Here is a 52,036-nt window from a genome sequence, read left to right on the forward strand (position 1 = left end):
GCCGTGTTAGCTACGCTCACTCACCCTAGTCACCTACTTTTGTAGGCTCCTAGGGATATTGTATGGGGAGCTATGCCGTACCACCCACTGTCAATTTGTCGAGTTTCAAGGTTGGTTGACCAACACCTACAGGCACGCTTTGTCCTTCTTTACCGCAAACACCAACGCCTTGGTCTAAGGCTAAATCATTACCGACCATGGAAATTTGCTGCATTGCTTCAACCCCAGAGCCAATCAAGGTTGCGCCTTTTACTGGCGAGGTGATTTTTCCGTTTTCAATCAAATACGCTTCAGATGTTGAGAACACAAATTTACCTGACGTAATATCGACCTGACCACCACCAAAGTTTGGTGCATAAATCCCTTTTTCGACACTGGCAATTATTTCTTCCGGTGTTGAAGAACCCGCCAACATATAGGTATTTGTCATACGAGGCATCGGTAAATGGGCATAAGATTCACGACGTGCATTACCTGTTGGTGCAACACCCATTAATCGTGCATTCAGTTTATCCTGAATATAATTACGCAAAATACCATTTTCTATTAGGACGTTATATTGGCCAGGTACACCTTCATCGTCGACCGCCAATGAACCACGACGCCCCACAATAGTACCGTCATCTACAACAGTACAAAGTGATGATGCAACCTGCTCGCCCATTTGGCCAGAGAACACCGACGTACCGCGACGATTAAAATCACCTTCAAGTCCGTGCCCTACTGCTTCATGTAACAATACACCTGGCCAACCCGCACCTAAAACGACAGGCATCATACCGGCAGGTGCTGCAATAGCCGATAAATTAACTAATGCCATACGCACGGCTTCACGTGCATATTGCTCAGCAATAATTTGACCTTGATGAGTTTCTAAAAAGTATTCATATCCATAACGACCACCGCCGCCACTCGCACCACGTTCACGCTTACCATCATGCTCAACTAATACACTGACCGATAAACGAACTAATGGGCGAATATCAGCGGCTAAAGTACCATCAATGGCTGCGACCAATATTTGCTCATACACACCGGTTAAACTGGCATTAACTTCAATGACACGAGGGTCTTCTGCTCTTGCGATTTGATCAACACGGTGCAGCAAATCAATTTTCTGCTCACGAGATAAACTATTTAACGGGTCAGCTTGTGAATATAATTGTTTATATTCAACATTCGTGAGAACTTTCGATTTACCCGAACCGAGCTCACTAACAATACTGCGCGCTGCTGTTGCACTCTGTGTTAGTGCGAGCAGTGAAATTTGATCGGCATAAGCAAAACCGGTTTTTTCGCCGCTAACCGCTCTCACACCTACACCTTGGTCAATGTTATAAGAACCATCTTTGATGATCCTATCTTCAAGCACCCACGACTCATGGAAACTTGACTGAAAAAATAAATCAGCGTAATCAAGATGGCGCTCAGATAGCAGGCCTAAAATGTCATATAGATTTTCTTGCCCAAGACGATTGGCGGTCAGCAAATGGTCGCTGACAGAAGCTAAACTCATATTTATTACTCTTTAGTTGTCGTGTCTTTTTTAATTAATGATGTCAGTTGCGGTCTAAAGCGGTTATGTTTCACCACTTTTATTTGCTCACGCATGACACTCAAACTGTCGGTTTTAATATTCAATACGATGGACGCAACCGCATCCACATTCTTTTTAATCACTTTGCCCCAACCATCAACAGCCATGGTGTGCCCCCAAGTACGGCGAGTACCGCCATGTACTCCAACTTGGGCAGGCGCTAAAACATAGCATTGGTTTTCAATCGCTCTGGCACGTAATAAAGGTTCCCAATGGGCTTGCCCTGTATAGCGTGTAAATGCAGCAGGTACAGAAATAATTTCAGCGCCTTGTTCACGTAATGCTTGAAATAAGCCGGGGAAACGTAAATCATAACAAATTGTCATACCTAAGCGCCCAACAGGGGTATCAACAACCGTGATGTGTTCACCACGTTGATAAATGACCGATTCGTTATAGGTACCTTGTTCATCTTCAAGATTCACATCAAACATATGAATTTTATCATAACGCGCTTTGATGTTACCTTCTGAATCAAATAATAGGCTAGTGCTCGTAATGCGCTCAGGATCTTCACGGCTAATCATTGGCATCGAACCTATTAAAATCCATAGGTTATAACGTTTCGCCATCGCGCTGATCGCATCTTGTAATGGGCCTTTACCTTCCACTTCTGCCTTTTTACGGTAAGTGGCTGCATCTGCAAATAACAGTGCATTTTCAGGCGTTAATACCAATTCAACCGATTCTGGCAGCTGTTTGATCTGTTGTTCTATCTGCGCCAAATTGTGTTTAGTATTATTTCCGCTACATAACTGCAAAAGTGCAACGTTGCCATTTTTCATTACTCTTGAGTCTCCTTTAGTTGACGTAATACTTCATCAATTTTTGGCTCGTCCATACTACCGGTAACACGGTACCGAATAACGGAGATTTTACTCCATAGCGGCCCGAGCACTTTAGACGCCGCAAATACGGCTGCTCCTGCAAATGGATTAATCACAAATGCAGTTGCTACACCTACTGTAGCAGAAATTTCAGGTGTAATGACCGCCTCTAAATTAATTTGACGTTTAACTAAATCAATTTCACCGTTTAATGCAATATCTGCCACTAATCCATCAAGGTATAAATTTTTTGATGAGAGAATACCATTATGAATAGAAGCATTCCCTTTAATCGAATCAAAATCAAAATCATCACTGAAAGTATCGCGAAAATCTAATCGAAGTTTACGCAATAAAGCATCAAAACTGACTAAGCGTAAAATTTGACCCGCGCGACCGCCGCCCATTTGCGCAATAGCGCCTTTACCCAGATTAGCGGATAACTTACCATTTAAAGTCGCTAAATCAGGTGACCAAGGCACATTTTTCCAATTCAAATCAAACTCAATAGTATAAGGCGATTCAATAATCGGCACTAAAATACCGAGATAAGCTGCGGTTTCATCAAATGCCTCTCCCGTTAAAGAGCCTGCTATTTCAGTTTCATTAACCTTGCCACCACGCCATAAAGCATCTAGTTTTAGCTGCGCAGCACTATTGTTAAGTGTCCCACCCGTTAACTTCAATACATCCCCTTGAGGTTGCAAATTGGCTTTAATTTCACCCAATTTTTGCCCGCCAACCCAGCAATCTCGACAATGAATATTAATCGCAGGCCAACGGCTGAAATTAAATTCTGAAGGTTGTGTTGGGTCATTCTGCGAATCAGAAAAAGAAGAGGGGTTGTAATACAGATAATCAGCCGTTAAAACCCAAGGCAGATGCTCAAAAATTTGCAACTGTCCTTTTAGATTTTCACTTTCGACACTCACCAGTTGCTCACTGGTCCACAAGTTGTATGAAAAACTGACATCTTTCCATGTCTGCCCAGCTAAATAAAGGGATGGAGCCTTCACTTGTACAATTTCAGGTAACCCAACTTTAGCGACACCACCACCCACATTAGAAGACAAAAATGAGCTACCCAACTTTTCCCAATTCACATCTGTTATTGCAGGTAAATCGACTAAAATAATCGCTGTTTTAGGTAAATCAAGGGTCTTGCCATTCCACTTAGCGATATGCGCTTTTTGCAGTTTTAACGGGTCGCTATTTAGCAGCCATTCAGTATTAAAACCAAGACGTTGGCCAATATCCCCGCTCACAACGAGCTGTTCCGTTGTTCCCTTAGCCTGTACATTTATTTGGCCAAGCTGCTGTAAAAGTGCACTATCAAGTGCGGGTAATTGGCTTTTTAACTGTTTCAGTCCGGCGGTAATCTCAATGTCTAATGCCGGTTTTGCTTTTATTGAATCTGGTAAAGTTATCTTAATATGACTTTTCCAATCACTGGTTCCAGAAACTTTCTGTTTAATCTCATTCGGGATCATCGCCAATTTATTCAAAGCCCAATTACCCGTTAAATTAACATCAACTTGATAATCTTTGCTTCCCGCCAATGTTGAAAAATCAACAGAAATTGGCTGACCAAACCATTGCGCTTGAATTTGATCGCTCGTCAAATCGCCATTATTAAATCGAAAACTGCCCGTTAATGCCGATAGTTTGCTATCAATAGGTTGGATGTATAAATCATTTTTATTGAGATTGACCTGCCCTTTCGCGACAACATCTTTGCCCTCAGAAAGTGGAATAGACAACTCGAGATTGCCATTGACCACACCACCGATTTGTAACTCTTCTAGCGTATCTCCAATCGAATGCTTCATTGGCGTATGCGTGAAATACTGCTGAATTTGCGATCCCGTGCCACTGATGCCCGCATCGATAAATAACATTTCATCATGATAATTACGAATAACGGCATCTAAATTTGTTGCTGTCGCATTGCCTAACTTAACGCTATCAGTATGCATCGCAAGACTTGCACGTTTAAAATCAAGGTCAAGGTCTAAATTTAATAGCGCGGGCCATTGATCATCATATTCAAAAGTTGCCTCTCTCAGTGGCACAAAGACCTGAAACTGACCATCGTTATTATCATAAGGGAAATGTGCTGGATCTCCTTTATATACCAACGTTGCGTTATCTACATGACCCGCAATAATGGCTTTTGTCAGATAATCAGCAACATCTTGTCCCATTAATTTTTGTGGAAAATAACGCCAGGCATCACCTGCATCCTCTAAGCGTATTCCAGCAAGAATAGCGAGATCGGCATAAGGGTCTTTTTTCGCTTGCGCATAGGTAAATTCACCATTTACCCACAAAGATTTAGCTTGGACATCCAGTGACTGGCTCCATAATTTAAATTCACTGTCGTTATTCAACCAATTTAACTGGCCTGTAGCACGGCTTATTTCAAAAGGAGCTTTAAATTCATCCTGATAATCAACATCACTATTGAGTAATGAAAAAGAGAGATTTCCGCCGTCCGTTCCGCCATTCAATACGCCACTAAAGTGATTAACAGAAGGTAATTGCTTCCATTTTTTCCAGCTAACATCCTGCCAATCCATACTTATTTGTGTATGCTCAACAGTGTCCTGCGTTACATCTAGGGAGAACTCAGTGACGACACCTGTTGGCTGACGGTGTTGCCAATCTTGTACCATGTCAGGGGTGACAAACGAAAATGTAGGCAACACTTCACTAAGGCGCTCAAGTTCAATATTTTTAGCGCGAATTCGCCAATGGTCCTTATTTTGATATTTTTTTGATGAAGGCAAATAAAGAACAGAAACACTACCTTGAGGCCAAATGTATTCATTGGTTTTTAACGTATCAAGCTCTGGAATATTAAATAACCATCCATTACCTTGACGCTTCATTCGGACTAATAAATCATTAACTTGCAGGTTTTGCGTTAACTCATCGCTTCCCCAATTAGCTTCGCCCTGACGTAATTGGACAAGACCATTATCGATACGGCTATTTTTAATCGTCACCCAAGAAGAAAGACTGAAATTAGCATCTCGCAAACTGGTATTTTCACGCAACCAACGACTTAACCAAGGTTGCATATCAATATTATCGGCCTGTAAATAGAAAATACCGTCACTCAAAGTACCATTTTTATCAGATACATCGAGTTTGATTTGTAAGTAACTACGCTGCTTATTAAGCGTTTCAAGGCTAACGAATCCTTGAGCACGATGACGTTCATTTTGATTGAGCCAAGAAAGCTCAGGTAAAATCAGCGTCATTTTTTGTTCAGAGGGGGTAAGAAAAGTGAATTGGCTATTTTTTAAGACGAAGTGATCAAATTGATGTAAAAACAGATCTTCAATGCCATCAAAGGATTGATCGTTAGTTGACCCATCTAAACTAAATGGCGTTTTATGATCAACATTGAGTTGATAAAATGTCAGATCGCGAAAACGCCAGCGCAGTGAAAACAGTGAATGCCAAATATCCAATTCAACTGTAATTTTACTGATGCTCGCATCTGTCGTTTCACTTTTAAGAGCAACATCCGACAAGGTAAATACAGGGCCAAAATATTGCCAAGCCCCATCAATATTACCGATTTGTAATGCAATATCTGCACGTTTTTCAATATAAGAAACAATATCTTGCCGATAGCTATTAATGTTTGGTAAGAAAAAGCGTAGCCCCGTCAACACTAACGCGCAAAGCAACAATACAACAGCTGTCGTTACTAATACAACGCGTGGCAGTCGTTTCACCGATTTCTCCTATGCACGAATGTGCTACATCATCACGACATCAAAACGTTCCTGACTATACAAAGGTTCAGTCTGAACTTTAACTTGTTTACCCACGAAAATCTCAACCTCAGCTAAAGCATGTGACTCATCACCTTTGAGTACATCAACAACTGATTGGGCAGCGTAAACTAAGAATCTATCGGCATCGATAGTACGGTGAACCCTAACTATCTCACGTAAAATTTCATAACACACGGTTTCAACCGATTTTACCGTTCCTCGACCTTGGCAAGTCGGGCAATCGTCACACAGAACATGTTCAAGACTTTCTCTGGTACGTTTACGGGTCATTTCCACTAAACCAAGCTGCGAAAAATGACTGATCGTTGTTTTCACTTTATCTTTGCTTAAAGCTTGCTCTAATGAAGCTAAAACGCGTCGACGATGTTCAGCATCTGTCATATCGATAAAATCAATAATAATAATCCCACCTAAATTTCTCAGGCGCAATTGTCTCGCAATAGATTGAGTCGCTTCAATGTTAGTATTAAAAATGGTCTCTTCAAGATTACGATGACCAACAAAAGCCCCCGTATTGATATCAATGGTGGTCATTGCTTCTGTCTGATCGATAATCAGGTAACCACCTGATTTTAATTCAACTTTTCTTTCCATTGCCCGTTGAATTTCATTTTCAACATCAAAAAGGTCAAAAATAGGTTGATTGCCTTGGTAAAGCTCAAGCTTTGCCGTCATTTCAGGCACATACTCTTCAACAAACTCTTGGAGTTGAGTATAGGTCAAACGGGAGTCAACACGAATTCTATCGAGTGATGCCCCAGCAAAATCACGAATAATTCGATATGCGAGAGAAAGCTCGCCATAAATTTTTGTCCGCGTGACATTGCGCTTTTTACGCTCAATGACTTTAGCCCATAAACGTTTTAAAAATGCAGCATCTTGCTTAACTTCTTCTTCACCGACACCTTCTGCCGCAGTACGAATGATAAACCCACCGTTTTCATCACAGTACTGAGCCACACAAGACTTTAAACGCTCCCGCTCAGTCTCACTATCAATACGCTGAGAAACGCCAACATGGGACGCCCCAGGCATAAAAACTAAATAACGAGAAGGTAATGTAATATCTGTAGTTAATCGCGCACCTTTAGTACCCAGAGGGTCTTTCACCACTTGTACAATCAGGTCTTGACCTTGTTTAACTAATTCCGCGATATCTCTGACATGAAAGTTTTTTCGCTCATCACCCGCAATACATTCAGTATGTGGCATGATGTCGGAAGCGTGCAAAAAAGCGGCTTTATCCAGACCAATATCAACAAAGGCCGCCTGCATACCCGGCAACACACGACTCACACGGCCTTTGTAAATATTCCCTACTAGTCCTCTTTTTGCTTCTCGCTCAACATGTATTTCTTGTAAAATTCCACCATCGATATAAGCAACGCGCGTTTCAGATGGTGTAATGTTTACTAATAGCTCTGCAGTCATAAGTTTCCCTTACCATCAACCTTACGCTAAAAATTGCTGTATTAATTCATCTGTTTCGACCAACGGTAAACCAACAACAGCATGGTAGCTACCATTAATGCGACGAATAAAACGCCCACCAATGCCTTGTATACCATAAGCGCCGGCTTTATCCATTGGTTCGCCTGATTGGATATAATCATGTATTTCTGACAAAGATAACTCGCGGAATGTCACATCTGTCACAATCAGTGAATTTAACGTCAAACGACTGTCCGATAATGCAATCGCCGTCATCACCTGATGTGTATGTCCGGATAATGTACGCAGTATTTCTTCGGCATGTGCGGCATCACGCGGCTTTTCTAATATTTCTCCGTTTAGGACAACAATTGTATCAGCACCTAAAACGGGTCTATCTTGTGGTGCAATCGCGACACCTGCCAACGATTTTTCTCTTGCTAAACGTTGTACATATTCTTGCGGTTGTTCTCCTTGCTGCCATTTTTCTTCCACTTCAGGACGTAAAATTTCAAAATGGTAGTCAAGTAATTGCACCAGTTCCCGTCTTCTCGGTGAACCTGATGCCAAATAAATCAGACTCATAAGCAATATTTCCAATGCTTGCCGACAGCTAAAGTCTTAACACACTGAGAACTGACGACGAATTTTTCGTAATAACAAAAATAACCATGGCCACAGAATACCATTCACTGGACTATTCCAGAATACTTGTGGATGGAATAATACCTGTGAAGATAGAAATTCAGCCCAAAAGACTGATAAATCTTGAATTACGGTAAGAAAGGCGATGACTAAGGCTTGCTGCCAAAGTGCCATATTTCTTAATAATTGATGCTTATACGAGACGAGGTAGCAAATAATGCTAAATGAAAGGCCATGAACCCCTAATGCCGAGCCTTGAATAGAATCGACAATCACACCTAAAACAAAGCTTGTTCCGACGCTAACACGATGAGGTAACGCCATCACCCAATAAATCAGGATTAATAATAGCCATGTGGGACGATAGAAAGCTAATTGTTCAGGCCAAGGCATCACTTGCAGGATCAATGCAATAAAAAAAGATAACCAAATAATGCCACGACCATTGCCACGGTATTCATCCATTTAGTTAATTCTCCTACCCATAACCATATTGTTTACCCTTATTATGGCTGTGGTTCCGGCGATGGTGGCAATGGTGGCCCTTGTATTTCGCTCGGATTAGGCAGCACTTGAGGAAGAACTTTCATCAAACGCTCATTTGCCGCACGATAAACTTCAGACGGTGGCATTGGAACCGCAGGTTCACTCCCATTACCCCATAATAATAATAAATAACGTAGTCGTTGAAGCTCTGCACTTGGCCTTGCACTGATTATTGTATAAGCCCGTTGAGTATCATGCTTTACCGCTGACACAACAGCAACAGGATAACCTTCAGGAAAACGACCACCAAGACCGGAAGTCACAAGCACATCGCCCACACGAATATCCGTATTTTCAGGTAATGGCTCCAATAAAAGGTCATCTGCACATCCAGAACCCGCAGCAATCACACGAACATCATTGCGTAAAACTTGCACGGGTAACGCATGAGCCGTATCGCAAATCAATAAAACCCGGCTATTAAAATAGCTCACACCAACGACTTGGCCAACAACGCCTTTATCACTAATTACGGGCTGCCCTTCATACACGCCTTCATTACTGCCTTTATCAATGACAACTTGGTCACGATAAGGTGTATTGGCACCTGAAATGACTTGGGTCACCATCATGTGCTCATCTTGACGAAGTGGCGAACCTAACAACTCTCTCAAACGGGAATTTTCTTGTTTTAATTGTTCGAGAAGCAGGTTATCCGCTTTTTTGAGTAATAGTTCCTGACTCAACGCTTTATTTTCAAATTGAAGTTGTGAACGTGAAGAAAAGCTCTCAGAAACATTATCAAGAAATTGGCGCGGTCCGTTCGCTAAAAAATAGAACGGGCTGACTGCCGTGTCTAAATAGTTACGGATTTTATTGAAAGGCTCAAAACGATGGTCAATCACCACCAGCACTAATGCAATTATGACTGCAAAAAAGATGCGTAACTGTAGGGATGGGCCTCGCCTAAAAATTGGCTTCATGAGTGGCAGAGTTTCGCTAATGTCAGAGAATCAAAAAAGTCAAAGCAGCGGCTGGAGCAATTTTCCCCAGCCGGCCTATGGCGTTATTTAGTCTTCGCTAAACAGGTCACCACCGTGCATATCAATCATCTCTAACGCTTTACCACCACCACGGGCGACACAAGTCAGAGGATCTTCTGCAACGATTACTGGGATGCCCGTCTCTTCCATTAATAAACGATCTAAGTTACGAAGCAGTGCACCACCACCTGTTAATACCATTCCGCGTTCTGAGATATCAGACGCTAATTCAGGTGGACACTGTTCTAGCGCTAACATTACGGCACTAACAATACCAGTTAGTGGTTCTTGCAACGCTTCTAGAATTTCATTTGAATTCATTTTAAAGCCGCGTGGAACCCCTTCCGCTAGGTTACGACCACGAACTTCAATTTCGAGAACTTCATCTGTCGGAAATGCAGAACCGATACCGTGTTTGATCCGCTCAGCCGTCGCTTCACCAATCAAAGAACCGTAGTTACGACGGACGTAATTGATAATAGCTTCGTCAAAACGGTCACCACCAATACGCACTGAAGAGGAGTACACGACACCATTTAGTGAAATAACAGCTACTTCAGTAGTACCACCACCGATATCCACAACCATTGAACCTGTTGCTTCTGAAACAGGTAAGCCAGCCCCAATAGCGGCAGCCATTGGCTCTTCAATTAAGAAGACTTCACGAGCACCTGCACTTAATGCAGATTCACGAATAGCTTTACGTTCAACTTGCGTCGCGCCGACCGGTACGCAGACCAGTACGCGAGGGCTTGGACGCAGAAAACTATTACTGTGCACTTGCTTGATGAAATGCTGTAACATTTTTTCTGTCAGATAAAAGTCAGCGATAACCCCATCTTTCATCGGTCTGATTGCTGAAATATTACCCGGTGTACGTCCCAGCATCTGTTTAGCTTCACCACCAACCGCAGCCACGCTTTTTGACGAGCCTGAGCGATCTTGACGAATAGCAACAACAGAGGGTTCATTTAATTTTACGCCTTGTCCTTTGACATAGATGAGGGTGTTGGCTGTACCCAAGTCAATCGACAAATCATTAGAAAACATGCCACGAAATTTTTTAAACATAACGAAAGGGTTATCCTGCAAGCTGGGGACGAATATAAACCCGTCTACTCTACCAACCACTCGAAGCAGCCTCAAGGCGTTAATGAGGTGTTTCTCTAAATATGGTTAATTCATCTGTGGGTTACACACTTTAACTGTACATGCTTCTTTTCCAAACGAAGCAGATAAAAACTTCAAAAATAGTTATTAATTCAAGCCATACTCATCATTGCGTAAAATTACGCATATTTTGAATTAAACAACCCTTTTTTAGCTGTTATATGCTCCATCCTTTTTCATTCAATCAATGTGACAAGTTATTCTATCTACAAGTTCAAATAATAATAAGATATTTTAATTATTGCTACGTACTGGCTCATTTTATAATGAAACAGCTGTACCCAACGATGGTTCGCTCTATATTATCAACTAGAAATAATCCATATTTATATCAGTATGCAAAATGAATTCGTCACAGTGCGATATTCTGCATGATAAATGCCTATTTATGCCAGAAAAAAAATGCATTTTTACAAATTAATTACATAAACTAGCGCCTAAATACCGTACTGATACCAATAAAAGCAATTTTGATATGATAAGTTAATCGAATACATAGTTAATCACTTATTAGGAGTGAACAATGAAAGCCCTCGTTCTCCAGCAACAAGCGGAAAAAATTGTCCCTGAAATTTTAGCATTATCGACAGATAAACTACCATCAGGTGACGTCATCGTTGATATTCACTGGTCAACACTTAACTACAAAGATGCCCTTGCTATCAATGGCAAAGCTGGCGTCGTCCGCAATTATCCAATGGTACCTGGTATCGATTTTTCCGGCGTCATCCATCACAGTGAAGATCCTCGATTTCACGTGGGTCAGCATGTCTTACTGACCGGATGGGGAGTAGGTGAAACTCATTGGGGTGGCCTTGCAACCCAAGCAAGAGTCCCAGCCGATTATTTAACCCCTTTACCTGAAACACTTTCCTTGCGAAAAGCAATGGTTATTGGTACCGCTGGTTTCACGGCAATGCTTTGTGTTAATGCATTAGAAGAGGCAGGCATTACACCCGATAAAGGCGAAGTTGTCGTAAGTGGGGCAAGTGGTGGAGTCGGCAGCGTTGCTATTCAACTATTAACCGCTCTTGGCTATGATGTGGTGGCGATTTCTGGTCGTGAAGAAAATAGCGATTACTTACGCAGTATCGGCGCTAAAAAAATCTTACCTCGCAGCGACTATACTCATCCGGCAAAGCCTTTAGGAAAACAGCTTTGGGCGGGTGCCATTGATACAGTTGGTGGCGATCTTCTTGCCAATTTACTAGCACAAATTAGCTATAATGGCGCCGTTGCAGCTTGCGGTTTAGCAGGTGGATTTACCTTACCCACCACAGTGATGCCATTTATTTTACGCAATGTGCGCTTACAAGGTGTCGATTCAGTGTATTACCCAGCGGCGAAGCGTTCAAAAGTATGGGAGCGCTTGGCACAGCTACTGCCTGAATCATTCTACGAACAAATCAGTTCTGAAATTACATTAGAACAATCAGTAGAATATGCAAAAAAACTCTTAAATAATCAGGTAACAGGGCGTACCCTTGTTAATCTTCGCGCTGAATAACGCGATTTGTGCGGTTCCATATTTATTTTGCATCATTAAGTAAAAGTATGGATTACCGCACAATTTATAAAATAATTTCGGGTAATTTCTCTGATAAGACCAGTATTTTGCTGCTATATGCTACGAAATAATTATAATGCGTTCTTTGTCAGCCAAAAATCTATTTATTTTCATGATAAGAGATGACAAACCGCCTACATCAGGTTATGTTGTCGGACTATTGGCGTATCGTCGGAGTTAGCAGCACAATGACAGAAGATATTCACATTTTGCTTCTTAATGGACCAAACCTAAACCTGCTAGGAACGAGGGAACCTGATAAGTACGGTACTCAAACGCTTACAGGTATTGTGTCCAAGCTAACACTAGAAGCTGAAAAGTTAGGTGTAAAATTAAGTCATTTTCAATCAAATGCAGAACATGAACTGATTGATACAATTCATGCTGCACGAGGTAATACTGATTTTATTCTAATTAATCCAGCGGCATTCACGCATACTAGCGTTGCCTTACGTGATGCATTACTGGCAGTGGCACTCCCGTTTATCGAGATCCACCTATCTAATGTGCATGCAAGAGAACCATTTCGCCAACATTCTTATTTATCCGACCAAGCTGTCGGTGTAATTTGTGGTCTTGGTGCTGATGGTTACAGTTTTGCTTTACAGGCAGCGGTTAACCGTCTGCATCTAATTAATTCAATTAAAATATAAGAGTACGGAATCATATCCATGGATATTCGTAAAATTAAAAAGCTGATCGAACTAGTCGAAGAGTCTGGCATTTCTGAACTGGAAATTTCTGAAGGTGAAGAGTCAGTACGTATCAGCCGCTTAGCACCAGCGTCTCAAATGATGCCGGCACCTCAACAATTTTATTCCGCTCCTGCTGCGCCACAACCTGCACTTGCTAACGCAGTTGCTGTTGTTCAAGAAGCCGCTTCAGTAGCACCTGCTGTTGTTTCTGGTCACCAAGTTCGTTCCCCAATGGTTGGAACCTTCTACCGCGCACCAAGCCCAGAAGCAAAATCTTTTGTTGAAGTTGGTCAAACAGTTAGCGTAGGTGATCCTCTTTGTATCGTTGAAGCGATGAAGATGATGAACCAAATTGAAGCAGATAAAGCCGGCGTTGTTAAAGCCATTCTGTTGCAAAACGGTGATGCAGTAGAATTTGACGAGCCATTGGTTGTTATCGAGTAACGAGGCGTTTCCATGCTGGAAAAAATTGTTATCGCTAACCGTGGAGAGATTGCACTGCGCATTCTACGTGCCTGTAAAGAACTAGGCATTAAGACTGTGGCGGTTCACTCCACGGCAGATAGAGATCTAAAACACGTGTTGCTGGCAGATGAAACCATTTGTATTGGCCCAGCAGCATCAGCAAAAAGCTACCTGAATATTCCTGCAATTATTTCTGCGGCTGAAATTTCAGGTGCGCAAGCTATTCACCCAGGATATGGTTTCCTGTCTGAAAATGCTGATTTTGCAGAACAAGTTGAACAATCCGGATTTATTTTTATCGGACCAAAAGCTGAAACCATCCGCCTAATGGGTGATAAAGTCTCAGCGATTAAAGCGATGAAAATTGCAGGTGTTCCATGCGTACCGGGCTCTGATGGCCCTCTTGGCAATGACACTGAAAAAAATAAAGCTATTGGCAAACGCATTGGTTACCCAGTAATCATTAAAGCGTCTGGCGGTGGTGGTGGTCGCGGTATGCGTGTTGTTCGTAATGAGAAAGATTTGGAATCATCAATAAATCTGACTCGTGCAGAAGCAAAAGCCGCATTCAATAATGACATGGTTTACATGGAGAAATACCTTGAAAATCCACGTCATATTGAAATCCAAGTGATGGCTGATGGTCAAGGACATGCTATTTATTTAGCAGAACGTGACTGTTCAATGCAACGTCGTCACCAAAAAGTCGTTGAAGAAGCACCAGCACCGGGCATTACTCCTGAAATTCGCCGCAATATCGGTGAACGTTGTGCTAACGCTTGTATCGAAATCGGCTATCGTGGTGCAGGTACGTTTGAATTCCTGTTCGAAAATGGTGAATTTTATTTCATTGAAATGAATACCCGTATTCAAGTTGAACATCCAGTGACAGAAATGATCACCGGTATTGACTTGATTAAAGAACAGTTGCGTATTGCTTCAGGTATGCCTTTATCTGTGAAGCAAGAAGAAATTGTTGTGCACGGTCATGCTGTTGAGTGTCGTATCAACGCAGAAGACCCGCATACCTTCCTGCCTAGTCCAGGTACAATCACACGTTTCCACTCTCCAGGTGGTTTTGGTGTGCGTTGGGAGTCACATATTTACGCAGGCTACACCGTACCTCCGTATTATGACTCAATGATTGGTAAACTTATTACTTTCGGTGAGACCCGTGAAATTGCCATTTCTCGAATGAAAAATGCGCTAAATGAACTAATCATCGATGGCATTAAGACCAATATTGAACTGCACCAAATGATCATGAATGATGAGAATTTCCAAAAAGGTGGTACTAACATCCACTATTTGGAGAAAAAGCTGGGTATTCAGGATTAATTTACTGAATCTCTGATATTTTAGTCATCGTCAATCGATACCGGAAAGTTCTACTTTCCGGTATTTTTTTATCTCTTATTAAGAAGTTATGACTAGCTGTCTTTTATCAGATTCGACAGAGAAAACTAATTTACCTGTCTGATAGGAATATTATTAGTGACTACATGGGATTGATGAAATAAATGCAAATTGTCCATTATGGATGTAGGTGATCGATAATATTTCAGTTCATTCGCCATAAATCGCATATAAGGATCAATATGAGAGAAAATAGCCTTATACCCCTCACATAAATGATTATGCCATTTATTTTCTACTTTTAATGTTCGATGTTTCGGACAACCACCATGACAAGCAAATTTAAACTCACACTGCTGACATGCGGTAGAAAGATTTAATTTTTGCTGCCCAAAACGCTGCTGCTGTTTACTATAAACTAATTTATTAAGTGGCTTAGTTAATAAATTACCTAATTTAAATTCGGGATAAACAAAATGGTCGCAACTATAAATATCCCCATTTTGTTCTGCAACTAATCCATAACCACAGGAAGGCTGCATCACACAAAAACTAGGCATATCCCCAGACCACGCGGCAAGTGAATTATCAAATAACTGCACAAAAACTTTACCGACATCTTTTTTAACCCATAGATCAAACACTTTTTTAATAAAGTCACCGTACTGCTTACCGGTAATTGACCATGGCGTTAATTGTTTACTTCCCGCTTCTTGTGGGTAGCTTAAGTGTTGTACTGGCATGTTTTGCATTTCATGCTCAACAACTGGGATAAATTGAACATGATTAACATGTAAAACTTCAGTAATAAACCGATAAATTTCTTCCGGGTATTTTGCTGTTTCATTATTAATAACCGTTAAAATATTAAAATCAATTTGATGCTCTTTTAATAAATTAATCGCATTAATAACTTTATTAAATACTGAATTACCAGAATTTGATTTACGATAAATATCATGAAGCCAATCGGGGCCATCGAGTGAAATCCCCACTAAAAATTGGTGTTCTTTTAAAAACGCAGCCCATTCAGAATTCAATAAAACCCCATTAGTTTGCAGGCTATTATAAATCTGTTTACCATTGCTATAACGTTTTTGATAATGAATAACTCGCTTAAAGAAGTCCAACCCCGCCATGGTTGGCTCTCCCCCTTGCCAAGTAAAATCAATTTCATTCGCCGGGGATAATGCAATATATTGACGTATATATTCACGTAATACATTATCGTCCATGCATTTTAGTTTTTGATTCCCGAATCCCTGTTGATGCTCTTTTTCAAGATAAAAGCAGTAATCACATTTTAAATTACATTGATAGCTAGTTGGCTTTGCCATAATGTGAAACGCTTTTTTCATAATGACCTTCTTAAGTGATGAAATATAGCTGAATGCTAGCTTCCATTTACTTTATATTCATAATAATCACTAAGATAACTACCTTCCATATACAAAATAGCTTCATTAGCTTTGTTATAATCGATGCGGCGACGCGAAAATACTGGTGTTTTTTCATCGATATTAAGCAACTTCATTTCCTGCTTTGTCGGAATAACTGCAGATAATTTCTCAGTATAATGATTTGAGTTCAGCCCTTGAGACTCTAAGAATAAATAAATGGATTCTTCTAAGTCATGTTCAGTGACGCTTTCAATACAAGGTGAAAAGTAGAAGCAATTGTACTGAATATTTAATTTACCTTTGGCAATAATTCGTTCAACACGGATCAGCTCTGTACCTTGAGCTAAATTCATTATTTCGCAAATTTCAGCATTTGGTGCTATTTTGATTATCGAAATAATTTTACGTTTAACTCGAAGTGTTGGCGCACCCAAAATTTGAGTATGAATAGTCGCATAAGCCTTTTTCGAATTACGAATAACTAACGTACCTACCCCACGAGAACGTTTGACATAACCCTCTTTTTCTAGCTCAGAAAGGGCTCTTCGCGCCGTGATCCGACTAATACCAAACATTTCCTGAAATTCAGCCTCTGTTGGAAAGGTATCATTTTTACGATATTCACCCTTGTTCAGTTTATCGACTAAAATATCATAAACTTGTGCATATAAAGGTTTCGAATGCGCACTGTGATCCAATTGTTTTTTCATATAACCATAATCGCTATTACCCAGTTTAAGCCAACCGGGTAATAGCTCATTATTATTTCAATCTCATTTCCAGAGCTACCCGGTACATTAGCTCATTATGGTTTTCTGTAGGGAAATTATCAATAATGAAAGCAATTAACTGCTCTTGGCTCAGAGACTTATTTAATTGATTTAGTAGCTTCTCTCTAATGTCCCCCAGTTTTCGGGTGTCGATATATTGTAATAAGGATATCACCCCATACTTCACATCTTGCGCTAACTCATAGCTATCAAGCGCTGTTGCTGCTGCGCCAATATATTGGTGTTCAAGCGCTATTTGTTCCATGCTAACCGCATCGTTCTTAGATAACCCATATCGTGCAAATAACTCTAATGGCGCATCATTCGCTATCATCATCAAACGAATGTTCTCTAATAAGCGACATTCGGTTTCAAATTCTACAATCGGTGATATCTGCTGAGGATCAAGTTTCACGTTATATAAACGGTGACCAAAGCGATCGGAATCAGTTGTCATCACACTCGTTGCGGGAATTTTAAGCACTGCGCAGCCTTGTGTGAAATCAAACCCTTCATGTAATTGAGTTCCTTGTAGCTCTTTTGGCGTAAAGCGTCGATTAATGCGCGTCGGCATCAATGTGTAATCATTGAGGCCTTCCGTCCCCTGTACAACTGGCGAACGCATATATACAAACTCACCATCAGTGATATTAATTTGGCAACCATGATAGCCAAATAGAGCATATTCACGAATCGGAGAGTCATTTTCTAGTCCTGAGATTAAACTTTTACCCTGCATGTTTGGCGGTATTGGTGCATTAAAATAATCTAATAATGTCGCTGGAATATCAATGGATTGAGCTAACATTTTCCTAGACTCATTCACCGAAGTAATTTCTGGATGGTATATAAAAAATGGCGTATTCGCGATTTCATTATAAAGGGGCATAATATTTTTCCCCCACCACTCATGTTCACCAAGCAAAAAGCCATGATCCGTATTAACAATCAACATGGTATCTTGCCAAAGATTATATTTATCAAAGACATCTAATACTTGGCCGACATACTCATCTACCATAGTGACAAGTGCTTGATAAAAGCCGCGGATCACTTTCTGTCGTGATTCATCTTCGGTCACTAAGTAATAAGGAGGCCATCCGTCAAAATCTTGATTTGATAATCCATACATTTGCAAATATTTTTCAGGCACATAAAACGGCTCATGTGGATCAAAACATTCAAGTTGTAAAAACCAATTATCAGCATCCTGATTTGTTTCTATAAATTCAATACCATGATTAATCGTTTTCACTAACGGATGATCTTTTTCATCTTGCATATATTGCTGATTAATCAAGTGCTGTGTACGGCTCGCTATTTTGCGTTGCTTATTTTCTTCAGTCTCACCAGATTCATAATGAACAATAGGTTTATTGACTACCCCCTTCCAATTATCGCCTTCCTGCCCACGAATAAATTCATAGGTTGAAAAACGTGAGTGATAAGTTGCCCCACCATCTCGCCAATAATGCTTATGGTCGGTGACTAAATGTGTATGAATACCTTGTTTTTTTAAAATTTCAGGCATTGATTCATCAAACGGTTCAATAGGTCCCCAACTACGATGTAGGAAATTATATCGCCCTGTATGTAATTCTCTTCTCGCAGGCATGCATGGCATACTACCCACATAGAAATTATCAAATTTAAGAGAGCGCTTTCTTAACCGCTCAAAATTAGGTGTTATCGTTGACTGGCAACCATAGGCAGACAACATATGTTTATTCAACGAGTCAAACATTAACATCACAGCTTTCATCATCAATTCCTTTTCTTATTCATACTTTCTGATGCGCCCAACAAAGTAAGTGAGCAAAAACGCAATACTGCACCCAACCAACCAACTCAGGATATATTCAAGATATTTGCCATCAGCAATCAACGGCAAAGCGGAGAGACCAGCTGCACCGACTCCATTAGCCGTGACATCGAGTAGCACTATCATCATTCCACCAAAACCTGCGCCAATTGATCCTGTAATAAAGGCAAACCCAGCAGGGATATTGACACCAAAAATAGTTGGCTCTCCGACGGCTAAAATACTGGTCGGTATTGCACCTTTTGCGACACGTTTCATCACGGGGTCTTTGGTTAATAAAAGTACCGCTATAGCCGCTCCAACCATGCCTGAATTACTCATGATCTGAATGGCAAATAACTGAGAATGACCTGTAGCTTGAATTAGCTCGAGATGAATTGGGATTAACCCTTGATGTAACCCCAATGAAATCAGGAAAGGGAATAATGATGAAAGTAAGAAACCGGCCGCTAAGCCGCCATGTTCCAGTACTCCTGATAACGATCCTAAAATGACATTGGACACAATACCTGCAACAGGCATGATGCCAAAAAGCAATAATCCCGTCATAATAATAATAGTTATTGTAGGTGTCGCAATAACATCTATCATACTTGGAATAAATCGACGTAATCGACGTTCTAGCCAACAACATATCCACACAGCAAAAATAACCCCGATCAAGCCACCCTGCCCCGGCGTTAATCCAATGACTGCAACTTGAGGTGCGATAGTTATAGCGCCGATAATCCCACCAAGGATTTCGGTTCCTTTAAACTCTTTCGCTGCAAAAATACCCGTGAATACCGCCAGCAAACTAAATAAGCCACTCGCGATAATGCCCATTATTGTACTAATTTCCAGCAAGCCTTTTTGTTGCAAAATAACTTGAGCCGCTGATAAATTAGCCGTTGCCTGTATCCCCTGACTTAGCGCCTCCGCACTAGCAGAGTTCACAATAATATTATTGATACCCATTAATGTTCCGGCTGCAATTAAACCGGGCAATAGCGGAATGAATATATTCGCAATCACACGCAAAATAGCTTTTACTGGCGTTTTTTTCTTCGCTTTATTTCGAGCAATTTCAGCTTTTTGAATGACCCCATTTTCACTATCTGAGCTAAGTGTTTCTGATTCAAGTTGTTCACCCTTTGCTAATTGCTGATTAATAGCATCAGCAATATTATTACATTTTCCTGGTCCTACAATGACTTGTAATGTTTCATCACTAATAACACCGAGTACCCCGGGCAATGCTTTTAAGCCAGCAACGTCAGCCTGACTTTCATCTTTTAATGTCATTCTAACGCGAGTCATACAGTTAGTGACATGGACGAAGTTTTCAGAACCGCCTGATAACTGAATAATTTTTTTTGATATTGTATCGAGATCCATAGAGCCTCTCTTGCGGCATGTTTAAGTAAGATCGATTGTTATATTGTTATAACATTTAGATTAATATATCATCAGACCAATAAAGCCCACACTGTCGTCATTGTTTTGTGATTTCCTTCTCAATATTAATTTCAAGAGATGAGCCAAAAACTACGGACCCCATATGAATATAGAAAAAAAGAACTGGAAAAATATTGGAAAAACACCGGATTACCGATTTTCATTAGCTAATGAGAGAACCTTTTTAGCCTGGATCCGTACTGCGCTTGCATTTTTAGCGGGAGCAATCGCGATAGAACAGTTGCTGCACGATATATCGTTAGGATGGGTAAAATTTACATTGACGCTTTTACTCGCCTTTGCCGGAGGGATAACCGCTGTCATGGCGCTCTGTAGATGGAAGCAAAACGAAATCGCTATGCGTCAAGACAAGCCATTGCAGTACACCTCTTTTTTAATATTGGTGGCTATGTTCATTGTTATCTCTGCCATTATTTCTGTTTTATACATTTTACTATAGAGATCATTATGCGAGATTCTGGACTGCAATCAGAACGAACACAGCAGGCATGGAGCCGTACCTTGCTTCTACTCGCACTGAATATATTGTTATTTTTACGTATAGGATTGATCGAGGCTTCATGGTTGATGCTATCTGGAGCCGTACTAGGCGCAGTACTTTTTGTTTTAATATCACTAAAAAGACACTTAAACCCAAACTATCACAATATTGGTTTAAAAATAGACAATAGCTTATTTCTTGTCTTAGCTTCCACCAGCATTGCGACAATGTCGCTCATACTAATTTTAAAAGTACTCGAAATAAAATAAGTCGTTATTGCCGTTTTATTCCTCAACCTCATTAAAGATCGTCTTGATCTTCGCGAATATTTAGGATTTTTTACACTCTCACGCCAGATTATCGTACAATCCCTGATTATTTTTTTAGAAATGAGGAGGAAAAACGTATGGATAAACGTTTTCTTCAGTCAAACAAGGAAGCTCGCTGGGCGCTCTATCTTACCATTGCCTATCTCATAGGCTGGCTCATCTGCGCCTATCTACCAGGCAATAATATTGGCGTCACAGGACTCCCGTTGTGGTTCGAATGGTCATGCCTGATTCTACCTATCATTTTTATTCTCTTATGCATCATGATGGTAAAACTCATTTTTAAAGACATTTCTCTGGAGGAGAATGATGCAGACTGAAGTTCTCCTGCCATTAATCGGCTACCTTGCACTTGTATTTCTACTGTCTGTTTACGCTTATAGAAAGCGTACCAAAGGGGAGTTTCTCAACGAATACTTCTTAGGTAATCGTTCTATGGGTGGTTTTGTGCTCGCCATGACGATCACGGCAACCTATATCAGTGCAAGCTCCTTTATCGGTGGCCCCGGCGCAGCGTATAAATATGGTCTAGGCTGGGTTTTACTCGCGATGATCCAATTACCCGCTATTTGGCTGTCCCTCGGTGTACTTGGGAAGAAATTTGCTATTTTAGCGCGTCGATACAATGCCGTTACTCTTAACGATATGCTTTACGCCCGCTATCAGAGTCGCTTTATCGTTTGGTTTGCCAGTATCAGCTTGTTAATCGCGTTTTTTGGTGCCATGACGGTTCAGTTTATCGGTGGCGCGCGATTATTAGAAACCGCAGCAGGGATCCCCTATACCTACGGCTTATTGATTTTTGGGGTTTCTATCGCACTGTATACTTCTATCGGTGGCTTCCGTGCCAGCGTCTTAAATGATGCCTTACAAGGTGTTGTGATGCTATTAGGTACGGTTATTTTGCTTGTTGCCGTTATCTATCATGCAGGCGGACTTCCAGCCGCTATCGATAAAATTCAAGCTATTGACCCTAAACTTGTCACTCCACAAGGAGCTGATGACATACTCAGTGGACCATTCCTTGCCTCATTTTGGATTTTGGTTTGCTTTGGGGTAATTGGCCTGCCGCACACCGCAGTGCGCTGTATCTCTTATAAAGACAGCAAAGCCGTTCATCGAGGCATCATTCTAGGTACGATAGTGATGGCAATTTTAATGTTTGGTATGCACTTTGCTGGCGCATTAGGCCGCGCAATTTTGCCTGACCTCACGATACCAGACCAAGTCATTCCAACACTGATGGTTCAAGTATTACCGCCATTTGCAGCAGGTATTTTCTTAGCAGCCCCTATGGCAGCTATCATGTCGACAATCAATGCTCAGCTATTGCAATCATCAGCCACGATTGTGAAAGATATTTACCTCAATGCAGTACCAGAACAAATAAAAAATGAGAAAAAATTAGCACGTATTTCGAGTTTCTCCACACTCATTTTAGGTGCGTTATTACTGGTTGCAGCATGGAATCCGCCACAAATGATCATTTGGTTAAATTTGCTGGCTTTTGGTGGGCTTGAAGCTGTTTTTCTTTGGCCATTAGTTTTAGGGCTATATTGGGAAAAGGCCAATGGAACAGGTGCCATCAGCGCCATGGTTATCGGTGGCGTTAGCTATGCCCTACTCGCCAGTTTTAAAATCGAAATTATGGGCTTCCATGCCATTGTACCGTCACTTATTTTTAGCCTGTTTGCCTTTTTCATTGGTAATCTTTTTGGCAAGAATCCAGTACAATTGCCAAAAAATGAACAACCTATACATTCTGAAAAGATCGGTATATGACCAAAGTCACAAATCGATGTATGACAAATATACTAAACAAAATTTAATGCTCTAAATAATTCAAATTGTGGTTAGGCGGCGAAGAAGCTAATCCAACGGAACATACACCAGTGTATAACCCAAGTAGCCGAGAGCAGCCAACAACACTATAACTCGAAGTATGACGAGCATACTAAACAAGAGAATGAACAAACATGCCTTGGATCCAAATAAAACTTAACTCAAACGCTAAACAAGCAGAAGCACTAGGCGACGAACTTATCGAAAGTGGCGCAGTCTCTGTCACTTTCCAAGATAGCCACGATGTGCCTGTCTTTGAACCTCTGCCAGGGGAAACTCGGTTATGGGGAGACACTGACGTTATTGGTTTATATGACGCAGAAACCGATATGAATACAGTTATTGCTCAATTAGAAAATAGCCCTCTTCTGGCTGCTGGCTTCCCCCATAAAATAGAACAAATAGAAGATAAAGACTGGGAAAGAGAATGGATGGATAACTTTCATCCAATGCGTTTTGGTCAACGTTTATGGATCTGCCCAAGTTGGCGTGAAGTACCCGATCCAACTGCAGTTAATGTAATGCTTGATCCAGGCTTAGCCTTTGGTACAGGAACGCATCCAACCACCTCTTTATGCCTTGAATGGTTAGACGGGATTGATCTTGAAGGTAAAACTGTTATCGATTTTGGCTGCGGATCTGGCATTCTCGCGATTGCAGCCCTAAAACTAGGTGCCGCCCACGCCATCGGGATCGACATTGATCCACAAGCCATTACAGCAAGCCGTGATAATGCACAGCGTAATAATGTATCAGACCGTTTATCTTTGTATCTCGCCAAAGACCAACCAGAAGCGCTGCAAGCCGATGTCGTCGTGGCTAACATCCTTGCAGGCCCATTACGCGAACTCGCGCCTATGATTAGCGTATTGCCATGTGCGGGTGGTTTACTCGGACTTTCAGGCGTGCTTGCAACACAAGCCGAAGGTGTTGCCGACGCTTATCGTGCCGATTTTGAAATTGACCCTATAGCAGAAAAAGATGAATGGTGCCGCATCACTGGTGTCAAGCATTTTTAATAGAAATATTATGCTGATTAAAGAATAATTTCTTTGAAATTCAAATCAGAATAGATTATCTTATAGCTCAAATATTGCTCAATAGCTGGCGATAATCTGTTCTGCACTAGATTTGAATCGAGTAACTGTAATTTTAATAAATTGTGATGAATTAACTGTAATCAATTGTTAAATATAGCTAATTTAACCTTCTTGAAAAAATCAAGATAAAAATTTTAGTGATAAATGACCGTTTGCTCAAAGTTTGTCCTTTCAAATCTTGTAAAAAATGCGTAATATACGCGCCCTTGCAGTCACAGTATGGCCCCCATTTTAGTTATGCGTATCGGACAATATCAGTTGAGAAACTGTCTTATTGCTGCCCCCATGGCAGGTATCACAGATAAGCCTTTTAGGTCGCTCTGTTATGACATGGGTGCTGGAATGACAGTATCAGAAATGCTTTCTTCTAATCCTCAGGTGTGGAAGACAGACAAATCTAGACTAAGAATGGTTCATCGCGATGAACTTGGGGTTCGTTCCGTTCAAATAGCTGGCAATGATCCCGATGAAATGGCCGCCGCGGCTCAAATTAATATTGAGAGTGGTGCTCAAATCATTGATATCAATATGGGCTGTCCAGCTAAAAAAGTGAATCGAAAGCTTGCAGGCTCTGCACTGTTGCGTTATCCAGATATCGTTAAATCGATTCTAGAAACCGTGGTCAAAGCAGTAGATGTGCCTGTGACACTTAAAATTCGCACAGGCTGGTCGCCTGAAGAACGAAACTGTATAGAAATTGCCAAATTGGCCGAAGATTGTGGTATTCAAGCTATTACCATTCACGGCAGAACTAAAGCCTGCTTGTTTAATGGTGAAGCTGAGTATGACAATATTCGGGCAGTTAAGCAGACTGTTACCATTCCGGTTATTGCCAATGGCGACATTACTGACCCGCTAAAAGCCAGAGCTGTCTTAGACTACACAGGGGCTGATGCCTTGATGGTAGGCAGAGCTGCTCAGGGAAGACCTTGGATCTTTCGGGAAATCCAACATTATCTGGACACAGGTGAGATATTGCCACCGATGCCAATGGCAGAGGTACAACGCATAATGCTAGCGCATGTACAGGAATTGCACGACTTTTACGGTCAAGGCAAAGGAGCCCGTATAGCGCGCAAACATGTTTCTTGGTACTTACGAGAGCATGCACCTGATGACCAGTTTAGGCGCTCATTCAACGCCATTGAGGATGCCAGCGAACAGCTGGAGGTGTTGGAAGCATTTTTTGAAAATTTTTGCGTAAATAAAAGATAAGAGCTGACTGAACTATGTTCGAACAACGCGTAAATTCTGACGTACTAACTGTTGCTACTGTAAATTCACAAGATCAAGTAACTCAAAAACCGTTACGTGACTCAGTTAAGCAAGCACTGAAGAACTATTTTGCTCAATTAAATAATCAAGATGTTAATGATTTATATGAGCTTGTATTGGCTGAGGTAGAACAGCCTTTGTTGGACATGGTTATGCAATATACCCGTGGAAACCAGACCCGTGCTGCCCTAATGATGGGTATCAACCGCGGTACACTGCGTAAGAAATTGAAAAAATACGGCATGAATTAATCCTAGTCGATTAATGCAGTGTTTTTAGAAGCACTTTCTGTTTTTCAGGAAGTGCTTTTTTGTGACCATATCCTCAACCCTTCCCTATCTAAAATATCCTAACTCTCTAATTTTTCAGATGTCCTTAAATCGGTACCTGGAATTAGTGTCGATACCACAGGGCAAGGCGATATCGATATTCGTGGTCAAGGTTCTGAAACTGCACAACGCAATTTACAAGTTCTCTTAGATGGCGCGCCAATTACGACGCTATCTAACCATCCTTATACAACAAATTATGATGTCTTCCCTGTCGAGCAACTTGAACGCATCGAAATCATTCCAGGTGGCGGTAGTGTGCTTTACAGCTCAGGAACTGCTGGAGGGGTGATTAATATCACATCAAACCTCAGAAGCATGAAAAACCCAAAAAGCACGGTTTTATCTGAGTGGAACTCGGAAGGAAATCGATTAAGTGGAAGCCTTGGAACTAAAGTCGGTGATAACTTTGCATTGCTAGGCACAGCCAGTAAGTTAAACTATGTCATTCGAACCTATTATCTATAAAGAACATCCTATCAAAATGTATTTTAAAAAAACGGTAGTTTTCCAATATTAATATTTTTGAATAACAAGGGGCTAGGCTTTGGCTAGCAATTAATTATGTTAAATTGCAAATCCAAAGTCTAGACGCAGTAAATAGCTAAGACAGCATGATTTCGCTATGCAACGGTATCTGCTGATAAATGAAACTTCTGTACTGATTGCTGTAGATCTTTGGTCTGATGCTCTAAAGAACTTGCCGCTGTCGCGACTTGCTCAACTAAAGAAGCATTCTGCTGAGTGACACTATCCATCTGAGTGATGGCGACCCCCACCTGTGCAATACCTTTACTTTGCTCCTCAGATGCGACAGTAATTCGCTTCATCACAACGGAAACCTGATCAATATCTTGTAAAATATTTTCCATTGTTGCGCCCATTTCATTGACCAAATTTGTCCCCTTCTCAACGCAAGATGTTGAGTTTGCGATCAATTGTTCAATTTCCATTGCGGCATCTGCACTATGGCTAGCAAGCTTACGCACTTCCGCTGCTACCACCATAAACCCACGCCCATGTACACCGGCTCGCGCGGCTTCAATTGATGCATTCAGCGCCAAAATATTTGTTTGAAAACTAATATCGTTGATCATGCTGATGATATCGGAAATTTTTCTGCCACTCAGTGCAATTTCGTCCATAGTTGCCACAACTGACTCAACAAGCGAATTACCTTGATTTGCCGTCACAAAAGCAGCCGCGGCCAATTTATTTGCTTGATAAGTACTGTCCATATTTAATTGCACAGTCGCAGTAATTTGTTCCATACTCGCAGCGGTTTCCTCTAAAGCCGCTGCCTGCTCCTCTGTGCGTGAAGAAAGATCGCTATTACCATTGGAGATCTCTGTAGCACCTCGATAAATATTTTCACTTCCAAGGCGGATCGTCATAACAGCTTCACGTAAATTATTCTGCATTTCATCTAATAATGGAAATAATCTGCCCGCACAATTTCGGCCAAATGGCTTAATTGTTTGGCTCAAATCCCCTTGTGCTATTTGAGCAAAATATTGACGAATGGTATCCAATGGCTTCTGTAACATGCTAACCAAAAAACGATCTGTAAAGATCAAAATTAACACCCCAAGAATTGCAGCAACAACAATCACTACACGAGTAATATCCATAAGATTATCAACAGTGCCACGAGTATGATCGATAACATCATCAGCAGATTGATTAAATTGTTGAATCGCAGCACCAAAAGCACGACTTAATACAGGAGTTACATTATGGGAATGGGAAATATACTTATCATTATCATTTTCCATTGAGAGCGCTAATTGAGGCGTGATCCCTTCATCTAAAAGCGCTTGCCAAGTATTAATAACACTATCCGATATTGCTTTATCCATAGGGCCGGGAGAAATTGACTTCATTTCAGCTAAATATGTGCCCATATTGACCATCGCTTCTTTAACTAAAGCATAGTCAGGCTCTTTTCCTGCATTTTTGGTTTCCATCGCACGAGTCAATCGTGTAACAAAACGAAAATACTGATCATTTCCTTGGCTTAATACTGCCATTTGTTTGACTAACTGACGGTCAATATTATTACCATCGGCAATTCGGCTAAGTGCCCAGCCGCTATATAGGCTCATTCCAGCTAATATTAAACATAAGATTCCTAACAACACGAGCATGACGGAGCGAATCGAATAATCTCGAAGTTTCTGCATAAAATTCCTCTTTTGGTAAGATAAAATGACATTATTTAAGTTTATCGGCTGAAAAATGAGAAATTTTAATTATTTACAGAAGACTATATAGCTCGTTATTACCAAAACTATATTATCAATAAGTATTATTTATTAATTTAATTAAAATGTTGCATATAGGCTGAGCTCCCTTTGAAAAATCAAGGTTAATCCATCAAAACATCTTACTTTTACTAATCAATCGATATCACAAAGTAACTTTTACAAATAGGATATTACGTATTAATTAAGACAATTTGATTGCACTGAAAAGATGCCGAGGGCCTTTCCCGTATGTTGACGAGTAGCCTGATAATAGGCCTATAAAATACAATGGTATTAATTATAAACTTATAGTCATAAAATTATAGATATTGATGAGCAAATTAATAGTTAACTAATAATTTATTATCTGAGAAATTAAAAAACAACAATTTAATATTAACTATAATAAAAACAGAAACAAATAGAAAAATGCTGAGCTTAAAAAATTAACATGATTTAAATCACACTCAAAATCATTCAATCACCAAATTTCTTGATATTCACAAATAACAATTATAAAGTCGCTCAGCTTAGCCATTATATAAACTTAAAAACATGAGATATGACTACACATAATATAATTAAAAAAACATTTTATAATAAATAATAAAGGGTTGAAATAATCATGATAGACCTAAGAAGTGATACTTTAACAAAATTAAAATACAAAGATTTAGATAGTATTAATTACAACCAAATTGGAGATGATTGTTATAATGAAGATTATTACGTAAAAAAACTGGAGCATCATATCGCCAATCTCTTTAATAAAGAAGACGCTATATTTATGCCGTCAGGCACAATGAGTAACCAAATAGGGTTAAAAGTCCTTTCTAATCCAGGAGATGAAGTTATTACGGAAGTTGGCTATCACATTTGTTTTTTTGAGTCATCACAAACCTCAGCGTTAAATGGACTCGTTATTAATAATGTTCGCACTAAAAATGGTATCCTTAGTGCAGAAGATGTTATTGATGCTATAAATTATAAGGCTAGATGGTCGAATTTATATTCAACGCCAAAAATAATATCAATCGAAAGCAGCATTAGCACTTATGGCGGAATAATTTTTCCACTTGAAGAAATAAAAAAGCTAAGGCATTTATGCAATGAAAATAATATGTTTTTATTTCTCGATGGGGCTAGAGTATTAAACACATGCATATCAATAGGTATATCGCCACAAAAATATGTTGAAAATATAGATATGCTTAATATCTGCTTATCAAAAGGAATAGGTGCGCCCTTTGGCTCCCTTCTTGTCGGAAAGAAAAAAGATATCACTACAGCCAAAAAATATCGAAAATGGTATGGCGGTGCATTACACCAATCGGGATTGATGGCAGCGATTGCCTTGAATAAATTAAAAGATTATGAAATTAACTTAAAAATAGACCATGACAATGCAAAGTATTTAGCCTCAATAACATCCAAATATTTCCAATTGGCCTATCCTGTTGAAACTAATATTGTCATGTTAAAGACAAATAATGCCGAAAATCTCGTGGATATTTTAAAAAATTATGACGTGTTAAGTACTGCATGGACATCAAATATGGTTAGATTTGTCACAAGTTCTAATGTAAATAAAAACATGATAGCTCAATTAGATAAAATCTATAATTCAATCGTTAAAAAATATAAAGAGTTTTCATGATATATAAAATAATCACATCCCGATTTCTATCGGGCATATCATTCTACAGTTTTTTGCCTTTTTTTTTCTTTATATCTTTTGAACTATAAAAACATTCCAGAAGATAAGACTGCAATCATTATATTTATATTTTTATTTATTAGCCGAGCGTGTTCATTATTCACCCCCTATATAATAAAATTACTAGGGTATAAAAAAACATTAATAACAACCTACTTTCTTGCTTCTGTTTCTATTTTAAGCATTTATTTCATATCTAGTTATATTTTTCTCATATTCGTTTCAGCTGCGATTGGCGCAGGATTTTCTATAGCAAACGTTTGTGCCAGCCTATTTATGGCTGAAAATAATAACCACTCTGACAGGATAAAGAATTTTTCATTATTGAATGTTATTGTTAATATATCATCAGCATTAGGTGGTATTATCGGGGAATGGTCTTATAATGAATCTTATTCAGGCATTATTATATTACCATCAGCAATAATGTTTTTATCATCTATTTATGCCTTCACCTTAACTGAAGGGGAAATATCAAAAAAAGATGATAAAAATAATACAACACCTTCTTCAACACTAAAAGCATGGTACTTATTTGTAGGTTATAGCTCAATTCCATTTTTTATGTTAGGCCTAATTTTTAGAAACTTAGCTTATCATTTTGAGTCAAATTACGCTGAAAACATTCATTATATTTCAGTTTCTCATTTATTTGCATTAAATGCTGCTATTATTATTTTTTTACAAGTAAAAGTAACCCATTATTTAGCTAAAAAGAAATCAAGCGTACAAGAAACGATGTATAAACTCAGTTTAGCATTAATCTCTACTCTACTTCTATTTTTTGATTTCAAATCTACTATGAGCATGTATTTATTAATTATTCTATTCACATTAAGCGAGCTAATTTGGAGCCCTTATAACAACAGCTTGGCTATCGAAAAATGCCCGTTTCGAAATAAAAAAATATCATTATCTATTTGTATCTTCTGTTGGGGACTAGCCGAATCTCTCGGCGCCTATATAGGAATAATATCAACCCCTGAACAATTACATATAACCATACCATTAATAACATTTTCAATATTACTTATTTTATTCTCCATAGAGTATTACTTATATAACAGGAAGCGTAATGAAAACGATAATTTTTCTAGAATGTAATATCTCCGGCACAGGTGTTCGTGCAATAAAAATAGCGCAAGAAAATGGTTATAGAGCGGTACTATTTACCAAGGAATATGATTTTTACCATACCATTGCTGACAACCCATTACTGCATGCCGACCTTGTTGTAGAACTTAATACCGACTGCATTGCAACAATTATCAATGCTGCAATAGACTATAACCCCAATGGAATTGTCGCATTTGATGACTACCGATTAATCAATGCCGCAGCAGCATCCCATGCTCTCGGTTTACCCTCACCAAATATGAAGTCGCTTATTTTATGTCGATACAAAAACAAAACGCGACAAATATTATTTGACCCAAATGATGATTTTAAATATCGCGTTTTCGATATTAAAGATAAGATTGATATTTCTGAAATGAAATTTCCGCTGGTTGTAAAACCTTGTGATGACAGCGGTAGTAGTAAAGTAACAATATGCCATAGCCTAGAGGAAGTTAATATTGCAGTTGAAGAAATTATCGCATTCAGAACAAACCAACGAGGCTATAAACTATCCTCTAGCTATCTTATTGAAGAGTTTATTGATGGAAATGAGTATAGTGCAGAAGCATATTGGTGTGCAGCTACCTCACAATGGGAAATATTAGGATTTACTAAAAAGTACACCACTGAAGGAAAATATTCTGTCGAAATAGGTCATGACTTCCTCTATAAATTTGATTCAAACTCTAAAATCAAAAAAAACATTATAGATTGGCTTAATAAAATTGGATTATCCCATACGGTTGCACATGTTGAATTTAAATTAGATAAAAAATCAATCATGCTGATAGAGATAAATCCGAGGGTCGCGGGCGGTATGATTGATAAGCTTTGCTCAATTTCAACTGGATTTGATTTGGTTCATTGTTACTTATCTCTGTTTGTTAACGACATGGAATACAGGCCAAAATTTATATATAAAGCACAATATGCATCAATAAGATTTTTAACCTCAAAACGTATTGGGATAATTGATAAGATCATTCCAAAATTTATATTAAATAAGCCGTTATTATTTAAATTCGTTCCCACACCAATAAAAATTAAGCAACTTAAAGATAGTTATAGCCGGCTAGGTTATGTCATTACTATTGAAAATTCACTAATACAGGCAGCAGCGAAAGCAGACGAGATGATAAAAAATATTGAGATCATTTATGATTAAAACAATAAAAAAGGCACAGTAAACCCGCACTGTGCCTTTACAGTTATTTTTATAACAAGGTTTGAAAATTAACGGTATATCGGTAATAAATTAAACTGTGCAAGTAATTGACAAATAATTCCAAATACCCCAAAAGCAATCACTGCATAGATCAATCCTTTTCCACCCCATACTTTAAATTTTGCATCAGGGAATCGTTCTCTTACTTTCAAGGCCATGACTGCTGGACATATAACCGCCCAGATACAGGCAGCCATTCCTGCATAAGCAATTGCGATAAGAAAACCATTAGGAAATAGCATGCAAAGGACAAGTGGAGGTAAGAAACACAATAATGCTGCTTTCATTCTTCCTGATGAATTATCGTTAAAGTTCAACGATGATAAGATGTAATCGAATAAACCGATTGCCACACCCAAGAATGAACAAAACACGGCACTAATTGAGAACCAAAGTAAGAATGTTGCTATGTGCTTACTATTAAGAACGGCATAAAGGGATTCTATAAATGCATCTAAGTTACCGCCTTTATTAATAATATTTAGAAATTCAGGCCTTGGAAGATTCCCCATGGTGCCTAATATCCATAAAAAATAAAGAACTAATGCCAATACACACCCAATAATACAACTCTTAACGACCTTTCTTTCATTCTCATGATAAAGCTTATAAAGACTACATACATTACCATGATAACCAAAAGAGGTAATCGCATAGGGAATAACAATAAAGACAAATGGGAGTAATGAAGCTTGTCCACCTTCGACTGGGGATGTTAATAATAAATCTGTTTTTACAATAAGAAACAACCCTGAGAATGCGAGAATAAACAACACTATTTTAATGAATAAAAATAATGACGTTAATCTACTCGCACCAATACCACTCCACCAAATACTAGCACCTAATATTAATGTAAAACAAACAAATATAAGTCTTAGATTAATATCATACCCATAAATTGTTGCTGCCTCTTTGATAACTGAACCCGCCGCAGAAATATAAGCATATATCAATATATACAATACAAATATTAATGCCATATTTGCAAGATAACAGGCCCATTTAGGTAATAGTTCTTTTGATATAAAAAAGTAATTTGTTCCTGAACCATATTTTGATATACATTCTAAAATATAAATCCCTGAGTGAAACATAAAAAAGCAAACAATTAATAGGATTACAACTGAGTTAATAAACCAAGCTCCTGCCATAATAGTTGGCAAGCTAAACATCCCTGCCCCTATCATTGCACCGCCTAGCACAAAACCCCCTACCATAATGGAGGGTTCTTTCTTGGCTGCCAAATTGTTCATGCTATATACCTTAAGAATAAGGATAAGACTCCCGCATTGCACGGGAGCCCGAAGAACTACTTATTATTTAATAGGTTTTAATCTCGCAGTAAAGTGTCTCAATACTGGTGGCTCATATTCAAAATCAAGTCCTTTCAGTGTCGCGAACTTATCTTTAAGACCAATCAGAGCATCTGCAATGTAATCCATGTGGTCATTGGTATAAACACGTCTTGCGATAGTGAGTCGCATAAATTCCATGTCTGCGTATTTTTGTTTACCTGTTTCTGGATCGCGACCTAATAAGAACGAACCAATTTCAACAGCACGAACACCTGATTCTAAATACAATGCATTAATGACGGCTTGTGCAGGGAATTGATCGCCTGGGATTTGTGGCACTAATTTTTTGCAGTCAACAAATACAGCGTGACCACCGGTAGGATATTGAATTGGAATACCACCTTCACGCAAACGGTCGCCCAAGTATTTAACTTGACCAATACGATAGTGCAAATAATCTTCCCCAGCACCTTCTTCTAATCCTTGAACCATTGCAGCCATATCACGACCCGCTAGGCCGCCATAAGTTACAAACCCTTCCATAGGCACACAACGCTGTCTTGCTAGTGTGAATATTTCTTCGTTATTTTTAATCGCGACTAAACCACCGATATTTAATAATGGGTCTTTTTTCGCTGACATAGTCAATGCATCAGCATATTTGTACATATCAAAAATAACTTCTTTAATTGTAGAATTTTTATATTTTGGATCGCGTTCTTTAATAAAGTATGCGTTTTCACAAAAACGCGCAGAGTCCATAACAACGAAAATATTATGTTGTTTTGCTATTTCATAAACTTCTTTCAAATTAGACATTGAAACTGGCTGGCCACCCGCACTATTACAAGTCACAGTAGAAATAATAGCGACAACGTTTTCTGCACCATGTTTAGCAATATTATCTTTTAATTTCTGAATATCGAAGTCGCCTTTCCAATCATCATAAGTTTCTGAGTCATAGGCTTTTTCAGTTACAATATTAATTGCTTTACATCCGTTTAATTCAACGTGTGCAGCGGTAGTATCAAAATGAAAGTTAGAAATAAATACTGGCTTTTTCGCGCCGCCTTGGTCTTTCTTAACTTTCAGCAATACTGGGAACAACATATTTTCCGCACCGCGACCTTGGTGAGCGGGAATAACATAGTCATAACCAAACATTTCTTTAACTTTATCTTTTAATTCATAATAATTACGAGAGCCTGCATACGCTTCATCACCCGTAATCATCGCAGCCCACTGACGGTCACTCATTGCGTTCGTGCCTGAGTCAGTTAAAAGGTCAATATAGACTGCGCTGCTTGGTAATAAAAATGGGTTATATCCTGCTTCTTTTAATGCAGCTTCACGCTCTTCTCTTGAAGGAATACGGATATTTTCTACCATTTTAATACGGAATGGTTCTACGATTCTTTTAGCCATGATAATACCTTTAATTTTTCATTAAATAATAAAAATAACAATTTGAACTTATAAAAATAAGTTAGCAAATTTTTGACAGGAAAAAATTAGAGGATTATTTGTTTGGGAAAAAGAAAGCGAGGGAAATATCAATGTTGAACCATTTCTTCATATAGAAGAAACTCCTTGATATTAGTAATTCATTTAAAAGAAACATACTATGACTCCTATCAGTAAGGAATTAGTACAACCATTGCCATTGTTTATATAACAGTTATGAAATTAATTTAATAACTATTGTCATGTAATTAGTCATGCATCACATTATTATGATTTTCGGCTATAACAGTTTGACTCATATCACAGTCTCTATTGTTTATTTGAAATTCATAAGAAAACTAATTTTTAACTTAATTATTTTCATTGATATAATTATTTAATATTAAAAATAAATAACTAATCATTTAATTTTGCAGGTTAATTTAACTTAATAAAAACAAAACCAAACTCAAATTAAATAAAAATAAAGCCTCCATAGAGACTTTATTTTTTACGATATCATTTAACAATTATTGTGCATCTTTTCCATATTTAGGTGACCTTGGACCATACAAGATCCCATTAGGCTTACCAGCAGATAATAATCGGGCACTTGTTATGCCAGCAATACCGTAGCTCTTATCTGTCATCGTATCCGCAATCTGGTTAACAACGGCGGAGACAAGTACACCTATAATACCTGATGATGATGAATTGTTTTCAGTACTTGAAGCCGTTGCAGAGCCACTCCACAGTAACGTCCCTGTACGAGCATCGACAAGCTTGGCATTTGCAGTGACCCGAGTATCACTCGCAATAACCTGATAGCTTGTTCCATATTCGGTAATATCTAAATACAGTACAGCATCAGCACCAAAAATTTCATGCAATTTTTTTGGTGGAACCGCTTGTATATCGCCTGCATTTGCCATGCCGTTTTGCTTAAACGTTTCTTCAACTACAGCAACAGGGAAAACATAATAGCCTGCTTCCGCTAACGGCAGTGTTGTTTGAGCTAATAGACCATGACTTGCTTGTACTTCAGGTGTGCTATTTTGAGGTAATAACACCAATATACTTTTAGGTTTACTTTGATTAAACGCACTGTAATCAACTTTAGTTGGCTGTGCGCAGCCAGTTAATAACCACGTCATAATCAAAGCACTGACTATCAATACGCGTTTCATTTTATTTTCCCTTTATTTTTCATTAGAAAATCCATGTAAGCTGCAGATTCTGGATATAACGCTTTTTCTGTATTGAATTCAGTCATTGCTAAATCAATGGCACCAGTAGTCGAATATAATAACCCCATATGCGCATGTAATCCTGGTGCAACAGCAAGCCCTTTAGCTTTACTTATCTCAATATTTTTCTTCAATGCTTCAATTTGCTCGGATGGGCTTGTTTCTGTTTGTTGATAATATTGATATACCGTTGTTTGATAACCATCCCAGTTATACAAAGGTTTCGGTTCTTTAGCACAACCATTTAATAAAATAGCCCCTGCAATAATTAGTAGTAATTTTGTTTTCATCATATTCCCTTATTTCGCTGGCTGCCATGCACCGCTTTCAACACCAGAAACTAAATTATTTACCGCTTCTCTAATTGCTAAGTCTAAAACTTTACCATTTAATGTAGAGTCATAACTTGCAGTTCCACCGAAACCAATAACTTCTCTATTTGATAATTCATATTCACCTGCACCTTGTGAGGAGAATACAACTTCAGATGTTTGTACATTAACAACATTTAAATTAACTTTTGCATAAGCTATTTGTGATTTACCACGACCTAAAATGCCAAATAATTGACGATCACCAACTTCTTTACGGCCAAACTCAGTAACATCACCAGTGATGACATAAGTCGCACCTTTAAGTTGTTGCGTTTGACCTTTAATACCCGCTTCTTCTTTTAATTCCTGCATATTGGCGCGATCTAAAACATTAAATCGACCTGTTTGTTGTAAATGCGTCATTAAAATTGTTTTTGATTGGTTACCTAAACGATCAACCCCATCAGAAAAAATACCATTCATATAACTAGAACGATTATCAAATTTCCCGATTGATATTGGGCTTTTAGGGCCTGAATAATTAGTCTTATATGAAGCCACTTTTTCGACTTCGAGTGAACGAGAAGATTCTTTAGCGCAACCACTAAGTAATGCACCTGCAATAAAAACAGATACTATACTGATTTTTGATATATTCATTTAGCATTCTCAATTAAATTTATTTATTTTAACTAATAACTTAGTACAAACATATTTTGCATCAAATACAAATTAGGGTCTAGCTAAGTTTACTCATTTCCATTGTAATTAAGAAATATAGCCAATTTTTAATTACTAGTTCCCATTATTTAATCGCACAATAACCAAGGTTTACTAATTGTTTAACAAAGTGTTTTCATTTACAATGACCAATAGTATTTAAATTAATCGTTAAAATAAAAACAAAGTGAGAAATGATTTTAAAAAAATAATATTAAATTACTTCGATTCCACTTAGGAGAGAAAATTAAATTTTAAATTAACCATAATGAAAACATAAAACACTTTATATTCAAAAGGAATATATAATACTTTATTAGTTTAATGTATATATTAATTACTGGCTAAATAGTTTCTCTGTATATATTTTATATACTAAACTTCTTTGCCCGTTATCAAAATATCGGTCAACATGACATTTTCGTTCTTTCGTATCACAGAAAATACCGTTCTAGAACATTATTTTAGTTTTATCAAAATCACCTTCTTTCTGAATACGAGCCGCTTATTTTTTGCCTAAGTATTTTTATATCAGCTCAATCGATACCCTCTTCTTGTCACTAACACACAAATACTTGTCACACAGCACATTTTTCTGGTGACTTAAGCTCAGAAACTGTTTTAGCCATGCTTAAGACTAGTAACAATACAGCTGCGACCCAACTACCAGCAATAATCTATTTTTCATATGAATACCTAAAATTAAAGGGTAAATATCAACATGTGTTTCACACAAAAGTTAGACTTCAAATCATCATATACAATCAATAATTCATTGAAGCTTAAAAATAAGTGAACTAAATTTCCTCAGAATATTTTCTCGTCACCCCGAGCTTTAACATAAAGCATATCAGATTTAATGCATACAATATCCATTTACTGCATCATTTTAACTTTTCATTAACATAAGTGATTGTACTTTTCTCAATTAAAGTTAAGTGTAGAACATGCCATTTTGAACCTATTAAAAAAACACCGCCTGCAGTTTAAAAAGGTATTAAACGCTCACGATAAGAGAACGATTTATGACAATACAAACTATCGCTGTAAAATCATTTAGATCAACAAAAACAACATCAAAAGTACTATTAATTTGCTGGATGAGTATTTTATTTGAAGGCTACGACGTTGGTGTTATGGGCGCTGTACTCCCAACACTTGCTGAGTATAAACAGTGGAGTCTCTCTCCTTTAGAGTTGGGTGTATTAAGTAGCTATGCCCTAGTTGGCATGTTCTTCGGCGCCTTCATTATTGGTACATTAAGTGAATTATATGGCAGACGCCGCATGTTACTAGCCTGTGTCGCTTTATTTTCTTTAACGATGATTGGCGCGGCATTAGCACCAACGCCTTGGGTTTTTGGGTTAATGCGTTTCATCGGCGGTATTGGTTTAGGCGGTGTTATTCCAGTCGCCGCAGCACTGACAATCGAGTATTCTCCCCCAGAGAAACGCTCGTTCAATTATGGCATCATGTATTCAGGTTATTCATTAGGTATTTTAAGCGCCGCGTTAGTCGCTATGTGGTTATTAGAGCAATTTGGCTGGAGAAGTGTTATTGCTTTTGGTGCATTACCATTATTACTCATCTGGCCAATGGCACGTATTTTGCCTGAATCTTTAGAGTATTTATCCCATAAAGGTTTGCATACCCAAGCCGAACAATTAGCCCATAAATTAGAAATTAACTATCAGGCATCACCAGAACAACAGCAACAAAAATCACAAAGTGTAAAAGAAATTATAGCAGTGGTATTTGCTAAAAAGCATTTACGGGCAACCGCCTGTTTTTGGATAGCATTATTCTGTGGCATGTTGTTAGTCTATGGATTAAATACTTGGCTACCATCAATTATGAGAAAAGAAGGCTATAACCTAGGTTCAAGTCTGACATTTTTAATCGTGTTTAGCTTAGCTTCTGCATTAGGTGGATTATTCCTAGGAAAAATTGCAGATAGATATGGTGTGCGTAATTCTGTCGCATTTTTCTTTTTACTCGGCGCAATAGGGGTTGGTTGCTTAGCCTTTAAACAAAATATCTATATGAACTATGTATTAGTTGCTTTTGCTGGTGTCGGCAGTATTTCTGCGGCCTTAATACTGACTGGCTATATTGCAAATTACTATCCATCAAATGCAAGAGCTTCTGCAACGGGTTGGGCATTAAGTTTTTCTCGTATAGGAGCCATGACCGGCCCAATATTTGGCGCTTATATTGCAAGTTTAGGTATCGCCACGAGCTGGAACTTTATCGCATTCGCGGTTGTTGCCGTTATTGCAGCAACTGCGGTAATTTTATTACCCAAAAAACGCCAATAAAATTATACAAAAAACATTACTAAAATAGGATAGGTTTAATACTATCCTATTTTTTCCATCATATTATTTCAGTGTCGATTACACTTGATAATAAATGTGACTATACTTATAGAAATTAACGTTTAAAGGTTCTTGTTCTGCCTTTAAATATTAATATTTAGATCGTATTTAACTAATCACATCGAATTAAAATAACTAGATAATACTGAGTACCTACCCATCATCGCCAATTTACTAAGTAAAATTAACATTATAATAATAAATAAAGGTATATAGTACAAATAGGAATTCCATTACAATAAACGACTCAACACATTTTCAAACTATTTGAAAATAAAACAAATAAGTAAAAATAAACTTTCTTGTGATAAATACAATTACCTACTAGTAAAGAAAATGATTACTGATAAACTTGCGGTCAGTATAGATGACAACCCAAAAATGCCACTAAATCTTTTTAACACGCTTTTTAACGTAATGTTGAATAAAAACGATGACTTCACAACCTGCATACAAACAAATTCAGTCTTACATTTTACGTAGTATTGATCTTGGTATTTTTAAACCTGAAACCCAGATCCCTACAGAACTTGAGCTTTGTGCACAATTCAATGTCAGTCGCATGACTGTTAATAAAGCTATTTCAGAATTAGGCCAAAAAGGAATTTTAAATCGAATTGCAGGAAAAGGTACATTTGTCGCGACACAAAAGCATGAACTACCCGTCACTAAAGCTTTTGATATTTTTGATGAAATATCAATGAGTGGTAATAAATATAGTGGTCAACAATTACAACTTAAAGTTATTTCTGCAACAACTGAAATCGCTTTGCAGCTCGGTATTATCGAAGGTAGCGATGTTGGCTACTGTAAAGTACTTCATTTCGAAAATGATATCCCATTAATGCTTGAAGAACGCTTTGTAAACCATTCTATTGCTCCTGATTTTGTAAAACAACAGTTTGGCAATAACGAAACACCGAGCGGTTTTTTACAGCGCCATTTTCCCGTAAGTGAAATGGAACATACAATAGAAGCAACATTGGCGACCAAAACAATAGCTCAGTCACTGTCAATCAAAGAAAGCTCTCCTTGCTTGCAACTTAGCCGCCGAACTTGGACAGGTACAACATTAATTAGCTATGTAAATATGATTACAGCAGGCTCTCGTTATAAGTTAAAACTCCATTCTCGCATTGAAAATTAACTAAAAAAATGGGGCATATTCGCCCCAAACCGACTAATAAATACAAAACACATCAAGCACATTAATCCCAGAAATACGTTAAATTACATTCAGCTAGTTGAAAATCGCCCCTAATGAATAACGATATCATTTGAACCAACTTGAATAACTAACAGTCTAGTAATTTCAAATATCATGGGTAAACATCACAACAAATAAATTTTACATTCCTTGATAAATAGGACCTTCCCCACCTTGTGGCGCGGTCCAAGTAATATTTCTCGAAGGATCTTTAATATCGCAAGCCTTACAATGCAGACAGTTTTGAGCGTTTATCTGTAATTTATCTTGTTCTTTTTCGCTAATAATTTCATACACTCCCGCAGGACAATAACGCGTTTCCGGTGCCCCATACTTTGTTAAATTCACCTTAATTGGAACCGTGAGATCTTTTAATTTCAAATGACAAGGTTGTTGTTCTTCATGGTGAGTATTTGATAAAAACACTGATGAAGATCGATCAAAGGTCAGCGTGCCATCGGGTTTTGGATAGACAATCGGCTGGCAATTTTTTGCTTCTTTGAGACTTTCATGATCCTCGTGTTTTAATTTAAGCGTCCAAGGCGCACGCCCTTTTAAAAGTAATTGTTCCGTACCAAATAACATCGAGCCGATAACCAAGCCTTTTTTCATATAAGGCTTAAAATTACGTGTTTGGTATAACTCATCATAAAGCCAGCTTTGTTCAAATTTATTCTTAAACTGAATTTTAAATAACTCGTCATTCACTAATTCATGGCTTAAGGGATCAAATAATGCCTCAGCGGCTAACGAACCACTTTTAACCGCACAGTGACTTCCTTTAATACGAGCAGCATTAAGAAATCCCGCGTCATCCCCAATTAATACGCCACCTGGAAAGGTTAATTCTGGCAATGCTGATAACCCACCCGCTACCATCGTTCTAGCGCCATAGCTCAATCGTTCTCCACCCTCTAAAAAAGCACTAAATGAAGGATGTGTTTTTAAACGCTGAAATTCTTCAAAAGGCGATAAATATGGATTTTCATAATTCAGCCCAACAACTAATCCGATCGCTACTAAGTTGTCACCATAATGATAAGCAAAACCACCACCATAGGTTTGATTATCGAGAGGCCAACCAACCGAATGAACAACTAACCCAGGTTGATGTTGCTCTTTTGGGATCTGCCAAATCTCTTTTAACCCTAGTCCGTAAGTTTGTTTTCCACTATTTTCAGCTAAATCAAAATGGTCAATAAGCTGCTTACCTAATTGCCCACGGCAACCTTCAGCAAAAAAGGTCATTTTCGCGATTAGATTCATACCTGGTTGATAAGCCGCAGTAGGATTTCCTGCTTTATCCAACCCCATGTCACCTGTTGTAATACCACTTACTTGACCTGATTCACCAAATAAAATTTGTGTCGCGACAAAACCGGCAAAAATATCAACACCAAGCCCTTCAGCTTCTGCCGCTAAAGCAGCGCAAATCTGCCCAAGGCTGCCAATTAAATTACCGCTATTTTTTAAGCAAGTAGGCAGTAATGATAACGGTAAATTGCTTGCTTTATGTTCTTTTAGCCAGAGAAATCGATCGCTGCTCACTGGTGTTAAATCAGCAGTTACTTTCTGCTGCCAGTCAGGTAATAATTCATTTAATGCACGAGGATCAATAACTGCACCTGATAAAATATGCGCGCCTATTTCAGCTCCTTTATCAATTAAACACACCGAGAGCGCGATTTCCCGCTCAATGGCGAGCTGTTTTAAACGAATTGCTGCAGATAATCCTGCGGGTCCACCACCGACAATCAAGACATCAAATTCCATCGATTCCCGCTCAGGCGTCACATTTATATTTACGCTATTGTCGATAGTCATGAGCCCCTCCTACGCTAACGCTTGGTCAAATTCAGGTAAAATTTCAAATAGATCGCCGACAATACCGTAATCTGCGACTTGGAAAATAGGCGCTTCAGGATCACTATTGATGGCAACGATCACTTTACTTTCTTTCATTCCCGCCACATGTTGTATCGCCCCTGAAATACCGACGGCGATATATAAATCTGGAGCAACAATTTTCCCTGTTTGTCCGACTTGATAATCATTCGGTACATAACCTGCATCAACCGCAGCTCTTGAAGCGCCAACTGCGGCGCCCAATTTGTCAGCAATAGCTTCCAATAATACAAAGTTTTCCCCAGAACTAAGCCCACGCCCACCGGATATCACTATTTTTGCAGAGCTTAACTCTGCACGGGCAACCTGCGTTAAAGACTGGCTTTTTAACTGTGAAAGTTGGCTGATATCATTCACGATAATCGTTTCAATTGGCGCGCTATCTTGTATTTCCGTCACTCCTGAAAACGCAGAACTCCGCACAGTGATAACGACTTGATTGCCATTATTTTGTACTGTCGCTAATGCATTACCTGCATAAATAGGTCGAATAAAAGTTTCAGCATCGATAACTTGAGTAATATCTGATATCTGAGAAATACCTAAGGTTGCCGCTACGCGTGGCGCTATATTTTTGCCAAATGTGGTCGCAGGAAATAACAAATGGCTATAATTCTGCGCAACGGCAACAATCGCACGCGTCATGGGTTCTGCAAGCTGAGATTCCAATACCGCCTCTTCAATGGTGATAACTTTCTCAACACCATCAATTACACTACCCAGTTCAGCCACCGCTGCTGTTTGGCTACCCACAACCAGAAGATGTAAGCTACCCCCTATTGAGAGGATTTCACGTGCCGCAGTGATACTATGATAAGTTGATGATTTAATTGTTTGATTATCATGTTCAACAATAACTAAGACTGATAACTGACTCATGGTAAGGCTCCTTGATTAAATCACTTCTTTCGCTTTAAGCTCACTGACCAATGCTGTTGCATTATTCAATAAGGTGCATTGCCCGCTGCGCTTTTTAGGTTCAGAAACGTTGATAGTCTTAACTTGGCCCAAAGGTGAGAAATCCATCTCGACGATATTCATGATTTCTAATGGCTTTTTCTTGGCTTTCATAATATTAGGCAATGTTGCATAGCGTGGTACATTGAGGCGTAAATCGGTTGTAACAATAGCTGGAAGTGGCATAGAAAGCGTTTCTAGCCCACCGTCAATTTCACGAGTAACATGAATTAAGCCATCTTCAATAATAATTTGTGATGCAAAAGTTCCTTGAGGGTATTCAAGTAGCGCTGACAGCATTTGTCCTGTTTGATTGCAATCATCATCAATTGCTTGTTTGCCTAGCAAAATAAGATCTGGCTGCTCACGAATAACTACTTGTTGTAATAAGCGAGCAATATCCAACGGCTCTAATATCATATCCGCAGGCCTTTGCAGCAAAATAGCGCTATCTGCGCCGAGTGCCATTGCACTACGTAAGATCTCTTGAGAACTTATCTCGCCAATAGAAACCACTACCACTTCACTCGCTTTTCCAGCTTCTTTCAAACGTACCGCTTCTTCCACTGCGATTTCATCGAATGGATTAATAGCCATTTTGACATTAGTAAGCTCTACTCCAGAACCGTCTGCTTTCACTCTAATTTTTACGTTGTGGTCAATAACTCGCTTCACTGCGATTAAGATTTTCATAACGGCTCCTATCACTATTTATCTGAATAACTTTCAATTTCTTTGAACGTATTTTTGAGTTGAAGGAAGCCTTAGCAGTGATTAATTCACTGCTATTGCTCTCTTATTTTTTATTTAGATCTACGCTTTAAGACTATGGCTCAGCACTTAAAAACGCTTATTTCTCCGTGGGCAATATCAACCTATCGGCAACGGATGTTGGCCATTTTTTGATTGCGACATAATAAATAACACTGGTCGCCACTAAGCCAATAATCCATGAAATATCAACACCACCTAATGCCTCCACGAGTGGACCGGTATAGAATCCCGTTGAGATAAAAGGTAATTGAATTAATACACCAATAACGTATGTGGTGATCCCAACTTTGTTCCAACGACCATAACGCCCTTCTGGATTAGCGAGTTCAGGTACATCGTAGCGTCCTTTAGTCACCCAATAGTAATCGACTAAATTAATTGCACTCCAAGGCGTAAAGAAAGCCAGTAAGAACAATAAAAATGCAGAGAATAATTTTAGAAATGAATGCTGCCCAGCAAGGCCTAAAAGGGTTGAGAAACTCACCATTAAGATAATAAAAAACAGTCGTTGACCACGGGTTATTTGGTTTTTTCCACGAAAACCACACCAAATTGCCGCCATAGACATGAAGCTACCATAAGCATTCAACGCCGTTATGGTGACCTTTCCAAAGAAAATACTGATATACAATAATGCGGCAATTAGACCTGTGCTACCTAAACCGACAATATAAGAAACTTCATTGCCCGCAAATTTGTTGCCAGCTAATGCCGCTGCGAATACGCCCAAGATCATTGAAGCTTGCGTGCCAATAACGGTGCCTGAACCGACAGCTAAAAACGCTTTGATTGTCGGTGTTTTGGTCGGTAAATAACGTGAATAGTCTGCGACATAAGGCCCAAAGGCGATTTGCCAAGAAGCCGATAACGACATCGCTAATAAGAAATTAGTCCAATCAAAATGACGATTATCCAATAAAACAGAAACATCATTCATATAGAACAAACGGAAAAATAAGTAAAAGAAAGCAATAACGCCAATTACACTCGCGACCTTCCCTAATATATGAATGATCCGATAACCGCAGATGGTTATACCAATAATTACCGCACCGAATATTAATATTCCCATCCAATCGCTAATATGTAATAGCTGACCAACCGCTTGGCCTGCTAATACAGTACCACTTGCCGAAAATCCGACATACATCATACAAACTAATAGGATAGGAATAACAGCGCCATACACACCAAATTGAACACGGCTGGATATCATTTGCGGTAAGCCAAGTTTAGGCCCTTGAACAGCATGTAAAGCCATCACCGCACCACCTAATAACTGGCCGATAAATAAGCCTATTAGCGACCAGAACACATCACCACCGAGCACAACAGCAAGCGCCCCAGTCACAATTGCGGTTATCTGTAAATTAGCACCAAACCAAAGCGTGAATTGACTCGATAACGTACCATGACGTTCTGATTCAGGGATATAGTCGATAGAGCGAGCTTCAATTAATGGAACGTTTTCCTGTTTGCTTTTCTTTTCTACGTTTATTTCGTTTGAAACTGTCATGGTAACTCCTCTTTAAGCAAGGGCTGGCCTAAAGAATGAATCAATTAGTCATAATGCGTATTTGTCAAATACCGTCATTAAATATTATTTAGGGCGATGTTTTATCTTTTGTCTACCCGTCATTAATAATTGAAATACATTCTTAAACCTGATTGTTGTTGTGTTTTAATTCCATGATCCTGTGACTAGCTAATTTTGCTTAATAATCGGTAGTCGCCTGTCCCGCCTACCGAGGTCTAACTTTTCTCTTTTAAATTATCAAACCGCATCTAGAACAGCGCGAGAAATAATGATTTTTTGAATTTCTGAGGTACCTTCAAAAATACGTAAAATTCTAGCGTCACGTACATAGCGCTCTAAAGGTAAATCGCGAATGTAGCCATAACCGCCATGAAGTTGTAATGCCGCATCAGTAACAAACCCTGCACACTCAGCCGCAAACAGTTTTGCCGTGGCCGATTGTAAACTAAAGCGATTGCCTGAATCACGCAACTGCGCCGCATGCCAAGTCAGCATTCTTGCTGCTTCGAGTTGTGTATGCATATCAGCAATTCGCCATTGAGTTCCTTGATAGGCAGCCAACGGTTTTTTACCAATTTGACGTTCCTTAACCCAACCTAATGCGCTTTCCATGGCTGCTCGCGCAATCCCCAATGAGGTTGCCGCAACTTCAACACGACCTTTATCCAAAACTTCCATTGCCGTATGAAAACCTTTATTTTCTTCACCTAAAAGACCCGATTCAGGTAGCCAGCAGTTAATCGCTAACTCATAAATAGTGCTTCCTCGTAACCCCATGGTTTTTTCCGGTTGCGAAAATGCCACTCCTTCCGTCCCTTTTGGGATCATGAAAGCACTGATGCCTCGAGCCCCAGCCTCAGGATCTGTTTTGGCATACAACACAATAAAATCCGCTTCTTTCGCATTGGTAATATAATGCTTATTACCTTTAATACGCCAACCGCCATTTTCACGGGTTGCCGTCGTTCGCATATCTGCCGGATTCGAACCTGCCGCAGGCTCTGTCAGGCCAAAAGCCCCTAAAACTTCACCACTTGCCGCTTTCGGTAACCAATGCGCTTTTTGCTGCTCGGTCCCACCAATTAAAATAGAATCAGTCGCAAGAAAATGCGCCGTTAATGCAGATGATGTTGAAGCACAAGCCGCAGCAACGCCTTCGACCACTCGGCTCATTGCTACACTCCCAATACCAAAACCACCATATTGTTCCGGTAAATTAATTCCCCAACATCCCATTTCACCAAGGGCAGCTAAGCTCTCGGCACAAAAAGTTTCTGTTTCATCATAACGTTGTGCATTAGGCTGTAAAATATCGCGACACACTTTTTCAACTGCATCGACAATGGCTTGTTCTGTCTCATTAATTTCAAAGCTCATCGTATTGTCTCCACGCTTTTTGTTGTCGTTTTTATCGGTTTATAAATATCATTAGCTTCACCTAATACAGGTGCTCGTTGAGTCGAATGCGGCTTATACCCATTAAAGAAAACTGGCTGAGAAACCAAAGGTGTGCCGCCATCGCTTAGATGTGTCAGAACTTGGCGAACCTTTGCGTGTTCACTCTGGGTTGCTTGCTGTAAGTTATGAATAGGTGAGGCTGGAACCCCTGCATTAAGCAATAGGTCGCACACATCTTCAACACTTCGTTGCCCAGTCCAACATTCAATTTCTTGTCTCAGTTCTGCCTGATAAATCGTTCGCGTCGGGTCGTCAAGATAGCGAGGGTCACTCGACAAATCCGGTTTTCCTATACATTGGCAAAAACGTTGAAATAGCTTTTCACTCGCAATCGCAATTACCACTAAACCATCATCGGCCTGATAAGTATCAAATGGCGTCGATACAGGGTGGCGATTACCCACTAAGCTTGGGGCTTTATCATTGGCAAATAAGTTTGAAAGCCCAGTAAGTTGCATACTTAGCAATACATCAACCATCGCAACATCAATATATTGTGCACTTTCCCCATGACGTTCCCTCGCAAATAGCGCACTGCTGATCGCCCATGAAGCAAACATACCTGCGCAAACATCACCAATAGATTCACCGCTACGCGTTGGCCCCGTTTGTGGAAAACCTGTCACGCTCATCAAGCCAGACATGGCTTGAGCAACAATGTCATAAGCAGGGTAACTTGCTAACGGACTATCCTGACCAAAACCAGAAATACTGGCGTAGACTAACTTAGGGTTATGCTGTTTTAAGCTGTCAAAATCGATGCCAAGCCGTGCTGTAACACCTGGACGAAAATTTTCAACCACCACATCACTGTCTTTTACTAATTGAAAAAGAATGGCGCGATCGGCATCTGATTTTAGATCTAACTCAATACTGCGCTTCCCTCTGTTGATCAGACCGTAATAAACGCTCTCGCCATTAATAAAAGGTCCTAAATGACGACTATCATCACCTTGATTTGGCACTTCAATTTTAATCACTTCAGCACCAAGATCTGCCATCATGCCTGTACAATAAGGGCCAGCAAGTACGCGGCTTAAATCAATGACTTTAATCCCAGCAAGGGGCCCTGTCCTTTTTTGAGTTGACGCAGTATTCATACTGAATTCCTTATATCTTCAGGAAATTTGCCGCCCCAAAAAATGGTTTGGCAATCGACATTACTTCACCATTGGCAAATTAAGGCCTTGCTCTTTCGCACATTTAATTGCTATGTCATAACCTGCGTCAGCATGGCGCATCACCCCTGTTGCAGGGTCGTTATGTAGCACTCGTGCTAACCGTTTATCTGCCGCATCAGTTCCATCACAGACAATCACCACTCCGGCATGCTGTGAAAAGCCCATTCCCACACCTCCGCCATGGTGTAAGCTAACCCATGTTGCGCCACCTGCGGTATTCAATAAGGCATTCAATAATGGCCAGTCAGAGACAGCATCTGAGCCATCTTTCATTGATTCGGTTTCACGATGAGGACTTGCTACTGAACCGGAGTCCAAGTGATCACGCCCGATCACAATTGGTCCTTTAAGCTCGCCAGTTTTAACCATTTCATTAAATGCTCGACCGAGTCTTTCCCTATCTTTAAGCCCTACCCAGCAAATACGTGCAGGTAAGCCTTGGAATGCGATGCGCTCTCGCGCCATATCTAACCAATTATGTAGATGTTTATCATCCGGCAGCAGCTCTTTAACTTTTTGATCTGTTTTATAGATATCTTCAGGATCACCCGATAATGCCACCCAACGGAATGGACCAATACCTTCACAAAAAAGAGGTCGGATATAAGCTGGAACGAAACCTGGAAAATCAAATGCATTACTTACGCCTTCATCTTTTGCCATTTGGCGAATATTGTTGCCATAGTCAAAAGCAGCTGATCCACGTTTTTGCATTTGCAGCATGGCTTCTACCTGTACCGCCATACTTTTTTTCGCCGCTTTAGTTACTTCAGCGGGTGCAGTTTGTTGTTTCTCACGCCATTGAGCGAGTGTCCAACCTTGAGGTAAATAGCCATGTATTGGGTCATGAGCACTTGTTTGATCTGTAACCGAATCTGGCGTGATATTACGTTTCACCATTTCGCTATAAATATCTGCGGCATTACCAAGTAAACCAACAGAAACAGGAACGCCATTCGCTTTCGCTTCTTCGATATATTGCAAAGCTTCATCTAGAGAAGTCGCTTTTTTATCGACATAACGAGTTCTCAAACGAAAATCAATCCGGCTCTCATCACATTCAACGGCAATCATGCTAAAACCTGCCATTGTTGCAGCTAATGGCTGCGCACCGCCCATACCACCAAGCCCACCAGTTAAAATCCAACGACCCGCAGGATTGCCATTAAAATGTTGTTTAGCTAAAGAAATAAAGGTTTCATAAGTCCCTTGGACAATGCCTTGAGAGCCGATGTAAATCCATGAGCCTGCTGTCATCTGCCCATACATCATCAAACCTTTACGGTCTAATTCATTAAAATGATCCCAATAAGCCCAATGAGGTACGATATTGGAATTAGCGATCAATACGCGTGGCGCATCAACATGAGTTGGGAAAACACCGACAGGTTTACCTGACTGAACTAGCAATGTTTGGTCATCTTCAAGTGTCGTGAGCACTTCTAGAATTTTGTCATAACATTCCCAATCACGTGCGGCACGGCCTATCCCACCATAAACGACTAAGCTTTGAGGATGTTCTGCCACATCAGGATCTAAGTTATTTTGTAACATGCGATACACCGCTTCTGTTAGCCAACTTTTGCAGGTTTTTTCACTACCTCGTGGGGCACGAATAACACGAGTTGGATCTGTACGGTTTAACATGAGTCTATTCCCTATCGCTTAATTGATTTAACTTTAACTTAACAACTTACAGTGAAATCATGAGTGAACTCATTTTTCTTAATTTTCAAACTGAGCCATTAAATTAATTATTTACATATAATTCATCTGGTTACTGAAATTCATTGTTAGCTTACCGCTATCAATCCATCACAATCATTCATTTCTCATTTAAATATATATACATTTAATTCACAAAGTATATACATTTAAATTTGAATTCTTACACCAAGTTTGTAGGTTGAATACAAGGGGAGGTTATACAACAACAACTAGATAGCTGTTTCTACTCGATAATATGTATATACATTTGATTTCATGCGTAGAAACAAAGAAATAGCGAAAATGCGAGAGGCTTCACATTACGAATACATCAAGCTAAGGTTATCTCTCTAGATAGCCCTCTCTTCCATTTATGACCCAATCAAAAATAATAATAAATTTTAGTGAATATTTATTTCATTACTTTTTGCAATATTTAATAATGAAAAAAAATTAAAATCACTCATTAAAAAATAATAAATTAAAGAGAGTGATAACTATAGAAAATAATAAAATCCATTGGTTAATTTAAATAATCAAAAAAATAATCACAAAAATAAGATAAAGGAATAAAAAAGTGAAAATAAATAAACTGCTACAACCCACTCAGGATTTTAAAAACCAAAGTAACTTTTCAAAAAATGAAAGTAAATTAGTGAAAATCAATAAAGTTACTTCGCAGAATATAGTAAAGTCACCTTTGTTAAAAAATAAGTCTCACTCTAAAATAAGTAACCTCAATGAAATATTTAATCCACCAGCCAGTTATTTTGATAAAATACCTAAATCAACAGGCCAACTAAGTAGAACAATTCCCCCTCAAGACTATTTATCAAATTTATTTAAATCAAAATGTTATAATTATAATAAATTAGAAGAAAGCAACAGTTTAGATTTTAAATTATATAATATAAGTGACAGACCTATAACAGCTTTTATTGCTAACATAAATGAATTAGCAATAAAATATACTGATGATAATAATCAGGCACCACAATTAATATCACATTATGATTTTTATCATAAATTATCAAGTAATGCACCAACGCTATATAACATAGTAGATGATATTTACAAAGAAAATATAAAAAATGAGATTAGTAAATTACTTATTAAAAGCTCAGAATATAAAGCCATAAGTCTTCCAGGGAAAGATAATAATGAAATAAGCCTTCGTAAGTTATCATCATCAAATTCACTTTGTGCTGAGAATGGATTTAAAGGATTAATAAATATTTCATCATTATTAAAAATGGATGTAGAAAATATTATCAAAAAATATAGTTCATTTGAAAATAACGAAAAATTACAAGCAATGCCAATTAAAGAATTAGTCAAATATTTATCATTAAAAGACCCTAATAATGGTTCTTTATTATTATTAATGAATAAGTTAGAAGACATTACAGAATCTGTTTTTCATGTTTTAAGTAAACAAATCTTTAATTTAATTAACTTAAAATCAGAAAAAGACTGTTCTAACATAGAGATCAAATCATCAAGAATAAGACTAGTCACGCTATACAAAAATGGAACAAATTTTGTTGTTAAAACGATTAAAGACCCTGTATCTATTCATATAGAAGCGCATTAGGATTGCAGACAGTTAAAGCGAAGCCAACACCTCCTATAACTCAAGGGAAGCCAGTATTCACTACTCTAAATCATTCGAATTGTAGGTAGGCGGCAAGTAAGGATATCTC

At 38.9% G+C, this 52,036-nt stretch carries 42 protein-coding genes and 2 pseudogenes; 18 read left to right on the top strand and 26 right to left on the bottom strand.

Features of this window, described 5'->3' with window-relative positions:
- Positions 1–70 precede the first annotated feature (70 nt).
- The 8 genes from tldD to ACTH6U_RS18215 all read right to left on the bottom strand — a co-directional run bounded on the left by tldD (position 71) and on the right by ACTH6U_RS18215 (position 10,912).
- On the bottom strand, positions 71–1,516 hold the full coding sequence (gene tldD / locus ACTH6U_RS18180) for a metalloprotease TldD (protein WP_434719885.1): 1,446 nt from the start codon (positions 1,514–1,516) through the stop codon (positions 71–73).
- 5 nt (positions 1,517–1,521) lie between these two features.
- A complete protein-coding gene (gene nit1, locus ACTH6U_RS18185) occupies positions 1,522–2,382 on the bottom strand; it encodes a deaminated glutathione amidase (protein ID WP_294106467.1) in 861 nt (286 codons plus the stop codon).
- A complete protein-coding gene (gene yhdP, locus ACTH6U_RS18190; RefSeq protein ID WP_441832839.1) occupies positions 2,382–6,173 on the bottom strand; it encodes an AsmA2 domain-containing protein YhdP in 3,792 nt (1,263 codons plus the stop codon). Before yhdP ends, nit1 begins: the two co-directional genes overlap by 1 nt.
- A gap of 24 nt (positions 6,174–6,197) precedes the next feature.
- Positions 6,198–7,667, bottom strand: a complete 1,470-nt coding sequence (rng, locus tag ACTH6U_RS18195) for a ribonuclease G (RefSeq protein WP_294106462.1) — start codon at positions 7,665–7,667, stop codon at positions 6,198–6,200.
- Positions 7,668–7,688: 21 nt separating this feature from the next.
- Entirely contained in the window at positions 7,689–8,252 is a 564-nt protein-coding gene (locus ACTH6U_RS18200) for a Maf family protein (RefSeq protein WP_294106460.1), read from the bottom strand.
- Positions 8,253–8,288: 36 nt separating this feature from the next.
- Entirely contained in the window at positions 8,289–8,777 is a 489-nt protein-coding gene (gene mreD, locus ACTH6U_RS18205; RefSeq protein ID WP_294106459.1) for a rod shape-determining protein MreD, read from the bottom strand.
- Positions 8,778–8,818: 41 nt separating this feature from the next.
- The gene (mreC, locus tag ACTH6U_RS18210) at positions 8,819–9,781 is read right to left on the bottom strand and encodes a rod shape-determining protein MreC (protein ID WP_294106456.1); all 963 of its coding nucleotides are present in this window, start codon (positions 9,779–9,781) and stop codon (positions 8,819–8,821) included.
- An 87-nt stretch (positions 9,782–9,868) separates the two neighbouring features.
- On the bottom strand, positions 9,869–10,912 hold the full coding sequence (locus ACTH6U_RS18215) for a rod shape-determining protein (protein WP_294106454.1): 1,044 nt from the start codon (positions 10,910–10,912) through the stop codon (positions 9,869–9,871).
- A gap of 622 nt (positions 10,913–11,534) precedes the next feature.
- Between ACTH6U_RS18215 and acuI the strand changes: the two genes are divergently transcribed.
- The 4 genes from acuI to accC all read left to right on the top strand — a co-directional run bounded on the left by acuI (position 11,535) and on the right by accC (position 15,076).
- A complete protein-coding gene (gene acuI, locus ACTH6U_RS18220; RefSeq protein ID WP_441832840.1) occupies positions 11,535–12,518 on the top strand; it encodes an acrylyl-CoA reductase (NADPH) in 984 nt (327 codons plus the stop codon).
- 248 nt (positions 12,519–12,766) lie between these two features.
- Positions 12,767–13,231, top strand: a complete 465-nt coding sequence (gene aroQ, locus ACTH6U_RS18225) for a type II 3-dehydroquinate dehydratase (protein ID WP_294106953.1) — start codon at positions 12,767–12,769, stop codon at positions 13,229–13,231.
- An 18-nt stretch (positions 13,232–13,249) separates the two neighbouring features.
- Positions 13,250–13,717, top strand: coding sequence for an acetyl-CoA carboxylase biotin carboxyl carrier protein (gene accB, locus ACTH6U_RS18230; RefSeq protein WP_294106450.1), 468 nt, complete (start codon positions 13,250–13,252; stop codon positions 13,715–13,717).
- 12 nt (positions 13,718–13,729) lie between these two features.
- Positions 13,730–15,076: an acetyl-CoA carboxylase biotin carboxylase subunit gene (gene accC, locus ACTH6U_RS18235; RefSeq protein ID WP_294106448.1), complete on the top strand. Its 1,347-nt coding sequence runs from the start codon at positions 13,730–13,732 to the stop codon at positions 15,074–15,076.
- A 125-nt stretch (positions 15,077–15,201) separates the two neighbouring features.
- Here accC and ACTH6U_RS18240 read toward each other — a convergent pair whose 3' ends face one another.
- The 4 genes from ACTH6U_RS18240 to ACTH6U_RS18255 are packed head-to-tail and all read right to left on the bottom strand — an operon-like array spanning position 15,202 to position 20,463.
- Entirely contained in the window at positions 15,202–16,452 is a 1,251-nt protein-coding gene (locus ACTH6U_RS18240) for an anaerobic sulfatase maturase (protein ID WP_441832841.1), read from the bottom strand.
- A 35-nt stretch (positions 16,453–16,487) separates the two neighbouring features.
- Positions 16,488–17,204: a GntR family transcriptional regulator gene (locus ACTH6U_RS18245; protein WP_294106444.1), complete on the bottom strand. Its 717-nt coding sequence runs from the start codon at positions 17,202–17,204 to the stop codon at positions 16,488–16,490.
- A 52-nt stretch (positions 17,205–17,256) separates the two neighbouring features.
- A complete protein-coding gene (locus ACTH6U_RS18250; protein ID WP_441832855.1) occupies positions 17,257–19,026 on the bottom strand; it encodes a sulfatase in 1,770 nt (589 codons plus the stop codon).
- A gap of 15 nt (positions 19,027–19,041) precedes the next feature.
- Positions 19,042–20,463, bottom strand: a complete 1,422-nt coding sequence (locus ACTH6U_RS18255) for a PTS transporter subunit EIIC (protein ID WP_441832842.1) — start codon at positions 20,461–20,463, stop codon at positions 19,042–19,044.
- A gap of 163 nt (positions 20,464–20,626) precedes the next feature.
- Between ACTH6U_RS18255 and ACTH6U_RS18260 the strand changes: the two genes are divergently transcribed.
- The 8 genes and pseudogenes from ACTH6U_RS18260 to ACTH6U_RS18295 form a co-directional block, all read left to right on the top strand.
- Entirely contained in the window at positions 20,627–20,983 is a 357-nt protein-coding gene (locus ACTH6U_RS18260; protein ID WP_294106435.1) for a YidH family protein, read from the top strand.
- Between the two features lie 8 nt (positions 20,984–20,991).
- Entirely contained in the window at positions 20,992–21,294 is a 303-nt protein-coding gene (locus ACTH6U_RS18265; RefSeq protein ID WP_441832843.1) for a DUF202 domain-containing protein, read from the top strand.
- 137 nt (positions 21,295–21,431) lie between these two features.
- Positions 21,432–21,674: a DUF997 family protein gene (locus ACTH6U_RS18270; RefSeq protein WP_336430179.1), complete on the top strand. Its 243-nt coding sequence runs from the start codon at positions 21,432–21,434 to the stop codon at positions 21,672–21,674.
- Positions 21,664–23,136 carry a sodium/pantothenate symporter gene (panF, locus tag ACTH6U_RS18275; protein ID WP_434719992.1) on the top strand — a complete coding sequence of 491 codons (1,473 nt, stop codon included), beginning with the start codon at positions 21,664–21,666 and terminating at the stop codon, positions 23,134–23,136. The genes ACTH6U_RS18270 and panF overlap by 11 nt, the downstream gene beginning before the upstream one ends.
- A gap of 194 nt (positions 23,137–23,330) precedes the next feature.
- Complete coding sequence (prmA, locus tag ACTH6U_RS18280) at positions 23,331–24,215, top strand: 50S ribosomal protein L11 methyltransferase (RefSeq protein WP_434719875.1); 885 nt, start codon at positions 23,331–23,333, stop codon at positions 24,213–24,215.
- Positions 24,216–24,533: 318 nt separating this feature from the next.
- On the top strand, positions 24,534–25,511 hold the full coding sequence (gene dusB / locus ACTH6U_RS18285) for a tRNA dihydrouridine synthase DusB (RefSeq protein ID WP_294106952.1): 978 nt from the start codon (positions 24,534–24,536) through the stop codon (positions 25,509–25,511).
- Positions 25,512–25,525: 14 nt separating this feature from the next.
- Complete coding sequence (fis, locus tag ACTH6U_RS18290) at positions 25,526–25,822, top strand: DNA-binding transcriptional regulator Fis (RefSeq protein WP_004258438.1); 297 nt, start codon at positions 25,526–25,528, stop codon at positions 25,820–25,822.
- Between the two features lie 117 nt (positions 25,823–25,939).
- Positions 25,940–26,368: pseudogene (locus ACTH6U_RS18295) on the top strand (TonB-dependent receptor plug domain-containing protein); the annotation flags it as partial.
- 155 nt (positions 26,369–26,523) lie between these two features.
- Here the strand turns inward: ACTH6U_RS18295 and ACTH6U_RS18300 are convergent.
- Positions 26,524–28,083 carry a methyl-accepting chemotaxis protein gene (locus ACTH6U_RS18300; protein WP_434719872.1) on the bottom strand — a complete coding sequence of 520 codons (1,560 nt, stop codon included), beginning with the start codon at positions 28,081–28,083 and terminating at the stop codon, positions 26,524–26,526.
- A gap of 688 nt (positions 28,084–28,771) precedes the next feature.
- On the opposite strand from ACTH6U_RS18300, the gene ACTH6U_RS18305 reads away from it, so the two are divergent.
- The 3 genes and pseudogenes from ACTH6U_RS18305 (at position 28,772) to ACTH6U_RS18315 (ending at position 32,147) form a co-directional block, all read left to right on the top strand.
- Entirely contained in the window at positions 28,772–29,803 is a 1,032-nt protein-coding gene (locus tag ACTH6U_RS18305; protein WP_441832844.1) for a threonine aldolase family protein, read from the top strand.
- A 57-nt stretch (positions 29,804–29,860) separates the two neighbouring features.
- Positions 29,861–30,967, top strand: a pseudogene (locus ACTH6U_RS18310) (MFS transporter); the annotation flags it as partial.
- On the top strand, positions 30,939–32,147 hold the full coding sequence (locus ACTH6U_RS18315) for an ATP-grasp domain-containing protein (protein ID WP_441832845.1): 1,209 nt from the start codon (positions 30,939–30,941) through the stop codon (positions 32,145–32,147). The pseudogene ACTH6U_RS18310 and the gene ACTH6U_RS18315, both read left to right, overlap by 29 nt.
- Positions 32,148–32,215: 68 nt before the next feature.
- On the opposite strand, the gene ACTH6U_RS18320 is transcribed toward ACTH6U_RS18315, so the two are convergent.
- The 6 genes from ACTH6U_RS18320 to ACTH6U_RS18345 all read right to left on the bottom strand — a co-directional run bounded on the left by ACTH6U_RS18320 (position 32,216) and on the right by ACTH6U_RS18345 (position 37,674).
- Complete coding sequence (locus ACTH6U_RS18320) at positions 32,216–33,463, bottom strand: aromatic amino acid transporter (protein ID WP_441832846.1); 1,248 nt, start codon at positions 33,461–33,463, stop codon at positions 32,216–32,218.
- Between the two features lie 63 nt (positions 33,464–33,526).
- Entirely contained in the window at positions 33,527–34,930 is a 1,404-nt protein-coding gene (locus ACTH6U_RS18325) for a tryptophanase (protein WP_294106276.1), read from the bottom strand.
- 548 nt (positions 34,931–35,478) lie between these two features.
- Positions 35,479–36,135, bottom strand: a complete 657-nt coding sequence (locus ACTH6U_RS18330; RefSeq protein ID WP_294106273.1) for a DUF799 domain-containing protein — start codon at positions 36,133–36,135, stop codon at positions 35,479–35,481.
- The gene (locus ACTH6U_RS18335; protein ID WP_441828836.1) at positions 36,132–36,485 is read right to left on the bottom strand and encodes a DUF4810 domain-containing protein; all 354 of its coding nucleotides are present in this window, start codon (positions 36,483–36,485) and stop codon (positions 36,132–36,134) included. Before ACTH6U_RS18335 ends, ACTH6U_RS18330 begins: the two co-directional genes overlap by 4 nt.
- A gap of 9 nt (positions 36,486–36,494) precedes the next feature.
- A complete protein-coding gene (locus tag ACTH6U_RS18340; protein WP_294106255.1) occupies positions 36,495–37,169 on the bottom strand; it encodes a CsgG/HfaB family protein in 675 nt (224 codons plus the stop codon).
- A 397-nt stretch (positions 37,170–37,566) separates the two neighbouring features.
- Complete coding sequence (locus tag ACTH6U_RS18345; RefSeq protein ID WP_434719991.1) at positions 37,567–37,674, bottom strand: hypothetical protein; 108 nt, start codon at positions 37,672–37,674, stop codon at positions 37,567–37,569.
- 580 nt (positions 37,675–38,254) lie between these two features.
- On the opposite strand from ACTH6U_RS18345, the gene ACTH6U_RS18350 reads away from it, so the two are divergent.
- Both ACTH6U_RS18350 and ACTH6U_RS18355 read left to right on the top strand, forming a co-directional pair.
- Entirely contained in the window at positions 38,255–39,547 is a 1,293-nt protein-coding gene (locus tag ACTH6U_RS18350) for an MFS transporter (protein ID WP_441832847.1), read from the top strand.
- A 493-nt stretch (positions 39,548–40,040) separates the two neighbouring features.
- Positions 40,041–40,754: a UTRA domain-containing protein gene (locus ACTH6U_RS18355; protein ID WP_294106250.1), complete on the top strand. Its 714-nt coding sequence runs from the start codon at positions 40,041–40,043 to the stop codon at positions 40,752–40,754.
- Positions 40,755–40,955: 201 nt separating this feature from the next.
- Here the strand turns inward: ACTH6U_RS18355 and ACTH6U_RS18360 are convergent, their stop codons facing one another.
- The 7 genes from ACTH6U_RS18360 to hutU form a co-directional block, all read right to left on the bottom strand.
- Positions 40,956–42,638, bottom strand: a complete 1,683-nt coding sequence (locus ACTH6U_RS18360; protein ID WP_441832848.1) for a 4Fe-4S dicluster domain-containing protein — start codon at positions 42,636–42,638, stop codon at positions 40,956–40,958.
- A gap of 9 nt (positions 42,639–42,647) precedes the next feature.
- Positions 42,648–43,598, bottom strand: coding sequence for an electron transfer flavoprotein subunit alpha/FixB family protein (locus ACTH6U_RS18365; protein ID WP_441832849.1), 951 nt, complete (start codon positions 43,596–43,598; stop codon positions 42,648–42,650).
- Positions 43,599–43,613: 15 nt separating this feature from the next.
- Positions 43,614–44,369: an electron transfer flavoprotein subunit beta/FixA family protein gene (locus ACTH6U_RS18370; RefSeq protein WP_441832850.1), complete on the bottom strand. Its 756-nt coding sequence runs from the start codon at positions 44,367–44,369 to the stop codon at positions 43,614–43,616.
- Between the two features lie 157 nt (positions 44,370–44,526).
- A complete protein-coding gene (locus ACTH6U_RS18375) occupies positions 44,527–45,966 on the bottom strand; it encodes a purine-cytosine permease family protein (protein WP_441832851.1) in 1,440 nt (479 codons plus the stop codon).
- 258 nt (positions 45,967–46,224) lie between these two features.
- Entirely contained in the window at positions 46,225–47,364 is a 1,140-nt protein-coding gene (locus ACTH6U_RS18380; protein ID WP_336430142.1) for an acyl-CoA dehydrogenase family protein, read from the bottom strand.
- Positions 47,361–48,545: a CaiB/BaiF CoA transferase family protein gene (locus tag ACTH6U_RS18385; RefSeq protein WP_441832852.1), complete on the bottom strand. Its 1,185-nt coding sequence runs from the start codon at positions 48,543–48,545 to the stop codon at positions 47,361–47,363. Before ACTH6U_RS18385 ends, ACTH6U_RS18380 begins: the two co-directional genes overlap by 4 nt.
- Positions 48,546–48,605: 60 nt before the next feature.
- Positions 48,606–50,273 carry a urocanate hydratase gene (gene hutU, locus ACTH6U_RS18390; protein ID WP_441832853.1) on the bottom strand — a complete coding sequence of 556 codons (1,668 nt, stop codon included), beginning with the start codon at positions 50,271–50,273 and terminating at the stop codon, positions 48,606–48,608.
- A gap of 637 nt (positions 50,274–50,910) precedes the next feature.
- On the opposite strand from hutU, the gene ACTH6U_RS18395 reads away from it, so the two are divergent.
- Complete coding sequence (locus tag ACTH6U_RS18395; RefSeq protein ID WP_441832854.1) at positions 50,911–51,927, top strand: hypothetical protein; 1,017 nt, start codon at positions 50,911–50,913, stop codon at positions 51,925–51,927.
- Positions 51,928–52,036 lie beyond the last annotated feature (109 nt).

It is taken from the genome of Providencia sp., from assembly GCF_052096715.1.
In the GTDB taxonomy this organism is placed as follows: Bacteria; Pseudomonadota; Gammaproteobacteria; order Enterobacterales; family Enterobacteriaceae; genus Providencia.

Bases quoted from the DNA above. Each gene is read 5' to 3' on its own strand.
- tldD (WP_434719885.1), bottom strand. From the start codon at position 1,516: ATGAGTTTAGCTTCTGTCAGCGACCATTTGCTGACCGCCAATCGTCTT.
- nit1 (WP_294106467.1), bottom strand. From the start codon at position 2,382: ATGAAAAATGGCAACGTTGCACTTTTGCAGTTATGTAGCGGAAATAAT.
- rng (WP_294106462.1), bottom strand. From the start codon at position 7,667: ATGACTGCAGAGCTATTAGTAAACATTACACCATCTGAAACGCGCGTT.
- ACTH6U_RS18200 (WP_294106460.1), bottom strand. From the start codon at position 8,252: ATGAGTCTGATTTATTTGGCATCAGGTTCACCGAGAAGACGGGAACTG.
- mreD (WP_294106459.1), bottom strand. From the start codon at position 8,777: ATGGATGAATACCGTGGCAATGGTCGTGGCATTATTTGGTTATCTTTT.
- mreC (WP_294106456.1), bottom strand. From the start codon at position 9,781: ATGAAGCCAATTTTTAGGCGAGGCCCATCCCTACAGTTACGCATCTTT.
- ACTH6U_RS18215 (WP_294106454.1), bottom strand. From the start codon at position 10,912: ATGTTTAAAAAATTTCGTGGCATGTTTTCTAATGATTTGTCGATTGAC.
- acuI (WP_441832840.1), top strand. From the start codon at position 11,535: ATGAAAGCCCTCGTTCTCCAGCAACAAGCGGAAAAAATTGTCCCTGAA.
- aroQ (WP_294106953.1), top strand. From the start codon at position 12,767: ATGACAGAAGATATTCACATTTTGCTTCTTAATGGACCAAACCTAAAC.
- accB (WP_294106450.1), top strand. From the start codon at position 13,250: ATGGATATTCGTAAAATTAAAAAGCTGATCGAACTAGTCGAAGAGTCT.
- accC (WP_294106448.1), top strand. From the start codon at position 13,730: ATGCTGGAAAAAATTGTTATCGCTAACCGTGGAGAGATTGCACTGCGC.
- ACTH6U_RS18240 (WP_441832841.1), bottom strand. From the start codon at position 16,452: ATGAAAAAAGCGTTTCACATTATGGCAAAGCCAACTAGCTATCAATGT.
- ACTH6U_RS18245 (WP_294106444.1), bottom strand. From the start codon at position 17,204: ATGAAAAAACAATTGGATCACAGTGCGCATTCGAAACCTTTATATGCA.
- ACTH6U_RS18250 (WP_441832855.1), bottom strand. From the start codon at position 19,026: ATGAAAGCTGTGATGTTAATGTTTGACTCGTTGAATAAACATATGTTG.
- ACTH6U_RS18255 (WP_441832842.1), bottom strand. From the start codon at position 20,463: ATGGATCTCGATACAATATCAAAAAAAATTATTCAGTTATCAGGCGGT.
- ACTH6U_RS18260 (WP_294106435.1), top strand. From the start codon at position 20,627: ATGAATATAGAAAAAAAGAACTGGAAAAATATTGGAAAAACACCGGAT.
- ACTH6U_RS18265 (WP_441832843.1), top strand. From the start codon at position 20,992: ATGCGAGATTCTGGACTGCAATCAGAACGAACACAGCAGGCATGGAGC.
- ACTH6U_RS18270 (WP_336430179.1), top strand. From the start codon at position 21,432: ATGGATAAACGTTTTCTTCAGTCAAACAAGGAAGCTCGCTGGGCGCTC.
- panF (WP_434719992.1), top strand. From the start codon at position 21,664: ATGCAGACTGAAGTTCTCCTGCCATTAATCGGCTACCTTGCACTTGTA.
- prmA (WP_434719875.1), top strand. From the start codon at position 23,331: ATGCCTTGGATCCAAATAAAACTTAACTCAAACGCTAAACAAGCAGAA.
- dusB (WP_294106952.1), top strand. From the start codon at position 24,534: ATGCGTATCGGACAATATCAGTTGAGAAACTGTCTTATTGCTGCCCCC.
- fis (WP_004258438.1), top strand. From the start codon at position 25,526: ATGTTCGAACAACGCGTAAATTCTGACGTACTAACTGTTGCTACTGTA.
- ACTH6U_RS18300 (WP_434719872.1), bottom strand. From the start codon at position 28,083: ATGCAGAAACTTCGAGATTATTCGATTCGCTCCGTCATGCTCGTGTTG.
- ACTH6U_RS18305 (WP_441832844.1), top strand. From the start codon at position 28,772: ATGATAGACCTAAGAAGTGATACTTTAACAAAATTAAAATACAAAGAT.
- ACTH6U_RS18315 (WP_441832845.1), top strand. From the start codon at position 30,939: ATGAAAACGATAATTTTTCTAGAATGTAATATCTCCGGCACAGGTGTT.
- ACTH6U_RS18320 (WP_441832846.1), bottom strand. From the start codon at position 33,463: ATGAACAATTTGGCAGCCAAGAAAGAACCCTCCATTATGGTAGGGGGT.
- ACTH6U_RS18325 (WP_294106276.1), bottom strand. From the start codon at position 34,930: ATGGCTAAAAGAATCGTAGAACCATTCCGTATTAAAATGGTAGAAAAT.
- ACTH6U_RS18330 (WP_294106273.1), bottom strand. From the start codon at position 36,135: ATGAAACGCGTATTGATAGTCAGTGCTTTGATTATGACGTGGTTATTA.
- ACTH6U_RS18335 (WP_441828836.1), bottom strand. From the start codon at position 36,485: ATGAAAACAAAATTACTACTAATTATTGCAGGGGCTATTTTATTAAAT.
- ACTH6U_RS18340 (WP_294106255.1), bottom strand. From the start codon at position 37,169: ATGAATATATCAAAAATCAGTATAGTATCTGTTTTTATTGCAGGTGCA.
- ACTH6U_RS18350 (WP_441832847.1), top strand. From the start codon at position 38,255: ATGACAATACAAACTATCGCTGTAAAATCATTTAGATCAACAAAAACA.
- ACTH6U_RS18355 (WP_294106250.1), top strand. From the start codon at position 40,041: ATGACTTCACAACCTGCATACAAACAAATTCAGTCTTACATTTTACGT.
- ACTH6U_RS18360 (WP_441832848.1), bottom strand. From the start codon at position 42,638: ATGACTATCGACAATAGCGTAAATATAAATGTGACGCCTGAGCGGGAA.
- ACTH6U_RS18365 (WP_441832849.1), bottom strand. From the start codon at position 43,598: ATGAGTCAGTTATCAGTCTTAGTTATTGTTGAACATGATAATCAAACA.
- ACTH6U_RS18370 (WP_441832850.1), bottom strand. From the start codon at position 44,369: ATGAAAATCTTAATCGCAGTGAAGCGAGTTATTGACCACAACGTAAAA.
- ACTH6U_RS18375 (WP_441832851.1), bottom strand. From the start codon at position 45,966: ATGACAGTTTCAAACGAAATAAACGTAGAAAAGAAAAGCAAACAGGAA.
- ACTH6U_RS18380 (WP_336430142.1), bottom strand. From the start codon at position 47,364: ATGAGCTTTGAAATTAATGAGACAGAACAAGCCATTGTCGATGCAGTT.
- ACTH6U_RS18385 (WP_441832852.1), bottom strand. From the start codon at position 48,545: ATGAATACTGCGTCAACTCAAAAAAGGACAGGGCCCCTTGCTGGGATT.
- hutU (WP_441832853.1), bottom strand. From the start codon at position 50,273: ATGTTAAACCGTACAGATCCAACTCGTGTTATTCGTGCCCCACGAGGT.